Source organism: Nostoc paludosum FACHB-159 (genome assembly GCF_014698835.1).
GTDB lineage: Bacteria > Cyanobacteriota > Cyanobacteriia > Cyanobacteriales > Nostocaceae > Nostoc > Nostoc paludosum.
In genome coordinates, this window is record NZ_JACJTU010000012.1 from 57,672 (window position 1) to 115,342 (window position 57,671).

The window sequence follows — 57,671 nt, forward strand, 5'->3', positions numbered from 1 at the left end:
AGCTCGTGAGGAAAGGTTGAGCAAGTATTACCAAACTTGCAATTATTCTAAGACTGTGGCAAGTGCGATCGCTCATTTAATAATTCATCGCCTCATTCAAGAACATCCAGAGCATTTTGATTGCCAAAAGTCAATAGATAACACCCTGAAATTTCATAGCCAACTCACCAAAGAAACGCTTTATTTAGATGCACAGTTGCAGTTACAAAAAGTTGAAGGTAGCCGAGTTGTTCCGGCTTACGCTTCTACTCTTGATGCTTTAGCAGCACAGGTGCAGGAAGACCTAGCAATTATTTGCCGTTCTGCTGATGGTAGCAACTTTTTGAGTGCAGTTCATCTGTGTTATCCCAACCACTGGTCAGCCGAGGAGAAAATTGGCAACGACTTTGCTACCATCCATGCACCGGTGGCGGGTATGGAGAAAATAAATCGGCGGGGGAATGCGATCGCTAATACAATGATTACCCAGAAACCGATGGTGCGTTTTGCTTGGGGTTTGAGTACCGATACCCGCCTCAACCATCATCCCGAACCACCGCCTGGCGTGTCAGTTAGCCAATGGCAAGGTAGAAACTTTGATTTGCAATATCCCACGCTTTATCTGCGAATTGAGCGACAGGTAATTTGGGGAATACCAGAGTGTGAGGCAGCACTGTTTACTATTCGTACTTACTTTAGAGATTGTGCTGTAGTTAAAAAAGATTCAAGATTAAATTCTAAGCTTTATGCTGCAATTGAGTCGATGACACCAGAAGCTTTAGTGTATAAGGGTTTGGTAGAAAGTAAAGTTAGTATTTTACAGTGGTTAAAGGATATTTAACGTATAAAATATTTTGGTAGAAAAAGGGATTCAAGCTAATCAAAATTTGATTTAAACGCAAAGGCACACAGCGAAAAGTTTGAGCGCCGGCTTCCGGCGATCAAAGCTTTTCAAGACAGAGATTTACGCAAAGGAACGCAAAGGTTAATTGGGAGTTACTTCATTTTGTGTTTTGAAAAAATTGGGATGCTCCCTCATTTACAGCAATTCCACTATACGAGAATTGTTGAAAATTGGTATAAAAAAGCAAATTCTCAGGTACTTTTCGGTCGCCGTAGTTGCTTGTAATTAATCGGGCCGAGAATTTTGTTGAGGTTACGCAACTGCTCAGCTGTACCCATACCAATAAGCCGATCTCCTGGCATTAATACTGTATCGCCGGTGGGGCCGCCAATTAAAGTACCATCAAGGCGGCGAATTGCCAAAACTAATGCACCAGTTTGCGATCGCAATCTCGCTTTTTGTAAAGTTTGACCGACAAAAGGACAAAAAGCCGGGTCGAGTAAAAATTCTTCCATATACAACTGGCGGTCTGCACCTGTCAAAATTCCATCTACAAAGTCCAAAACCTGCGGTCTGAGAGCCGCAGCCGCCATCCGCTTCCCACCAGTGATATACGGTGAAATCACTTCATCTGCACCACCACGCTGTAGCTTTTGTAATGCTTCTTCTGTGCTGGCACGAGCGATCGCCCGAATTTCTGGATTAAGTGTTTTTGCTGATAAAACTGTATATAAATTCTCGGCATCAGAAGGAAGTGCCGCCACTAGACAAATTGCCCTTTCAATACCTACCTTCAAAAGAGTATCATCTAGCGTTGCATCACCTTGGTATACTGTATAACCCTCTGACTGCGCCCTTTGCACGGATTCCAACTCGGAATCAATAACTACAAAAGGTACACCTTCTGCCTGAAATTCCTTAGCAATTTGACGACCAGTCCGACTAAAGCCACAGATAATGTAGTGTTCTGACAGGGATTCCATTAACCGCCTCTGTTGTTGTAGTCGAATTCCTTGTTGGAAGTAGCCTTGAACGATCGCTTCTGTAAGTCTGTTAACAATGTAACCAATATTGACTACGCCCAACAAAATCAGGGCAATTGTAAACAAGCGTCCTCGGCTACCGAGTGGGTGGGTTTCTCCGTATCCTACGGTAGCTAAAGTGATGACTGTCATGTAAGCAGCATCTTCCCATGACCAGCCCTCTATTATTCGATACCACAAAGTGCCAATAAGGAAAACACCACCAAGAGCGATGACCCCTACCATTAACTCCTTTTGGATACGTTGATATTTTTGCTCAAGAGTTGAGAATGACGTATAAATAGTACTTTGGGCCTATATTTTTGAGTTTTGTACTAACTTTATAGTATTTATCCTGGGGAGCAAAGAGGAAAAGAACATAGGGAAAACAATAGTTTTTTGTAAATAGCATTATTGTAGCGATCGCTTGACTTGGTTGATACTGCGGATGTATAGACATCAATTTTAAATTCTCTTCAAGATTCTTTAAATCAAGCACAGTAGTTTCACTGAGGATAGCCCTTGGCAGCAATGTTAGATTTGCAACGTACATTACTGCCTCATCATCCAACTTTCAAACCACATTTTATAGTCAGACACCTAGTTTTGGACTGCTAGGTTTAATTCACGAATTCTCTTCTGTAATCGTCTTAATAGTGTAGAGACAAAAGAAAATAAGCTTGGAGTAATATTGCCATGTCAAAATCGCTTTTTGCTAAACTTCACCGCAGCTTTGGTAGCGAATTATCTGGAACTGAAAAATACGAAAAAATTCAATCAGGGCTTTCAGAAATTCAAGAACAGTCGCCTAGCCTAAATAATGAGGAAAGACAACGCCTCAAAAATATTAAAGTTATCGTAGTCGGCGCTGGATTTGCTGGACTGGCAGCAGCATATGAATTGGCAACTCAAGGCGTTCAAGTAACTGTTTTGGAAGCAAGAGAACGCGTTGGCGGACGTGTTTATAGCAAAGACGACATTGCTCCAGGACGCATTGTCGAGGCTGGTGCAGAATTAGTTGGAGCCAATCATCATCAATGGATTCATTACGCAAGAAAATTTGGTTTGGGACTGAGCGTTATCACTAGAGAAGATAATTTTGAAGCAGTAGGATTAGAACAACCTCTTTACATTAACGGTTCTAATGTTCCCCGCAAAATTCAAAAAGTAATCTTCGAGAAAATGGAGAAGATTCAAGAAAAAATTAATGAAGATGCAGAACAAGTAGATGCCTACGAACCGTGGACACATCCTAAAGCTAAGGAGTGGGATAGCATTTCTGTTGCTGATAAATTAGATGAATGGTGTGCGGGCGATTTGTTATTACGAAATGCTTTAGAGGTGCATTTTAGTAATGACCAGACAGCACCAACCACAGAGCAGAGTTACCTTGGTTTACTTGCAGCAGTTAAAGGCGGTGGAGTTGGTGATTACTGGACTTTATCAGAAACCTTCCGCTGCGAAAGTGGAAATCAAGCTTTAGCACAGAAGTTTGTTGAGGAAATCCAAAAGGTCGTTAAGGAAATTCACGGGCAAGAAAATTGGTCTGTCAACATCAAAGAACCCGTGACTCACATTGACATTCCCAAAGATTCACCAGGTGTGACTGTTCGCACTATCTTCAATGAATACAAGGGCGACTACGTTATTTTTGCCATTCCTCCCACCACATGGAAAGATGTTTGCATTACTCCTGAAGTGCCTTCAGATTATCAGATGTCTTTGGGACAAGCCATTAAGTATTTAAGTGCTGTCAATGAGCGATTTTGGATTAAGAAAGGTTTGGCACCGAGTTTCATCTCAGACGAAGTGGGCATGATTTGGGAAAGCAGCGATAACCAAATGGCAACCACCGGACATGGTTTTGGGTTGAATTTGTTTGCAGGTGGTCAATTAGCAAGCCAAGCTTTGGCATCAGACGATTCCACAAAGTATTTCAATGATGCTATTGGCCGGGTCTATAAAGACTATGAAAGTAACGTCAGCAAACAAGAATTTATTGAATGGCCTAAAGAGAAATGGACAGGAGGCGGATATTCTTGCCCTAAACCTAACCAAGTGTGTAAGATTGGGCGTTTTCTGAGTCAGGCTTATCTCGATAGACTTTTCTTTGCAGGGGAACACACCTGCCTAGCCTTTTTTGGCTATATGGAAGGGGCTTTGCGGTCTGGGGTTATTTGTTCCAAAAAGATCCTAGAAGCGACAAAGTGTCGCCGCTCAAAACTGGTAGGTAGTACTACAGGGATTTATCGCGGATATGCACCAGAGAAGTTTGACGGCTTCTCAGATACGGTAGACAAACATAACTTGTCACAGCATAAAACCAGTGGTTTTGATGCATTTGCCGATGTACTCAACGGTGTCAACTCTCTAAGGAAAATTATTGTCCGCCACGGCGATATCGTAGACGGATTGCAAGTATTTTACGAAACTACTGACAAAAAGAAGACTACTCTTAATCAGTGGTCGAGAGAATACGGTAATAAGCAACCCAATAAAGGAGATGTTTTTACAATTTCTCAAGGGGATTATTTAGAAGAGGTATCTGGTTATTATGGGACTTGGTTTGGGGCAACTCATATCCTTCAGTTGAAGTTGACAACAAAAAATCAGAAATGCCAAACTTTCGGTACTATGGCTCACAGTGTAGAATCACAACGCAAATCTTTTTCCTTTAAGGCAAATGATGGAGAGGAAATTATTGGCTTTTTTGGTGCTGAAGTTCCCTTAGATTACAACGTCGATCGCTCAAAAGATTTAGTGATGTCGGCTATTGGGGTAATTTTTAGAACTATCAGTTAAAGAATAGACAATTCAGAATTCAGAATTCAGCAATCTTTTTAGTGAGGGATAATTGGGGTGGGCTTTTTGGCCCACCCCACAATACTTTCATGATATTTAAATATAAAACTTAGACGGCAATCTAATAAACTGCACCCTGAGGGCTTGAAAATATTCCTTTCCCAGTTCCTAATCATTTAGTCATCATTTGATAACATCAAGTGCGTTAGCATCAGCATAGTAGACATCTTGCATAAATCAAAAATAAAGAACCCCACCCCGCATTTGAGTAAAGCAAACGCTCCCCTCCCCCATACCTTGGGGAGGCGTTGGGGGTGGGGTGTTAGGTACTTTTGCAAGAGACTCCATGAACACAATTCACAACGAAGGAATGAAAATATTTCTTTCCTAGTCACCAGTCCCCAGTCCCTATTTTCAAGGCAGACTCCATGAACACAATTCACAACGAAGGAATGAAAATATTTCTTTCCTAGTCACCAGTCCCCAGTCCCTATTTTGAAGGCAGGTCTAGTGTACCTTAGCTAGATTCTCGACCAAAAAGCAGACAAAGCCTATACACAGCAAAAGCTTGCGTAAAATCCTACGTGCCCGTTAAATTACTTATATGATGTCAAGCGATCGCCCCTAGTTAATTGGAGTCAAAACTGTCGGGGGTTCACGAAGCGATCGGGCTTTGGGAGAATAAAAAGTAATTTTTTGAGATTTCTAGGAAACTAGTAAATAACTATATGATGAAAAACTTGCAGGAGGAGCGGTAGTGAGCTTACAAACTCTAGTTGAACAAACCACCATCCCCCCAGATTCAGGGTCTATAACACCGAGTCCGTTTAATACAGATAGCTTTAATCAAGCTGTCATGTCTACCTATGGGCGGTTTCCCTTAGCCCTAGAACGGGGTGCTGGGTGTCGGGTTTGGGATACACAGGGGCGCGAATATTTGGATTTTGTGGCGGGAATTGCCACTTGTACTTTAGGACATGCCCACCCAGTTATGGTAGAAGCGGTGACGCGCCAAATCCAAAAGCTGCACCATGTCTCTAATTTGTACTATATTCCCGAACAAGGTGAATTGGCAAAATGGCTCGTTGAACATTCCTGTGCCGATCGCGTCTTTTTCTGCAACTCTGGAGCTGAAGCTAACGAAGCAGCAATTAAATTAGCCAGAAAATATGCCCACACGGTATTAGACATTGAAAAACCGATTATTTTAACCGCCAATGCCAGTTTCCACGGCCGGACTTTAGCAACCATTACTGCCACGGGGCAACCAAAGTATCAAAAATACTTCGATCCTTTAATGCCTGGGTTCCATTACGTAAATTACAACGATATTAACTCTGTGGAAGTGGCGGTTAGTGAGTTGGATGAAGGCGATTATCGTGTAGCAGCGATTTTAATTGAGCCTTTGCAAGGAGAAGGCGGCGTGCGTCCGGGAGACATTGCCTATTTCAAAAAGTTACGGCAGATTTGCGACGAAACCGGAATTTTACTGATTTTTGACGAAGTGCAAGTTGGCATGGGTCGCAGTGGTAAGTTATGGGGTTACGAACATCTGGGCGTAGAACCCGATATTTTCACCAGTGCTAAAGGCTTAGGCGGCGGTATCCCCATCGGTGCAATGATGAGCAAAAAATTCTGCGATGTTTTTCAACCAGGAGAACACGCTAGTACTTTTGGTGGCAATCCTTTTGTTTGCGGTGTTGCACTGAGTGTTTGCCAAACATTGGAGCGGGAAAATATCTTGCAAAATGTCCAAGACAGAGGCGAACAGTTACGAACTGGATTAAAAGCGATCGCAGCGAAATATCCCGATCGCATTAGTGAAGTGCGGGGTTGGGGCTTAATCAATGGTTTAGAATTACGAGCTGAGGTTGCGCTAACCGCAGGCGATGTGGTCAATGCTGCCATCAACGAGGGTTTATTGCTCGTACCAGCCGGGCCAAAAGTCATCCGATTTGTGCCACCATTGATTGTCACAGAAGCCGAAGTAAATACTGCTTTGCAAGCTGTAGATAAAGCAATGGCGATCGCTACAAAGTAAGCAACCTGCAAAATTTAGTGTTTCTTACTTGGATACAACACATCAACTACTGTTGTGTTTCTAAATATCAGTTTAAGTGCCAACATCTTAAACGTAGAGGGGAAAGTTCATTGAGCTTTCCTCTTGCTATTTCTACTTATTTTTTCCGAGAAAACTTGTACAATTATCAAGGCGGTTTTCATTAACAGGTAGTTCTCCGGTGTAAAATTTATCGACAGCAAAATTTTTCTACTTTGTGTTTTCTCATCCTTCATTTGTGGCTAAAATACCACAAATTGGACGCTGATATCGTGCAATAAGATAAGTTGGCACAGAAAAATAAACTAGGCAAAAACCCTTATTTCTATTGCCTATACTTCGACTTAGCTCAGTACAAGTTGCCTATTGCCTGATTCCAACGATAATTATTTATGCCGACTTACTTAGATAACCTTTTCCTCATGACTGGAGAGCAAAATCTTGGGAATAGAACTACGCAGTTTCGTGTTTCTCGACAGCCTGCAACCTCAACATGCAGCATATATGGGAACAGTAGCCCAAGGTTTCTTACCATTGCCAGGAGATACATCGTTGTGGATTGAAATCTCACCTGGTATCGAAATTAATAAAATTACAGACGTAGCCCTAAAAGCTGCTTCTGTGCGTCCGGGAGTACAGGTAGTTGAACGCTTATATGGTCTATTAGAAGTTCATTCTGGCTCCCAAGGTGAAACGCGAGCCGCAGGTCAAGCCATTTTAGCAACACTGGGAGTCAGAAGAGAAGAATGTCTCAAACCGCGTGTTGTTTCCAGCCAAATTATTCGCAACATCGATGCTTACCAAACACAACTTATCAATCGCACGCGCCGGGGACAGCTTTTATTAGCAGGGCAAACTCTATATGTATTAGAAGTAGAACCTGCTGCTTATGCCGCCTTGGCTGCAAATGAAGCCGAAAAATCGGCATCGATTAACATTCTTGAAGTGCAAGCCGTAGGCAGTTTTGGAAGGCTTTACTTGGGTGGAGAAGAACGAGATATCTTAGCAGGTGCAGCGGGAGCATTAACGGCCATTGAAAGCGTACCTGGTCGAAATCCTCAAAGTGGGCGTCAGGAGTAAAGGAGAGAAAATGGCAAATCGAGAGCATCTGGGTTTACTCAAAGCAGGTGCAGTTATATGGACTGAGTGGAGAAAGAAAAATCCCGATATTCAACCAGACCTCAGCTTGGCGAACTTGCAAGGGGATAACCTTAGAGGTGCAAACCTCCAAGGGGTAAATCTGAGCAAGGGAGATTTAGCTAATGCTTTACTTGTGCGGGCAAACCTCAGCAATGCAGAACTCAGCGGCGCAAACCTCTACAAAGCCTTGCTGATTGAAGCTAATTTGAGTTCTGCTAACTTCAGTGTTGCTAACTTGAGCGGTGCTACACTTTCACAGGCAGATCTGAGCGATGGCAATTTTATTGGTGCTGACTTGAGTGAGGCGAATCTTAGAGGTGCTGGGCTTGTTAATGCTAATCTTATTGGCACCGACTTAAAAAACGCTAACTTGAGAGATGCGGATTTAGATGCGGCAAAACTGATTCGAGCTAACCTCTGTTTTGCTAACCTCATTGAAGCTAACTTGATTGGGGCTGATTTGAGCGAAGCCAGCTTATACGAGGCGGAAATGTTGGGGTCTTATCTTTACAAAACTGATTTGTATAAAGCTAATTTGACTAAGGCTCACCTGAGTGGCGCATACTTGTTGTCTGCTAACTTAAATGAGGCAGACTTAAGCCAAGCAGATTTGAGTTGGGCTAACCTCAGACGAGCGAATTTGGCAGGGGCAAATCTGAGAAAAGCGAACCTCCGAGGAGCCGACTTGAGGGGAGCTAATCTCAGCGGTGTGAATTTTCAAGAAGCAATTATGCCTGACTCTTCAAAGCACGATTAGTTAACAAGATATATCAGAATTATGAATTATGAAGGATTTAACCTAAAACAATATTTATAGCGGTTTTCAATTGAATGGAATACACCGAAAGAAAATCAATAGGACTTACGCAAAATATCTCTAAAACTCTCATTTCTCCGTGACCTCTGCGCCTCTGTGGTTCGATTTTCCGTTAGCTGTGCGTAAGTCCCGATCAAATCATTGTAGGGGCGCACAGCTGTGCGCCCCTACTGTAGTCTATTCAATTGTAAATTGCTATAAATTCAAAAATAAAATCGAATTACTATACTTGGTTTTAAGACCTAGTTTATTATTTAATCTCTAGTCAAAAATCTGCGATCGCTCGTCGAAAATTTTGATTGCGATCGCTGATTTCCATTTTAGCTCTATTAAATTTAGCTTTAACGACAACTATCTAAAGAGTGAAAGATTTAGCCCAAATTACAGCCATTAGTTAGTTGCGGAAATTAGTTAATAGCTCAAAAATACTACTTATACCGCCAATACAAATTTCCCTTTATTAAATATTAATAAATATCATGATGCATTAAGCTTGACCCTATTCACCTTTCTCGGCAATCATAAAGACACGGCTAGTAAACGCCAATTAATATAGCCCTTAACTGCGATTCTATGCATGATAAAATCGCCCGAATGTACCACTTGTAACACCTGTCTTTATTATTGCAATATATCAGATGACCACAGTATCTCTTTTTATTCTTAGTGTTATCTGCGGTTCTGGAAAAATCCCATAAAAAGCAAAAAGTAAAAAGTAAAACTAGCGTTCAATGCACACTTTTGTTGAATTCTGCCTTTTGCCTTTTGCCTTTTGTCTTTTGCCCCGTTCAGCCACTTTTTTTTTCTGGAGGATATTGTAATGTTTAGTCTGTTTCGCTGGTCATCACTAAGAGTAGCTTTGCTAGTTTTTGGAATGACAACTGCTACAGTAGCTCCCATCGTAATTTCTACACCAGCTTCATCTCAAAATACTGTTCCCAGTACCACCCCATCTCCATCTGCTACACCATCACCAACTTCGCCATCACCAACTTCAACAGTTAATTTATCAGATGTCACTTCAGATTACTGGGCACGTCCATTTATTCAAGCTCTAGCTGACAATAATGTAATTAGTGGGTTCCCTGATGGCAGCTTTAGGCCAAATCAATCTGTGACTCGTGCGGAATTTGCCGCCCTAATTCAAAAGGCTTTCGGTAACCAAAACCGAATTCGCCAATTGAGTGCGGGTGGATTTAGTGATGTTCCTGCTGGCTACTGGGCAGCTGCGGCAATTCAAAACGCTTACGAAATCGGGTTTTTGTCCGGTTATCCTGGGAATGTATTTAGACCAAATCAACAAATACCCAAGGTACAAGCGATCGTTTCTATCAGCAATGGCTTGGGCTTGACTGCTAGCGATACAAGTATTCTCAATAGTTCCTACAGTGATGCTTCAGCTATCCCAAATTATGCAGTTAATAGCGTAGCAGCAGCTACACAAGCTAATCTTGTTGTCAACTACCCAGATGTTAAACAACTCAATCCCGAACAATCTCTAACTCGTGCTGAAGCAGCAGCACTTTTATATCAAGCTTTAGTTAGACAGGGACGTTTGCAACCCATTGCTAGCAATCTGCCAGCGGCTCAGTATGTTGTCGGTGGAGTTGGTACTGGCAATCAAACAGGTAACGACATTGTTTCTCTGGCTGCATCCAGTAACTCTTTTTCAACACTGACTTCTTTGTTAAAAACAGCCGGTTTAGCAGAAACTCTTCAACAGCCCGGCCCTTATACAGTTTTTGCTCCCACTAACGATGCATTTGCCGCTTTACCTGCTTCTACCCTAGAACAATTGCAGCGACCAGAAAACAAAGAAGCATTGGTGAAGATTTTGAGTTATCACGTAGTTCCTGGTGCGGTAACTGCTAGCCAACTCACAAACGGCGAACTGAAAACCTTTGAAGAAAGACCTGTAAATATTCAAATCGATCGCGCTAACAATCAAGTCGCAGTCAATAATGCTAGAGTCATCCAAGCTGATGTCCCAGCTAGCAACGGTGTTATCCATGCAATTAACCAAGTCCTCATCCCGCCTGATATTAATCTCAGTCAGTTAAATCAGCCCCAAAATGGAGGCAATGCTGATGGTGGAACATCTGGTGTTGATGTAGGTAGAGCTACTCGTGGTGGTAGAAGTTATATCGGGGTTGCTGGTAACATTGGTTTGAGTGGCGGCGATACAGCTTTGAGCGAAGGTAACTTTACAGTCATCAGCAAACTGGGTCTGACAAACTCCATATCAGTACGACCATCAGTGCTGTTTGGCGACGATACAGTATTTCTGGTTCCCCTGACTTATGATTTCACTCCACGTGCAGCAGGTTCCGTGGGCCAACGAACTCTTAGTATAGCTCCTTACCTGGGCGCAGGCGTAGCCATTGAAGCTAATCTCGACACTGATTTTGGATTATTGCTCACTGGTGGTGTAGACGTTCCTCTAGGTACTCGGTTCACCCTTACAGGTGCTGTAAATGCAGCTTTCATGGATGAAACTGATGTCGGTTTGCTATTAGGCGTTGGTTACAATTTCTAAATATTACTAAATATGAGCGCCCAAACAAAGGGCGCCTTTTTTGCTAAGGGATTACCAAGAAATAAATTATCCACTCTTGTGGGGTGGGCGTCTCGCCCGCCCGTAAACAGGGGCGGACAAGATGTCCACCCCACAAGAAAAGTTGTATATTTTTTTATCTGGAAGTCCCTAACACAGAATATACAGCAATCATTGTAGGGGCGCACAGCTAGCTGTGCGCCCCTACAAGCGTTGATAGCGTGCTAACCTAAAATTTAAACTTCTTTTGAAAATTCTCTACCTTTGACCAATGATTCCTTTATGGTAGAGAGCAAGCGGATTTATCCTTGGAATCAATAGAAAATCTAAAATCTAAAATTGCCTGACTCAAAAAAATGGTTCCTTCTAAACGAGTTTATTTATTATTAGTTTTAGGAATTGCGATCGCCTTTATCCTATCCTTTTTTGTCACCATTAAAGCAAGCATCGTCATAACTTTGTTATTTGATGTTTTAGTTCTCCTATTAATGGTTGCAGATGGTTTGCAGGTGCGGCGTTATCGCGTGCAAATTACCCGCGAATTACCACCACGGCTATCCATTGGGCGGGATAATCCAGTTGTATTAAAAGTAACGTCGCAAAAAGCCAACGCTCAAATTCAAATCCGCGACTATTACCCAACAGGTTTTGGCGTATCTGCACCTGGACTACAGGCGATTATTCCTAGTAACAGCACCCAGGAATTAACTTATACCGTTAACCCGACACAACGGGGAGAATTTCCTTGGGGAAATATTCAAGTCAGACAATTGGGACTTTGGGGGTTAGCTTGGGATGATTGGCAGATTTTACAAAGTCTGCCAGTGAAAGTTTATCCCGATTTAATCGGGTTGCGATCGCTGACAATTCGCCTGACACTGCAATCATCGGGATCGATGCGCCAAGCTAGGCAAACGGGTATCGGTACAGAGTTTGCCGAACTGCGGAATTATCGCACTGGCGACGATTTGCGGTTTATTGATTGGAAAGCTACCGCCCGTCGAGTTGGTGCTTATGGTAACTCACCGCCATTGGTGAGGGTTCTGGAACCAGAACAGGAACAAACTTTGCTGATTTTACTCGATCGCGGCAGGTTAATGACGGCAAAAGTCCAGGGTTTACAGCGATTTGACTGGGGTTTAAATGCAACTTTATCGTTAGCTTTGGCAGGATTGCATCGAGGCGATCGCGTTGGCGTTGGTGTATTTGACCGCCAGATGCATACGTGGATTCCCCCAGAACGCGGTCAACTTCATTTGAATCAGTTAATTGATAAACTGACTCCAATTCAACCGGTGTTATTTGAATCTGATTATTTGGGCGCGGTGACAAATGTTGTGCAGCGACAAACTCGTAGGGCGCTGGTGGTGGTAATTACTGATTTAGTTGATGTGACGGCTTCTATGGAATTGCTGGCTGCACTTTCTAAGTTAGCACCCCGCTATCTGCCATTTTGCGTGACTTTGCGAGATCCCCAAGTAGATCGTTTGGCACATACTTTTAGTGAAAATGTTACAGATGCTTATGTGCGTGCAGTGTCATTAGATTTATTGGCACAGCGACAAGTGGCATTTGCTCAACTGAAACAAAAAGGTGTATTAGTATTAGATGCACCAGCAAATCAAATTGCGGATGAGTTGGTTGAACGATATCTGCAATTGAAGGCGCGGAATCAACTTTAAAATGTTTTGAAACGCAAAGGGGCGCAGCGAAAAGTTTGAGCGCCGGCTTCCGGCGCTCAAAGCTTTTCAAGACAGAGTTTTTTGGAGGGCTATGTTGGAATCTGCGAGTGTTACGAATCGATGGGTGAATACAATTGATTTCCAAAATCCAGAAGCGATCGCGAAAGGATTTGGGATTATGGAAAATAATATTTATTGCACTTTGTCTACTTGTTCTTTTGATGGTTACCCTTGGGTGTCACCTGTATTTTTTGCCTATGATGAAAAGTGCAATATTTATTGGAGTTCGGCTATTGAATCGAAGCATTCGCAGAATTTATATAGTAATGCTGGGAAGGTAGCGATCGCTATTTTTAATTCGAGTATTTCTGAAGGTACGGCAGATGGTTTGTATTTTTATGGAACAGCATCAGAATTAAAGCCAGAGGAAACAGAAAAGATTTTGAAGCTACTTCTAAATCGTGCCAAGAGAAAACACAATCGCACAGCCGCGGATTATTTAAATGATTCACCCCGCAGAATATATCAGTGTCAACCTCAAGAAGCTTGGGTGACTGGCGAACGATTGCCTTTTGGTAATCAATTAATAGATACAAAAAATCAGATATGTTTGCAATCTCTCGGAGAGCATGTCAAAAGTTATAGCAGGGAATAGGGAAATGATTTATTTTTACTTTATAAATGACCAAGAAAGGGAAGGGGTAAAGGGGAAAGGGCAAAGGGGAAAGGGATACAAGCCCCGAAATTCTATTTATGTAAAAAAAGAAAAAATTTATACCTAGATTGCAAGCAATCTAGGTATAAGGCGTCTATATTACAAGCCCCTATATTAAGATATGCGGTTTATGTTTCCCTTTCCCCTTTCCCCTTTCCCCTTTTCCCTTTTCCCTTTTCCCCGCCGAATTAAGATATGGGGTTTATGTTTCCCTTTCCCCTTTTCCCTTTTCCCCGCCGAAGGGCTTTGACCTCTAATTTGGTACGTTTAGATGGAAAAATTAATTAAAGTAGTGGGATTTTGGCTTTGTGCAACTATCATAATTTTGGGTTTGATGGGCTGCGATCGCTTTATTAATAATTCTGGAGATGTGGTTGAACGAGTGAGTGATGGTGATACTTTAGTAGTAAAAGATGCTAATGGTAAAAATGTTACCGTGCGCTTTGCTTGCGTAGATGCGCCAGAAATAGCTCATACCAATAAAGAAAAACAGAGTAAAATTAGTAGCGATCGCAATCAATTTACTTGGGGTGTCAAAGCTCAAGAACGCGTACAACAACTGGTACAGCAAGGAGGCGAACGCGTCACCTTGAATATAACAGATAGCGATCGTTATGGACGTAAAGTCGCAGAAGTTCGTTTAAAAAATGGCACTTTCATCCAACAAGTATTATTACAAGAAGGCTTAGCAAAAGTATATCGTCCCTATTTAAATAAATGTCCTAGTAAAGACTTAATTCAACAAGCCGAAGCACAAGCCAAACAACAACGGATTGGCATTTGGAGTGATACTAAATTTGTCAATCCTTGGGAATATCGCGCTTTATATAAAAAATGAAAAAGGGCATGGGGAAGCAGGGGAAAAGGTTAAAGGGAAAAGGGAAAAGGAATAAATTTTATCTTTCCCCTTTTCCCTTTACCCCTTTCCCTTTCCCCAGTCCCCATTACGGCTGATACCGCAGGCTAAAATAAAAACCATCATCTTGAACATTATTACCGCGATCGCTCAAATCGATGAATGGAAATCCATAATCGAGTCGTAAATTTAAATTATCAATGCCAAAGGCTTCATTCCACAATAATCCTAAACCTGCGCCAATCAGAAAAGTTTGATCGGGTAATTGATTGGGATTATTAGATTTATTCCAGACTGCTCCCATGTCAACAAATGGTGCTAGTTGAATCGTTGATAATCCAGATTCATTACGCTGGACTGTGATTCTATCTTCGATCGCTACCCGAAATCCATTATCCCCTGAGCGGACATTTTGACGATATCCTCTGACTGATTGTCCGCCGCCAATGACGAATTGCTGGGAAGGTAACAGACTATCTGGTGTTAGTTGTAAATCTGCTTGAACGAGCAATAATTGGTCGTTGCTGAGTCGCTGGACGCGCTGTACTTGAAACAACCAACTGAAAAAGCGACCATCTGGTATGGGATCATTGTTGATTGTGGCATCTAATATATCAACGCCAAAATTAAATTGCGATCGCAAAAACCAAGCACCTTGGGGTTCACGTTTGATATAGTCTTGACCAAACTTAATAACGCTGGTACGGCTAACTCCATTAACATCGGGGCCGATACCAAAGGGAGTTGCAAGGTTATCGAAGAGAAAAGTTTGACCATCTTGATAGCTAAATCCTAAAGATAGGGCAAATTCTTGTCGTGGCGATCGCATCAATGGTTGGCGATAATTGATTTCATAAAGATCTTGGTTTGCCCGAATTCCAAAGGCATCAAACGGCGCTTCAGTGATTCTATTACGATTAAAAGCAGCTCTAATTTGTATCTTCCCATCCATCGCATTGACAGGAACCTGATACCTAAAATCATAGATATCGGAACCACCTGTGAACGAGTGAAAATAATAGCCTGCTAACTCATCTCCCATCCCAGTTAAATTACGATGGCGCAGTTCAACACCCAATCTTTCTGCACCAATACTCGGAGGCGAATAGTTATCTACACCCAAACTACCAGTTAAAGGATTTGCCTCTTCAACTCTCACAACCAGAACACTTTGACCGACTTTACCGGTAGGACGCAGGCGTGCTTCGACATTTGTGAACAAAGGATCGAGTCGCAATAGCTTTAGTTGGTCTTCCAACTTGCCAATATTCAGAGGAACGCCAGCACCTAATTCGATGCGACTACGAATATAAGATGGGTTTAAACGCCGCGTTCCTTGGATGTCTATCTCAGCTAAACGCCCTTCAATGACGCGAATGACCACAATTCCATCGGTGGTACTAGGTTGCTGAGTCTCTGGAACCGCCCTGGAATTGAGATAACCTTTATTTAAATAAAGTTGGGTAACGGCGTCTGCTGCTTGTTTGATTTCTTCTAAAGTCAACTCTCGTTCTTCAAACGGCTTGACAACTGCATTCAAGTCATTTTCACTAAAAACCGTGCTATCTACAACCTGAATTTTACGAACTCGAATGCGTTGTGGTGTTTCTGGTTGGGCTGGCGATGATTCGGGGTTTGGTGTTGGTTGATTAGGCTCAGTTACCGGGGAAGGTGCTGTTTCCTGTACGATTTGTAACTCTGGGTAACTATTATCTCCATCGGACTTTGGTGTAAAGTTATTAGCTCTAGCTGTGAGTCCATTTGCAGTTACAATCCAGACCACAGGTAGAATTAACAAGCCACACTTGAAACTGAAACTGTGCTGATTCAATTTACTAATTGCTAGACTTTGCCAAGCGTCTAATTGATGAGAAACAGACAAAATTCTTGGCTGAGTCATTGCTTTAGGCTTAACACTAGTTTCTGTTCCTTTTCTCATTGCTTTTCGCTTTTTAGGAGACTGGGGAGTGGGGACTGGAGACTGGGGAGATGGGGAGATGAGGGAGACAAGGAGACAAGGAGACAAATTGCAACAAGTCTTTCCCCGTGTCCCCGTGTCCCCGTGTCTCCGTGTCCTCTTCCCAATGCCCAATGCCCCATGCCCCATGCCCATATATATAGGTGCATCAATATTTGAATATCATATTTCTGACATGCCAATTTAAGAAAATTTGTAACTAAAAAATAATAAACAGCAATGATTATCTAAGTGAAAGCCCTGAGCATTATATCCTGGTAATTAGGTAGAAAACTTGGATTACTTCGATGTCACCACTGATTTCCATTGTCATCGTTAATTACAACCGGGAGGCTTACCTTCAACAAGCGATCGCCAGTGTCTTAGCCCAGACCTGGCAAGACTTTGAGCTACTAATTTGGGATGATGGATCTACAGATGCTTCAGTGGCTATGGTGGAAAGATATACTCAGCAAGATGCGCGAGTACGGCTAATCCAAGCAGAGCATCAAGGAGTTGCTGCGGCTTGCAAAACAGCAATAAACCAAACTACTGGCAGTTACATCGGTATAGTTGACAGTGATGATATCCTCGCACCTACCGCTTTAGCCGAAACCGCCGCAGTCCTCAATCGCCACCCAGAAACGGGACTTGTTTACACTGACTACTTAAATATCGATGCAGAGGGGAAGGTTATCGGTTACGGTCATCGCTGTGACATCCCCTACTCAAAAGAAGGTCTGTTGGTAAACTTCATGACTTTCCACTTCCGTCTTATGCGTCGTTGCGTTTACGACCGAGTGGGAGGTGTCAACGGGTCTTTTAATATTACTGCTTATGATTACGATTTGTGTTTGAGGCTTTCCGAAGTTACCCAAGTGCGGCGAGTTAAAAAGCCCCTCTACTTCTACCGAATTCATTCTCAAAGCATCTCTGTTAATAGAAAAACCGAACAAATACTTTGGTCAAAAAAAGCGATCGCCCAAGCACTTTGGCGACGTGGATTAGCAAATAAGTTACAAATCGATGTAGAATTTTCCACAGGTCGCTTTATCCTGCGGCGCAAAAAATCTTTACTCTCCAGTATCGCTGCTTCAATACTAGTTTTTGCCCCCCTACTGAGTACCATCAGTCCCAAATTAGCCCAAGCACAGCAAATTGTTCCTGCTGCTGATGGTACAAACACAATTGTGACTCCCAACGGCAATCAACTTAATATCACTGGTGGTACAACTTCTGGTGATGGCGCTAATCTCTTCCACAGCTTTCAACAATTTGGAATTTCACCAGAACAAATCGCCAACTTTCAAGCCAGCCCAGCCCTACAAAATATCCTTGGTAGAATCACAGGCGGCGATCCTTCCATCATCAATGGCTTAATTCAGGTAACTGGTGGTAACCCTAACTTGTTCTTGATGAATCCAGCCGGATTTATTTTTGGAGCAAACGCCAGCTTAAATGTACCTAGTGCTTTTACGGTGACCACAGCCAACGGCATCGGTTTTGGCAGCAGTTGGTTTAATGCAATAGGTGTCAATGATTACAGTGCTTTAGTGGGAAACCCTAATGGATTTGCCTTTAGTACTAGCCAACCGGGAGCGATTGTGAATGCTGGAAATTTGGCAGTCGGTACGGGGCAGAACTTGAATTTATTGGGCGGTACGGTAGTCAACACTGGGCAAGTTTCAGCACCAGGAGGACAAATTACCATCACATCCGTACCAGGTCAAAATTGGGTGCGCCTCAGTCAGCCAGGAAATGTGCTGAGTCTGGAAATTCAGCCCCTCGCCTCTAGTAACAACCAGCCCAATAACTGGACAATTCCTATTGCATCTTTACCAGAATTGCTCACCGTTGGTAATACTAACACTGGGTTAACTGCCAATACTGATGGCACTGTACAACTAACAGGCTCTAACGTCAAAATTCCGGCAACTCCAGGTACAACCATTGTTTCTGGCACAGTAAATGTATCAAATCAAACAGGCGGGACAGTAGCAGCTTTGGGTACGAAAGTCGGAGTAATTGATGCCAATATTAACGCCTCTGGAACCAATGGTGGCGGTACTGTACTAATTGGTGGTGATTACCAGGGTCAGGGAACTTTGCCCAATGCACAGCAGACTTATGTTAACTCCAACTCCATAATTAATGCCGATAGTAATTTGAATGGAAATGGTGGACAGGTGATTGTTTGGGGGAACGACACAACCCAATTTTTTGGTAACATTTCAGCTCGTGGAGGAGCAAATTCTGGCAATGGTGGTTTTGTAGAAGTATCAGGCAAAAATTTCTTGACCTTCAACGGTGTGGTAGATACTTCAGCCGCCAATGGTAGCTTTGGCACATTATTGCTAGACCCCAGCACATTGACTATTATCGATGGTGGAGCAGGTACTTTTGATGGCACAGCTAACAACATTGCTTTTGGCGATGCAGATATTGGGGCTAATACAGTTTCATGGGGTGCGATCGCCGCGTCTGGTACAAATATCAACTTACAAGCCACAGGCAATATTACCATCAATGATATCACTGGAGCGACACCCACAGTCACTACCGCCGCTGGTGTTGCGACATTAAGCTTGGGCGGTGGTAGCTTCACCCTCACTTCACAAACTGGTTCTGTAAATTTTGTTGACCCCACCAACACCATCCAGACAACAGGAGGAGCCATTAACTTTTCTGGAACTAGCTTATCACTGGGAAATCTCAATACAAGTAGAACCGGTGGCAATAGTGGCAATGTCACCTTGTCTGCAACTGGTGACATTAGTGCGCGCAACATTATTGCCAGCGGTCAGGGCTACTCAGCAGGTAATATTACCGTGCAAAGTACTAATGGTGGAATTACCCTCAATAACCTCGACACTAGTAATATTGATGGGTTTTTTGGATTTGGATATGGTGGTATTACTATTAGCGATGCTGGAACAGTAAATTTGAGCGCCGCCAGCAACATTTTCACGCGTACTATTAATTCCTCTTCAAATAATGCTAATGGCTCAGGTAGGGGTGGTGATGTAGTTGCAACAACCACAGGCGGGAGTATCACCACGGAAGCGATTAACTCGTCTCTAGTCAAACAAGGAGGCGGGACATTTACTGGTACAGCTGGTGGAGTTACCTTAACTGCCACAGATAATATTACCATTAATGGTGGCATCAACACCTCAGCAAGCACCACGGAAGTAGATGGTGATACAAGTGCTACGGCTGGGGCGGTCAGCTTAAATACTACAAATAATATCACAGTCAATGAAGCCATTAATAGCCAAGCGATCGCCACCGGATTTGATACAGAAACTGCCACAGGTGGCGACGTTAGCTTACAAACTAACAGTAGCGCTGGCAGCACAATTCGTTTTAATAGCATCAACACACAGGCTATAACCTCGCTTGTTGACGGTACTGTGGCTGGCGGCGATGTGCAAGTGCTGGCAAACGGACTAGTCCAAGGAGCAGGAACAGGTACTACCATCACCACACGTGGAATTTTATTAAACCCTTTTAGTGAAGAAGGATTTAATAGCGTTACCGGGGGTAGTGTCAGAATTCGACATGATGGTGGGCCGGATAACGTGCCATTTACCGTAGGTGATGAAACAAGTATTAATGGCACATTTGGAACAATTGATACCGGAGGCGGTGCAACCATCACTGCTGCTAGTTTTCCAGTCTTGCCAACTAACGGAGATGCCAGTGGCACGCCAGCCAGCATTACCATTACATCTGTAAATACCCCGCCTACACTGACGACAAACTCGCCCCTCTCGTCCAATGCCCAAGTCAATCAAACCTTGAGCTTCACATTTACAGCCAGCACTAGCGATGTCAATTTAGATAATACCACCGTTGTCATTGATGCCATCCAAGCAGGAACCCTGAGGCGAGGCGATACGGTTTTAGCTGCGGGAGACACATTAACTATAGGTGAAACACTAAATTACACACCACCCACCGATAGCACAGGGCTAATAAATGCATTCACAGTCAGAGCTAGCGATGTGGTTTCATCCTCAGAACCCGTACAGGTAGCAATCAACGTCAATGTGCCTGAGATTCCTGACGAGCCTGAGATTCCTGACGAGCCTGGAATTCCTACCGAGCCTGAGATCCCTGAGGTTCCTCCCTGCTCATTTCAGTGCAATCCACCTAACCCAGGTAATCCTGACCCAGGCGATCCTAAGATTGGTGACCCTGTAATTAATACCGATCCTACTCCCGAAGATAACTTTACAGATGATTTTGGTGATTATTTAGGCATACCAAATCCCAGAATTAAAACACTGGATGAGGCCAAAGAAATTGCTAACAAAATTGAGAAAGCTACTGGTGTAAAACCTGCATTTATCTACATCAGTTTTGTACCTGTGGAGATTATCCCAGAGAGAACTAAACAGCTAAATACCCTACTAGAAAACGATAGCGACGAACTGGAAATAGTTGTAGTTACTGGAAAAGGTGACCCTATTCGTAAGCGCATTCCAGAAACTACTAGAGCCAAAGTTTTACAAGTAGCTCAAGAATTTCGTGACCAAATTGTAAGTCCACAAAACCGCCGTCGTACTGCTTATTTGCGTTCATCTCAACAACTTTATCGTTGGATAATTGCGCCACTGGAGGCAGATTTACAAGCTAGAGAAATTAACAATTTAGTCTTTCTACCAGACATTGGTTTACGTTCAACTCCAATGGCAGCACTTCACGATGGTAAACAATTTTTAGTAGAAAAATACAGTATTGGCTTGATGCCGAGTCTTAGCTTAACCAACACACTGTATACAGACATTAGAAAATCTCAAATTTTAGCCCTGGGGGTTTCTCTTAGTACTCAAGGGCAAAATCCTTTACCAGCAGTTCCTATCGAGATCTCAACATTGGTATCTAAACTCTGGCAAGGCAAATTGTTATTGGACAAGCAAGCCACCTTAGAAAATCTCAAAACTGTCCGGCGTCAACAACCTTTTGGCATTATTCACATGGCGACTCATGCCGATTTTGTAGCTGGCGGCTTAAGCAAGTCCTATATTCAACTGTGGGAGAACAAGTTACGTCTAGACCAGTTACGCCAGTTGCGGTTAAACGAACCTCAAGTAGAAATGATGGTGCTGAGTGCTTGTAGGACAGCATTGGGCGACAAAGAGTCAGAACTTGGGTTTGCGGGTTTAGCAGTGCTGGCAGGCGTAAAAACTAGTGTTGCCAGTCTTTGGTCTGTTAACGATTCTGGTACAGCAGCACTGATGACGAAATTTTATGAGAATTTAAAAACTTCTGCAATTAAGGCAGAGGCTTTGAGACAAGCTCAAATAGCTATGGTTAAAGGGCAGATTTACTTAAAGGATGGCCAAATTCAAGGTTTGGGAGTGGTGGGGAACTTGCCTTTGCCTGCTGAAAGTATTGAGGAAGCTGATGAATCATTTATGCATCCTTATTATTGGGCTGGATTCACAATGGTGGGTAATCCTTGGTAACAAGAATTCAGAGTTCTCTTTTTAATTTACAAGCTTGTTTTTATCCCAATGGCACGAGTGCAACTTGTTTACCCTAAAATCCCAGATAGCAAAAATTGTCCTTGGGAGCGCTGTATAGCTTTTGAGAAATATGATGGTACAAATCTCCACTGGGTTTGGGATTTGGAACTTGGGTGGTATGCTTTTGGTACGCGTCGCGATCGCTTTGACTTCGATGATATGGGGATTGCACAATTCAACAAAGCACATCCAGGTTTAGAAGAAGCTCTGGAGATTTTTAACAGAGATTTTGCCAATCCTTTAAAAAAAGTATTTCAAGAAAATTTAAATTATCAATACCCGGAAATTACCGTCTTTACAGAGTTTTTGGGAACTAACTCCTTTGCCGGAACGCATCAAAAGGACGAACCCAAACAACTAATTCTCTTTGATGTACAAACTGATAAATGTATTATTGCTCCCGAACAATTTATTCAAGATTTTAGTCACCTAAATATTGCACGGGTTGTTTATCGTGGAAAATTAACAGGTCAATTTATTGAAGATGTTCGAGAAGGAAAATATGGTGTAGCTGAAGGTGTTATTTGTAAAGGATGCAGCAGCAACAGCAATAATGTATGGATGGTGAAAATTAAAACTTATACTTATATGAAGAAATTACAGCAAGCTTTCAAGGATGATTGGAAGACTTATTGGGAATAAGGCAACAAATCTTGAGAGAATGTTTAAAAAGTCTTTTAATAATCCTATTTGAGTTGTGAAAAAAATTAGTGATGGCTGTTGAAAGTTAAGAGTCAACAGCCAACAGTCTACTAGTTATTATGCAGCTATCTCCTGTATTTGCAGACAATTGTGCTTGAGTATGTCAGTGATTCTGTCGGCGGGAGCAGGGATACCAAAGTAATATCCCTGGCCTTCTTGACAACCACGTTTTTTTAAATAGTCAAGCTGTTCTTGAGTTTCCACCCCTTCTGCCGTAATTTTCAACTGGAGGCTTTTAGCTAATGCAATGATGGCATCGGTGACTGCGGCGCTATCAGAATTTGATGTCACGTCTTGCACAAATGAGCGGTCAATTTTGAGCATGTTCACAGGAAAGCGCTTGAGATAGTTGAGAGAAGAATAACCAGTGCCGAAATCATCCAAAGCTAGCCATACTCCTAATTCTCGCAATTGTTTGAGGGTTTTCACAGACTGCTGAATATCAACTATCAAGGAGCTTTCTGTAACTTCCAGTTCTAAATAAGATGGTTCTAGTCTCGTCTCCTCTAGTATTTCTTTGACAACTCCGACTAAATTTGATTGTTCAAATTGTCGAGCCGAAAGGTTCACTGACATCCTAATTGGGGGTAGTCCGGCAAGTTGCCAGTTTCGATTTTGGGCGCAGGCGGTTCGCAACACCCATTCACCAATAGGTACGATTAAACCGTTATGTTCGGCAATGGGAATAAACTTTACTGGAGAAACTAAACCTCTTGTAGGATGCTGCCAGCGTATTAGTGCTTCTACTGCTGTGACTTCCGTGGTGTGCAAATCAATCAGCGGTTGGTAATAAACTACGATTTCACCGCGTTCCAACGCTCCATACAATTCGTTTTCTAATGCTAGTCGTTCTTGTAACTGAGCGTTAATTTCTGGTGAATAGAACTGGTATTGGCTATATCCTTGTTGTTTTGCTTGATACAGTGCTATGTGAGCCTGTTGTAATAGTAGATCCACACTATTACGATCGCCTAAGTCACTAATTGTAATACCTATGCTAACTGTAATATGAATTTGCTGGCTATCTATGAAGAACGGTTTAGACAGTATATTCTGTACGGTTTTTGTGAAACTAACCACTTTTTCAAAGGATAAAATATCCATCTGAGCGATGGCAAATTCATCTTGAGTTAAACGCGCCAAGATCTCTGTTTTACCCATACAGTTTGTCAAACGTTGGGCAACTGCTCTTAATAGGTGGTTAGATGTTTCATGCTCCAATCCATGACTGATACCAGTAAAATCATCAATGCTCAGAGAAAGAACAGCAATCAATTGCTGGGGATTCTGAGATTGTGACACGTTTTGGTAAAGGCGATCGCTAAATAAATCCCGATTCGGTAACCCAGTCAGATTGTCATAATTGCTAATCTGGTGAATCAACTCATCTAATTTGTAAAGAGTTTGTGAAGTATCTGCCATCAGTGTGCCTGCCTCATCGCCAAATTCTGTGGGCAGTTCTGGTAATTTTTTAGTTTGCAAGTAGTCTTGCAATGCCGCAGATGTGAGAATTACGGGGGCGAGTAGATAATGTAATGCAAAAAGGGTAGCCCCCGTTCCTGCTAGTGTGGCTAAAAGAGCATTCAGCAGTACTCGGATTGCTATTTCCCAAGGATAAGAGTTGGAAGTTACGATATTGAAGATTAAAGCCAAAAGTGGTACGTGAGTTCCCAAAAACGCCACTACCATGATTTTGGCAGTGTAACTTTTTTTGAGTAATCGTAATTGAGCTAGAAAAGAGTAAAGATAAAGTTTCTGATTCATCTGCATAAATGTTAGTTCAGGGTTAGGAGTTAGAAAATTGTTTAAGCTGCCACGCATCTAAAGCAGCACATCTTTTGGTTGTTGACAGTTGACAGTTAACCGTCAGCAGCCAAGGAAATTTATCTGTAGCTGTGCAATTTAAAAGCGTAATAGCTTACTAGTAATTAAGGATTACGCGGCTATTGGTGTGTGGCCGTCGTCAGTTATTCACAGTTAAAATTGCAATCTTAAACTCGGTTTTTATGCTTTGCTGAGAGTTCATTGACAATGTGCTGTGTATGTGAGATTACTTTGCTTTATGTGTTCCTGTCATATATTGACACTACTTTTCAACTAATTAAAATAGTTTGTTTCCGTCTTCATAGAAAAACTAACTAGCTATAAAATTGGTTATAAGTACTTGCTTTGTGAGTTTTTACTAGTAGTAATAAATTTGGGTTTAATGAAGGTTTAAAAAAGTCCGGTCATGGAAAAACCCAACAAGGGAAGAAACGGAAAAACAACGTTCCACAACAGCCAGACGAATTGGGACAAGTTGTTCTTATATAGCAATCCTATTTGAGTTATGAAATTATTAGTGGAGGCAGGCAATAGGCAACTTGTACTGAGCTAAGTCGAAGTATAGGCAACAAATTTTTTCAAGAATGATTTAGGATTGCTATATCAAGTTCGCTTAATTACTTTTGATATGACAGGTAGATAGGGGGTTTTCCCCATGAGCAAGTCGCTTGCTTGGATTTAGTGGATCTAGAACATTTTGCTACTCAAAAAAAGACTTTTAAAATATCCTCTAACAAATATTTGTGCAGACAAAGTTAATGACATCTGCAAGCCCTAATTGAGTTTTCAAATTAGTAAAGATAAAAGGTTTATCGCCGCGCATTTTTTTAGTATCTCGTTCCATAACACTTAAATTTGCACCGACATAAGGTGCAAGGTCAATTTTATTAATCACCAATAAATCAGATTTAGTAATGCCAGGGCCACCCTTGCGGGGAATTTTATCACCAGCGGCAACATCGATGACATAAATTGTTAAATCCACTAATTCTGGACTAAAGGTAGCAGCTAAATTATCACCGCCACTTTCTAAAAATACTAAATCTAAATCGGTAAAACGTTCCTCTAATTGTTCAATTGCTGCTAAATTCATGGAAGCATCTTCACGAATGGCAGTATGAGGACAACCTCCAGTCTCTACACCCAAAATGCGATCGCTTGCTAAAGCCTGAGAACGCACTAAAAATTGAGCGTCTTCCTGAGTATAAATATCATTTGTCACCACTGCAATCTGATACTGCTCGCGCAACCTCTTGCACAAAGCATCCACCAAAGCTGTCTTCCCCGAACCAACCGGGCCAGCAACACCTACTCTAAATGCGTTTTTAGTCATTAGTCATTAGTCATTAGTTATTAGTTATTAGCCATTAGTCATTGGGCATTGGTTTATTCTCCGCGTCCCCGCGTCTCCCTCACCTCCCCATGCCCATTTAACTTCTAAATAATCTTGTATACTGCGTTTGATGCTGCATACTCGCAAGAGATAAACCCCAACTCCAACAGCTGAGTTGTTCATCTTCCAACGCTAGAATTTCCAATGCCATATTACTAATTAATGGTTGCAATTCTAGTAATAACTGCTGTCCTGCTGTTTGCCCCAAAGGAATAAGTTTGACGCCAGCTGTAATCAAATTACTTGCCCAACTGTGCAGATATGCTAATAATCCAGCTTTGATGTTAATTTGCCAATGGGCAAGGGCGATGCCAAAAGCGATCGCATAATTGCAAGGATTACCTACACTATTTGTTATATGTATAATCTCAGGTTCTAGTTTACCAAGTAATTGGATGAGCGATCGCCCCATTTGCCAGCTAGAGGCGCGTAGTTCTTCTGTTTCTCTGGCAGCGGATAACCACTGGTTCCACGAGCATAAAGACTCAACATCACCCATTTTTGCAGATTTCTCAGCTCGTACCATTACCGCCGCTTCTAACCGAATTGCCCCATAAATTAATTGTGCTTCTAGCCAATGTTTAAGATGTGCCTGGTTGGCGATCGTAGCATTTTCTACTAATGTTTCCAAGCCTTCAGAATAACTATATGCTCCTACAGGCAAAGCAGGACTAGCTAACTGTAAAATATTTAAAAAATGACTATCAGTGAGCATGATGGTGTTGTCCATAAGCTCCCAATTCTGGCTGAAACGGTAAAATTTCTTCTTTAACTTCTAATCCCAGTTGTTCCAACATGGCGCGTAAAACTGAATCTGAAGACAAGCGTAAATAAGTAGGGCTAATTTCTACAGGTACATGGCGATTTCCTAAATGATACGCGGCCCTGAGTAATAAAAGTGGTGTTTCGGCAAAGGCAGTCATCACTAGTTCTGGTTTAGCATTAATTCTAATTAAACTGTTAGCCGCTTCATCCTGGAGAATATCACCATCGTGTAAGACAGTTCCTCTCGGTAAATGTAAAAATATAACTTTCCCATCTTCTGTTTCAAAGCGATGACGACTGCGGGTACGTTCTTCTGCTGTTAACGCCAGAGTGAAATTGACTGCTGTACCGTAATTGGGTGGCTTGATTTGGGTAAATGTCAGCATAAGAGTTTCGCCCGATCTAAAACCATCAACTCATTATCTTAAGCTATTGGACTCCTTTTTGATAGCTCTAATACATTCACTGGTTTAGTAGGGAGTAATATTACTTGTCCACCTGTGGACGATAAACTACTGAATACTTACTTTTCATACTTTATGCACTCTGGTTTTTTGAAGCCTCCTCTCCAATAGAGTGCGAATAAATTATTGAAACAGGGGCAAAAAAATTGATGATTAACCAATTTTTCTGTCCTTGCTTCTTTTTCCTGCTTAAGAACTTCTTGCCTCAACAGATAACTTCGTTAACCCAACCGTATTACCTCATATCTTGGGCATTTTATTTCAAGGTCGTAAAAGTAGAATAAATTTGTGTTAGATATAGATATTTTTGGGGAATTATCTTAACTAAGGCAACAATTTATATGGCTTTCAATAAGTTGCCCGCCGTATCAACACCCTAGCTTCTACCTTATGAAAACCCGTTCCTCATCCAGGAAATGCTGGGCATTGCCATTGCAGCTTGTTCTCATTGTTCCCTTCGTTGTGCAGGTGTTTGGTGCAGTGGGTCTGGTAGGATACTTGTCGTTTAAAAATGGTGAGAAGGCTGTTGAGGATCTGTCAAAGCAGTTGATGAAGCGAACAAGTAGTCAGGTAAACCACCACTTAGATGCTTACTTGTCAATTCCGCATAAAGTCATCCAGATTAATGCTAATGCAATTCGGATGGGATTACTAGATGTGCGCGATCGCAAAACAGTTGGCAAATTCTTCTGGTATCAAATGCAAGCTTATGATTTGACCTACATCAGTTTGAATCTACCAACTGGGGAAGGAGGTGGAGCCGGTCGCTATGATGGCAAAACGGTTACTATCGACGAGAACACCATTAAAATACCAAGCTTGCCGAAAAACTCCAAAACTTATTTGACAGATAACGATGGCAATCGTACTCAACTGTTGTCAACTGCTACATGGGATACGCTGAATGAGCCTAATTATACGGAACCTGCCAAAGCTGGGAAACCCATCTGGACAAGGATCTACACCTACTATGACCCTGCCTATCCTCCCTATATTGCAGCATCGGCAGGTAGCCCAGTTTACGATGCCAGCAAAAAGCTGATTGCCGTGGTGGGGGTTGACATTCATCTATTGAAACTGAGCGAATTTTTGCGAACATTAGATATCAGTCGCTCTGGGCAACTATTTATTGTAGAACGTGACGGGATGTTGGTTGCTAATTCTTGTCCAGAGCAACCTTTTACTGTCAACAAAAACGAAATTCAACGCCTTAAAGCAACAGAGAGTCCTAATCCAGTTGTCCAAGGAATTGCTAAACAGCTTCAGCAAATAATTCCCAATCTTCACACAATCACTAATACTCAAAAACTGCAAGTCAATGTTCAAGGAGAAGCCTATTCTGTAAATATTGCGCCTTGGCGAGACTCTTATGGCTTGGATTGGCTAGTTGTGACTAGCATCCCGCACAATGCCTTTATGTCCCAAATTAATGCTAATACCCAGATTACTGTTCTGCTTTGTTTTGGGGCGCTGATAGTTGCAACAGCGAGTGGTATTTTTACCGGACGCTGGATTTCACATCCTGTCATGCGCCTGAAGCAGGCAAGCCAGGCAATGGCATCGGGCAATTTAGACCAAACAGTTACAGAAGGCAACATTCAGGAACTCAACGTTCTTGCCCATTCCTTTAACCACATGGCAGCGCAACTACGAGAATCATTCACTGCCTTAGAACGTAGTAATACCGACTTAGAGCAGCGGATCTTAGAACGCACTGCTGAGTTTCAACAAGCAAAGGAAGCAGCTGTTGCTGCTAACCGCTCGAAAACCGAATTTCTCGCCAATATGAATCATGAACTGCGGACTCCACTCAATGGCATTCTCGGCTATACTCAAATTCTTCAGCGCGACCCTGCTACTACTTCTAAACAGATGAAGGGGTTAGGGGTTATTCATCAATGCGCTTTGCATCTGTTAACACTCATTAATGACATTTTGGATTTGTCGAAGCTAGAAGTTCAAAAGATGGAACTTTATCCCCAGGACTTCCACTTGGCAAATTTCTTAAATTCCACTGTCGATATTTGCCGCATTAAGTCTGAGCAAAAAGGCGTGGAGTTTCGTTACCAGCCTGCGGCTATTCTACCTACTGCCGTCTATGCTGATGACAAACGACTGCGACAAGTTTTATTGAATTTGCTTAGTAATGCCGTTAAGTTTACTGACGCTGGTAGTGTTACTTTTCGCGTCGAACCAGTCGATGAGCCAACCGAATCCGAACTTACACGGCGAATTCGCTTCCAAATTAAAGATACAGGCATTGGCATTCGTGAAGACAAACTTGCAACAATTTTTCTACCCTTTGAGCAAGCTGGGAAACGAGAACGGAACATTGAAGGTACTGGGCTGGGCTTGGCCATCAGCCAACAGATTATCGAGAAAATGGGCAGTACGATCCAAGTTCAGAGTATACTCGGTCAAGGGAGCTGCTTCTGGTTTGAACTAGACTTGCCCTTAGCTTTAAACTGCCCAGTAAATAACTTCTCCCATCAAAAAGTTATTGGTTATCAAGGCGAACGACGGAAAATTTTGGTGATCGACGATCGCCCAGAAAACCGCATGGTTGTAGTGAATATGCTTCAACCTTTGGGTTTTCAACTAACAGAAGCGAACAATGGACAAGCGGGGTTAGACAAATCTATGCAAATTTGTCCTGACTTGATTATTACAGATGTACATATGTCAGTGATGGATGGTTTGGAAATGACTCAGCGTCTGCGTCAACTGCCTCAATTTGCCAATACTCCAATTATCGCTTCTCCCGCCACTCTGTCTCAAGTAGATAAGCAGGCAAGCTTGGATGCTGGATGCAATAGCTTTTTTCCAAAACCGATTGAGTTCAATGGGCTAATTGCCGAATTAGACAGACTGTTGCAGTTGCAATGGCTTTACGAAACTGTATCAGAACCGAATCAAGCAATTACCACTTCTGATGAAGAAGCTGATTTAGTATTGCCTCCAGCAACAGAACTGGTTGCTTTATATACTGCTATTCAAGGTGGACTGATGAGTAATGTGCAACACGAAGCCCACCGAATCAAGAAATTAGCTCCAGAATATACTAATTTTGCTAATCGCGTATTGGAACTGTGCCAAAGTTTTGACGATGAAGCTATTCTAAGTTTGCTTGAAAAACGATGTAATAATTGAAACTATAAATCAACTCAGTATTAATTTTAGGTATGTGATTATGTCTGTTGATTGCTCCTCTCAAGAAGACACAATTTTAGTGGTAGATGACACCCCAACAAATCTGCAAGTGCTGTTTGATTTGCTGAGTGAGCATGGTTATCGAGTGGCGATCGCTAAAAATGGAGAAACTGCTCTACAACGTTTGCAAATTGCTCAACCGAATTTGATTTTATTGGATGTGATGATGCCTGGAATTGATGGCTTTGAAACTTGTCAAAAACTCAAAGCCAATCCTGATACTTGCGAGATTCCAGTGATTTTTATGACTGCTCTTTCGGAATCAGTAGATAAAATCAAAGGCTTAAGCTTGGGTGCAGTCGATTACATCACTAAACCAATTCAGCATGAAGAAGTATTAGCACGTATCCGGGTACATTTGCAGCTACGAAATGCGACGCGTGTTATGGAACAGCGTACTCATGAACTTAACCAAGCATTAGAAAACCTCAAGCAAGCCCAGTTGCATTTGGTACAAGGAGAGAAAATGTCGGCTCTCGGACAGATGGTGGCGGGGATTGCCCATGAAATCAACAATCCCGTAAACTTTATACACGGTAATCTCAGGCATGTCAAAGAATATACGCAAGACTTACTGGGATTTATTCAACTCTACCAGAAGCATTATCCCAACCCAGTAGATGAAATTCAAGAGCGAGCAGAAGCTCTAGAGCTAGAATTTTTGGAACATGATTTGCTGAAGATGTTGGGTTCGATGGAAATGGGTACTGAGCGCATTCGTCACCTGGTTCTCTCACTCCGCAACTTCTCCCGGTTAGATGAAGCCGAAATTCAAGCTGTCGATCTTCATGCAGGCATCGACAGTACCCTTGTAATTTTGCAACATCGGCTTAAAGCTAAACCTGATTTTCCTACTATTAGAGTGAGCAAAAACTATGAACAGATACCCTTAGTTGAATGCTATCCTAGTCAACTTAACCAAGTCTTCATGAATATTTTGAGTAATGCAATTGATGCCTTAGAAGAGTCTGCCATTACCTTACCGACTATCAATATCCGTACTTGGGTAACTGATACTAACTGGGTCACAGTTAGTATCGCTGATAATGGAGTTGGCATGGATGAATCTGTTCGATCTCAGATCTTCAACCCCTTTTTTACTACCAAAGCTATTGGCAAAGGAACTGGACTGGGTTTATCTATTAGCTATCAGATTGTCACCGATAAACATGGTGGCAAGATTCAATGTTATTCTACTGCGGGGCAAGGAACTGAGTTTTTTATCCAAATTCCAGTACAGCATACTATGGCATAGTGAAAATCTAGCAACAGCATCTAGCTTATTAGTTGGCTCGATTGACAGTAGAGATAGCACAAATAGCGCGAAACTTTTGTGATGGAAAAGCCTCATCAAAGAAAGCTGTCTCATACGCCTAAATTTCTCGCAATCAGCAAGAGTTAATGACATGATTTTTAGCTCTATTGAGAATACGCTTTGCTTATTGACATGATGTGGTCGCCCTGGAAAACCACCTGCTTTCCCCCTGCTCCCTGTCCCCCTGTCTTAAAAACGATGGGATATTTATTTAGAAGTCCCTAACTGGCTTTATTTTAGATATTTGAATTTCCTTTCCGATTTCTATTACTAATTAAGATGCGTTCGCCCTGACTGTGATATACCCTATCTCCATAAAAATTAAAGGTCGATCAAAGCCAGTTTTGCAATGACTCAAACCGAGCAAATTCTGACTCTAGCTGCCATTGAATCCGTGCGCGATCGCTCTTTTGCAAAAAAGCACTGCACCCTTGAGAAACAGAGGCCGCACTAGGGGTGTCGCTTGCACAAGGTGGAACCATTGCCTTAAAATCAGGCGACTTCCAGAGACTATTTCCCGGAGCGAAACTATATTCTAAGCTATTGCGAGCTAGTCGCTTGAGGTCTTTATATCCCAGCCCATATCTTGTTGCCGCTAACAGATACTCATGACTTAAATCGATGCGGGAAATGCCTTCATCATCGGAAGCAAGGGTCATTGGTACCCCAGCTTTCCAATACTCCCAAAAAGGATGCTCATCTCCCTGGATATTTAAAATAACCTCATTACTGGTCAGGCAGATTTCGACCAACACGCCGAGTCGCCGCATTTGCTCCATTAACTCAAACGGACGCTCCTCAAAAAGAATATCCACGCCATGTCCGATGCGAGATGCCTGTGCCAGTTCTACAGCTTGGCGAATATGAAAACGTAAATCTTCGGTCGGAACCAACCCCAGAGTTAATTCTCCGGCATGGAGCGCGACCTTCACATCGGGATATTGGCGTTTGAAAAATTGCAGCATTTGCATTTGCAGAGTGTAGTCGCGCAGTGCAATCGGGTTGTCTTCTGGGGCGACGAGATTGATGCCAACTACCCGCTCTTGCGATGAATCTAGTGCAAAGGCATAAGCTAACTGAGCAAACACTTCAACGGGCGACTTTGTTCTTGTTGTTTGCTGCAAATAGCGCACTGTCACTCCACATCCAGGCTGTGCCGATGGAGTATCGCAACCGAGTGTTTTCGATACTTCGCGCTCCAACTGTGCAAATTGCTGGCTACCGAGTGTCACTAGCTTGCTTAATCCTCGCTTGAGCAATTGATGGTGCATCTGTTGGAAATCTTTATTCCAACCAACTTCACGTCCTAGCTGTCGAACTTCACTGCCCTGAACAGTAAGCATTAGCTCTAGATAATTAATATGTTGCGAAGCTGCCCGATTTGCTACTGACGCGACCATATCATCCCGACGACTCGCAGAGTCTGATATTGTCCCAAAACCAGCAAAAGCGTCAAAAAATTGGTCGTGTCCGGATTTTCCAGCAAATTGGAGGTTGCGAGTAGACCAACGATTTATTAGGGAATCATAAAAAGACGTTGGTTTATTTAACAATTCTGAGGCTGGAAAATAATTAATGTCCTGACCGCAAGCTTTAGGCTCAACTAATGCCCCTGCCTTTGGATTGACACAATACCCATCGGTGGCAGCCCACTCCAGATAGTGTTCTGCGTACACAGCCCCGCTTAGATGAGTGTGGATATCTCCGCCCTTCGGCATTCGCTGTACAAATGCTCGTAAAGCGGCTGGTTGAGCACGATGGGCTTCAAACCAACTAGCAGCTTGAGCTTCACTCCCAATTGAGGACTGCTGCGAAGTAGATGGGACTTGAGCTGCTCCACTGAAGATAAAACAGCTAGAACTCGTTAATACTCCTAGAAATAAAGACAAAGCTGCTCGTCTACGCATATAGATGTATTTTTTTTGTCAAATATAAACAAAATTATCTGGTTCAATTGCCGTATCGTTGCAGCGTTTATCTGCGGTATTAACAGGGTAGCTATACTAGAGTAAATTTTATCCAAATGAATGGATAGATACTTACAAATCTAATCTCATGCTTTTTAATTTACGTAATTTATCCCTACAGATTGACAAAGATAGTAGCCAGTAAGAGTGTGATGTTCATACTATTGAAAACAATCAACTATCAAGCTGCAAAGATTTTATAAACTATAACCTAAGATAGATGTATATCAAATGTTTTAATGAGATCCAATAAAATCTTATTATTCTTTAATATTTTCCGCGCTGTTGTTGTTGGAGTAAACGCTACTCAAGTTCTGCCATCTCAGCCGCGATCGCGACGAGTAACTGTATTTGGGTCATGGCAGTTTCATCAGGCGTAGTGGGTTTTGTCCAACCCAACTTTTCTTGAATCCAAGCAATGCGTTTACGACCCTCACTTGGAGTACGAATCCGACTCTCATATTGTGGAATTTGTGTTTCTAATTCTAGTAGTCCTCTATGAATGGTAGGTCGTGAGACACTTTGAATTATTTGAAAAGTTTGTCCGCTAGTTCTTGCGGAACAAATCCCACTCTTGCCGTAGACATCGCTTGTTTTTTTACCTGACCTCATAAAATTGCGTTGCTCCCTCCCGGCATGAGTTACGTAAACAATTGCAGACTGCTTAAACTTAGTGCCATTCGTTTTCGGCTTGTGGGTTTACTTAGAATATGAGCTAAAGTTGATACATTCTAAACAGCCTCTAACTCATAAAATCACTTAAATTCAGTAATAATGCTGAAGCTACAAGCAAGTTGCTGCTTTTAAACTGGCTCATCAACGGTTGTTAGTGCTAGCAAGTCTAAGGAAACAAGCATAACACTAATAAATTTTAAAGATAGCAAGCCTTTGACTAGTTGCGTAAGCGTACCATCAACGACAAAGACTCGCTATCCGTTAGCACCGCAATAGTGGTAACGGAGAACAAGGGTTTAGGCTTAATTTTATTACAAAAATTAACTAGATAGGATTAAATAAAATGGCATCTATTATTAGTAACTACGATACACCTGGTAACAGTTATGGCATAACAATTGTTGGGAATTATGCTTATATTGCAGATGGAGACAAAGGATTACAAATTTTAGATATCAGCAATCCTAAACTACCAAAACTGATAGGTAATTATCTAATCCCAAATAAGTCATCTGCTTACGAAGTGGTAGTAGCAGGCAACTATGCCTATATTGCAGCTGATACAGAAGGTGTCTTTGTTATCAATATTAGTAATCCGGCACAACCAACTCTTGCTAATACTTATAGAAGCCGTGGTATTGCTGCTAAAGATATTTATGTTGTTGGTAATACTCTTTATGTCGCAGAGTCAACAGGTTATTTTGCTATAGTTGATATCATTGACATAGAGAGAATAGGGAATATCGTCGATGAAACCATGAAAGACTCTGCATCTATTTTTTTCAACAAACGATGCACAGCGATCGCCCCCAGCAGATGTCCCAAGCAGCTTTTTAAGTGCCACAAAGGTCGGTGTGTCGGGTTGAGCGTCCGGCTGTCTATCCAGGAAAATAAATAGGTGCAGACGGTTTCTCAATGATTCAGACGGTATATTTGCTTTTGAAAAGCTGCCGATTGAGAGGGCAATTTCTGATTCAGACTCATTGCAAGCCGTGATGCAGCAAAAAATATCTCTATAGGCACAAAGCAAGTTTACAACTCCCTTCGACAACTTCATCGGAGATTCCCAGCACAGATGCTATGTAGCAATTGAGAGTATGATATTGTTCTGTCAAAATCCTTAAAAGTTCCCCTTCAAGTTAGCATTTTGCAATGTTAAAAGCCTACTACCAACGAAAAAATCACACAAGGACAGTTAAAACAGTTAATATAATTAAGTCTGACTTATAGAGAATGCAAATAACAGTTTTTTCAACTCATAATCAAATTTATACCCCTCTTCTGTCACTTTCCGAAAATATTTGCCATTTCCGAATTCTAGAGCTTTTGTATAGCAAGCGATAGCGCGATTATTTTCTAATAACAAATACCAGACCTATTTTTTTCTAATAGTATAGCTTGTATTGATTGCCTCATGAGGCTTCTAGCGATCGCTCTTCCAGAGAGTGACAGAAGAGGGCTAAGAAGAACAAACCAAAGAACCATCAGTTACAGTTTAAGATCTGATTCGTAAAGAAAATCTTAAGGGTACTCAAAAAATATGTAAGATTGGTATAAGTTTTTACGGTTAAATAGAGAATTCAGTTAATCATTTGGGAATACTAAATCCAAACATTTTAAAGATTTAGGGTATGACTAATACTCTTGTTGAGAATATTCCCGGATATAGCATCAGCGAAGAACTCTATAATGGCTCCCGAACCCAAATTTATCGAGGTTATCGAGAAGTAGATCGACAACCAGTAGTCGTTAAATTACTAAAAAATTCTTATCCCAGTTTTAACGAACTTTTGTTGTTTCGCAACCAGTACACAATTGCCAAAAATCTCAACTCCCCCCTGATAGTCCAAACCTATAGTCTAGAACCTTGCCAAAATGGTTATGCACTAGTTATGGAAGACTTTGGGGGGATTTCTCTTAAGGACTGGGAAACTAGAGAAACTCAACAATCTTTAGAAGAATTTTTAGTGATAGCGATCGCTCTGTGTAACATCTTAGATTTACTCTATCATGAGCGCATTATTCATAAAGATATCAAACCCAGCAATATATTAATCAACCCCCAAACCAAACAAGTTAAATTAATCGACTTTAGTATTGCATCATTATTACCCAGAGAAACCCAAACTCTAGTTAACCCCAATGTTTTAGAAGGAACACTTGCTTATATATCTCCAGAACAAACCGGAAGAATGAATCGAGGAATTGATTATCGCACAGATTTTTATTCTTTGGGTGTGACGTTCTATGAATTACTCACAGATGAGTTACCATTCCAGTCTCATGATGCGATGGAATTGGTACATTCTCATATTGCTAAAACAGCACCATTAATACATGAAATTAATCCAGATATCCCTTCAGTTATCTCAAAAATCGTAAGTAAATTGATGGCGAAAAATGCCGAAGATAGGTATCAAAGTGCATTAGGATTGAAATTTGATTTAGAAAAATGTTTATTTCAGCTAAAAGAAACTGGTGAGATTCAAAGTTTTGATATTGCTAGTCGGGATCTGTGCGATCGCTTCATCATTCCTGATAAACTCTACGGTAGAGAAGCCGAAGTTAAATCTCTCCTCGACGCATTTGATAGAGTCAGTCAGAGTGCCACACAAATGATGCTCATTGCTGGGTTTTCTGGAATTGGGAAAACCGCCGTTGTTAACGAAGTACATAAACCAATTGTACGCCAACGTGGTTATTTTATCAAAGGCAAATATGACCAATTACAACGTAATATTCCCTTCAGCGCCTTTGTGCAAGCCTTCCGAGATTTAATGGAGCAATTATTAACTGAAAATGATCTTCAAATAGAACGATGGAAAAATAAAATTTTAGATGCTGTTGGCGAAAATGGACAAGTAATTATTGAAGTTATTCCCGAACTAGAAAGAATTATTGGCAAGCAACCACCAGCAGTAGAATTATCAGGAATCGCTGCCCAAAATCGTTTTAACTTATTATTTCAAAAATTTACCCAAGTCTTTACCAGTGCAGAACAGCCCCTAGTAATATTTTTAGATGATTTACAATGGGCGGATTCAGCATCATTAAAATTAATGCAGCTATTAATGGCTGATACAGGTCATCTATTCATAATTGGTGCATATCGTGATAACGAAGTCAATCCTGGACATCCATTAATGTTGACTTTGAGTGACATTGCTAAATCACAAGCAACGATGAATACAATTACTTTAGCACCAATAAGTCAATTACAAATCAATAAATTAGTTGCTGAGACACTCAAAGCTTCTGAAGATTTGGTATGGAAACTTTCTGTGTTAATTTATCAAAAAACTCAGGGAAATCCATTCTTTGCTACCCAGTTTCTCAAAGCATTGCATCAAGATGGACTGATTCAATTTGACTTTGAGTTAGGTTGTTGGCAATGTGATATGGCAGAAGTGACGGCGCAAGCTGTTACAGATGATGTTGTGGCTTTTATGAGTTTTCAATTGCAAAAACTACCGTCATCAACTCAACAAGTATTGCAGTTAGCGGCTTGTATTGGGAATCAATTTGATTTAGCGACTTTGGCAATTGTTTCACAACAATCTCAAATCGAAACAGCAGCTTGTCTGTGGAAAGCATTACAGGAAGGATTGATTTTACCAATCGGTGATGTTTATAAGTTTTATGTTGGGAAAGGAACCCCAGCACATCCATCAGAAAATCAACAGACTGTTACATACAAATTTTTACATGACCGAGTACAGCAAGCGGCTTATTCTCTGATTCCCAATGACCAAAAACAGACGACTCATTACCACATCGGACAACTGTTGCTGCAACAGATTTCGCCAGAAGCAAGAGTTGAGGGTATTTTTGAAATCGTTAATCAATTAAATTATGGAACTTCTTTAATTAACGAACAAACACAAAGAAATGAACTAGCACAACTGAACCTCATTGCCTGTCGCAAAGCCAGAACTGCTACCGCCTATCAAGCGGCGCAGGAATATGCCGCAGTGGGATTGTCTTTGTTGGGAGAACAAGCTTGGCAACAAAAGTATGAAATGACCCTCGCCTGGCATGAATTAGCGGCAGAAGTGGCAATGCTAAATGGCGACTTTCAGGCGATGGAAGAGTTGATTGATATTGTTACCGAAAAGGCACATTCGTTACTAGAACAGGTCAATGTTTACCGCATTAGGATTCAAGCCAAGACTTCCCAGCGTCAACTCAATGAAGTGCTGGAAATCGGCATTCAGATCCTGCAACAGTTGGGTGCAACTATAACCGAATCACCTACACCCGCAGATATTCAAAAGTCAATCCAAGAAATTAGCGAACTAATTGGCGATCGCCAAATTGCAGATTTTCTCCACCTACCTGTAATGACGGATGTCAACAAAATCGCCATTACCCAGATTGCCGGCAGCATCATGGCAGCCGCTTACACCTGTGGATCTCTTTTGTATCCATTACTAGCTACTTTGTTAGTCAAATTATTCTTGCAGTACGGTAATATATCTATTTCTGCTACTAACTATGCTTGTTACAGCCTCGTTCTCTGTAATGTGCAGAAAAATATAGATTTAGCTGCTCAATTTGGGCAGTTGGCATTGAATTTGACTGCAAAATTCGATGATAAAGCAACTAAACTGGAAGTATTTTTCCTATTAGGAAGTTATATCCTCCACCGCAAATCTCACCTCAAAGAAATGTTACCCCTTTTGAGTGAGAGTTATACCCTTGGGCTAGAAGTTGGAAACCTAGAATACGCTGGATATGCTGTTCACAATTTCTGTTGGATTTCTTCTTGGTGTGGTCAACCGCTTGCTAACTTGGAGCAAGATACACGCACTTACTACAATGCTTTAGTACAACTGAAGCAATTGGGAACAGCTAATTACTGTCTCATCTATCGGCAAGTGATTTTAAATTTACTAGGTTTTGCAGAGTATCCTACTATTTTATCTGGATCTGCTCTCCAAGAAACAGAATTTCTCCCTCAGCTGCGGTCTGCAAATGATATATGTGGACTATATATTTTTTACTCATATAAGTTGACACTTTGCTTTTTATTTGGAGAAATTGAGCCAGCTAATAATAATGCCCTTGAATGCAGAAACTATTTCATGGCGGGTGCAGGAACAGTTGCCGAACCTGCATTTTATTTTTATGATTCTTTAATAGCTCTAGCACAATTGACTCAACTGTCGAGCGAAGTATCAACCGCATTAGAAAGGGTGGCAAAAAACCAAACTCAGTTGCAGCACTGGGCGCAATATGCACCGATGAACCATCAGCATAAGTTCGATTTGGTAGCGGCGGAAAAATGTCGAGTCTTAGGAAACAAAGTCGAAGCCAGTGAACTATACGATCGGGCAATATCTGGAGCTAAAGCCAACGAATATATCCAAGAAGAAGCACTTGCTAACGAACTGGCAGCAAAGTTCTACCTAGATTGGGGTAAACAGCGTATTGCCGGGGAGTACATGATTGAAGCTTATTATGGTTATGCGCGTTGGGGAGCAAAAGCCAAAGTCACTGACTTAGAAAAACACTATCCCCAATTACTCGCCCCCATATTACAGCAAAGCCGTTCTGTTATTTCAACTAACGAAACTATCTTCGCCTTGGGGACTGTCACAAAAAGCAGTTCTTCGGCTTCTAGCAGCAGTATCTCAGAGACTCTAGATTTAAAAGCAATTCTCAAAGCATGTCAGACGATCTCTGGTGAAATCGAACTAGAAAAACTACTTTCATCGTTACTTCTGCTCGTCATCGAAAATGCTGGGGCTGATAAATGTGTCTTAATGCTGTTGCGAGACTCGCGCTTGCTAATTAAAGGCTCAATTACCCAGGGAACAAACCCAGTGCTATTGCAAAGAATTCCTGTTGAAGAGAGCCAAGACATTCCCCACAAGCTCATTTACAAAGTCAAGCACAGTCAACAGACTGTTGTTTTATTAGATGCAACCGCAGATACCACCTTAGCCAACGACCCATACATTATCCATCAACAGCCTCAAAGTATTTTGTGCAGCCCGATTTTGCATCAAGGTAAGTTGTTGGGGATTTTATATTTAGAAAATAGTTTAATCACAGGGGCATTCACAAGCGATCGCGTCGAAATACTCAATTTAATTTGCTCTCAAGCTGCCATTTCTCTAGAAAATGCCCGACTTTATGAATCCGCTCAGGAATATGGCCAAAAGTTAGAGCAAGCATTCACTGATTTACAAAATGCCCAATTACAGATAGTTCAAAGTGAAAAAATGTCAGCTTTGGGTAATTTAGTCGCTGGCGTTGCCCATGAAATGAATAATCCTCTTGGTTTTATTGCTGCTACTCTCAAACAAACTAAACCCAATTTAGCTGACCTGAGTGAACATCTCAAACTCTATCAAGCAGTTCTTGAAAATCCTGGTGATGAAATTCAAGACCATGCGGAGGAAATTGACTTAGAGTATCTTTTGGCAGACTTACCTAAAACAATCGATGCAATGGTCATGGCGTGCGACAGGTTGAAAAATATTAGCACTAGCTTGCGGACATTTTCTCGCGCTGACAAAGATTACAAAGTACAATTTAATCTCCATGAAGGAATTGATAGTACAATTTTAATTCTCAAGCATCGCCTCAAAGCCAACGAACAACACCCAGCAATTGAAGTAATTACTAACTATGGTGATTTACCTTTAGTCAATTGTTTTCCTGGGCAATTAAATCAGGTGTTTATGAATATTCTTGCCAATGCTATTGATGCGTTAGAAGAAGCAAATATTGGTAAGAGTTTTGCAGAGATAAAAGCTTATCCTAACTGCATCACAATCACAACATCAATCATAGAGCATCAATACGTAAAAATATCAATTGCTGATAACGGCAAAGGCATGAGTGCAGAAGTCCAAGAAAAAATATTTGACCATTTATTTACTACCAAAGGAGTCGGTAAAGGTACGGGATTAGGATTGGCGATCGCCCGTCAAATTGTCGAAGAAAAACACGGTGGTAAAATCATAGTTAATTCTGTTTTGGGCGAGGGGACAGAGTTTATAATTTCTCTTCCCATTTGACACTACACCGCTACACCGCGATAGCGATTAGCGGGAGATTCTTGCTTCATAGAATAGCATTTACCGTTCTACTGAGATACAAGGTAGGGGCGCAAAGCTTTGCGCCCCTACAATTTCCATATCTCATTTGATTGGGAACCGCTATATACTAGTTTTTAATAATATAGATGTAATATTTATTAAACGAGTTGCAAAACCGGTACAGAGCAATCTTGGAGATTTATTGATTAGCGAATGCCGTCGCCAAGTACACCAAACGAGAGATTAATTAAGTAATTATTACTAGTTTATACAAAATTTGTATTAGATATTATTAGTATATAAACATTAAATTTTGAGAAAATTTATTGACCAACAAAAGTAAATTGCTTTATAGTTATAAAATAAATTAAGCAGTGATTTAAAAGGTAAATATTGCAAAATGACAAGTTTTTACCAGCAATTTAATTGGTAATTTTTTGCATATTTATTTTATCTCACAACAATAGCAAACATTTATCCATAAATCTTTGTCGCTTTGCAATTTTGTAGACACCAAGGTGTTGCAAGCGGGATATTTTCAAATTTTTAGTCCTCTGGTAAGAATTATGAGGTAGATTATGCGGATTTTGATGATTCAACCCAATTATCATTCTGGTGGTGCAGAAATCGCTGGAAATTGGCCGCCAAGTTGGGTTCCGTATGTTGGCGGCGCACTGAAGACAGCTGGCTTTAGCGATATTCGCTTTATTGATGCCATGACCGATTATATTCCTGATGATGCTTTAGCAAAGATGATTGCCAAGCATCAGCCGGATGTGGTTTTGGCAACAGCAATCACACCGATGATTTATCAATCAGAAAAAACCCTAAAAATAGTTAAAGAAGTTTGTCCCCAAGCTAAGACAATTATGGGTGGGGTTCATCCTACCTATATGTATAATGAAGTTCTTAATGAAGCTCCTTGGGTTGATTATATTATTCGGGGAGAAGGGGAAGAGATTACAGTTAATTTGCTGAATGCGATCGCTAATGGTACTGTAGAGAGCGATCGCCGGAATATTTTAGGAATTGCCTTCCTAGAAGATGGGCAAGTCATCGCTACACCAGCCCATCCACCCATTGCTGATTTAGATACCCTAACGCCAGATTGGGATCTATTAGATTGGAAAAAATATATTTATACTCCTCTCAACGTCCGGGTAGCAGTGCCCAACTATGCAAGAGGATGTCCATTCACCTGTCGTTTTTGTTCCCAGTGGAAATTCTGGCGCAAATATCGTTCAGGAAGCCCCAAGAAATTTGTCGATCAAATTGAAATTTTGGTGAAAAAACACAAAGTTGGTTTTTTCATTCTTGCTGATGAAGAACCAACCATCAACAAACCGAAATTTATCGACCTTTGTAATGAATTAATTGAACGTAATTTGGGTGTTTACTGGGGAATCAATACACGGGTGACAGATATATTGCGGGATGAGAAAGAATTACCTCTTTACCGCAAAGCCGGACTGGTTCATGTTTCCTTGGGTACAGAAGCAGCAGCACAGCTAAAGTTGAATTTGTTCCGTAAAGAAACGACTATCGAACAAAACAAGCGGGCCATTCAACTGTTAAAAGAAAATGGTATGGTTGCTGAGGCTCAATTTATTATGGGTTTGGAAAACGAAACCCCAGAGACAATTGAGCAAACTTATCAGATGGCTTTGGATTGGAAAACAGACATGGCCAACTGGAATATGTTTACACCTTGGCCATTTTCTGAGTTATTTGAAGATTTAGGCGATCGCGTAGAAATTCGCGATTACTCTCAATATAACTTTGTGACGCCAATCATGAAACCAGACGCAATGGAACGGGAGGATGTTCTCAAAGGAGTACTGCGAAACTATGCCCGTTTTTACCTCCGCAAAACCATTGAATATTGGTTTGTCAAAGATCCCTTTAAACGCAAGTATCTTTTAGGTTGCTTGAAAGCTTTTGTAAAAACTACTCTTAACAAACGTTTTTACAACCTCAAGCGAATTAAGTACAAAGGTTTACACACCGAAGTCGAACTTGGTTTTGATGAGTCGAAGATTCTCACCCGCGAACAAATCACCCAACGCCAGCAAGAACATCCAGAACTGATGGCAGATGTAAATTTTACAGGCAATATTTCTGCCTGCGGCGCACCTAACGAACTGCCAGAATTTGTTGAGGAAGAACAAGTTTCCAAAAAGTAGCCGCGTTGAATAATACCATTTCTTTGTGAGGCTGCGCCAAATTCTCTTAGCTTGCTTCCTTCTTTCTTTGTGTCCTTTGCGCCCTTTGCGGTTCGTTCCTTATATACTTTGGCGCATCTTCATACAGAATTGGTATAACACAGATCTCTAAGAGGTTTTACTACGCAAAACCGCCCCTCTCCGATTCGGAGAGGGACAAACTTGAACTAAAGTTCAAGGCAGGGAGAGGTTTGTCTTACAGTTGCCGCACTGCTGGCTGACCATCTTTGACTTCACCAACTAAAACTAAATCGACGCAGTTAACGAAGATCCCATTTTCCAAAACACCGGGAATATTATTCAATGTCTTTTCTAAATTGGCTGGGTCTTCAATAGAGTCAAATCTGACATCTAAAACAAAATTTCCTTGGTCTGTGATTACTGGGCCGGCTTTTTTGACACCCATGCGGAGTTCTGGTTTACCACCAAGTTTTTTGATGGCATTAGTTACGGGAGTAATTGCCATTGGAATCACTTCCACGGGTACAGCGAAACTAGAACCTAAGCGGTCTACTAACTTGCCACTATCTACCACGACGATAAACTGTTCTGCTAGGTAATCTACGACTTTTTCGCGGGTATGTGCTGCACCACCGCCTTTAATCAGATTCTTCTGGGGATCGACTTCATCTGCCCCATCAATGGCAATATCGATGTGGTCAATAGCGTCCAAGGTGGCGAGAGGAACACCATACTCTTTTGCCAGCACTTCTGACTGAAACGAGGTCGGTATGCCAATGATATCCTTAAGTTCGCCAGACTTAAGGCGATCGCCCAGATACTGAATTGTGTATGCTGTAGTTGACCCCGTACCCAAACCCACAATTGAACCCGACTTTACTAAGGCGGCGGCGGCTTTGCCAACTTCTTGCTTCATCAACTTTACGGGATCTGCTGCTGCGGTCATTCCCAAAACTCCTGAAAAACTGACTATAGTCCATAGTAGTGGTCAGATAACACCAAAAGATGAAAGCTAAAAAACAAGTTTTTGCTGATTACTACTTCCTGAACGACCAAAACCAGCTGCCACATTGCAAATGCCCAATGTAGCTACGCAACATTGCCCAACTTCAATTCGTCAATAGCCGAGTAACAGGTTATTAAGAACACCAAAATTCGTCTTAACCTCTGTAATGTAGTTTTTTAAATTCACATTATCTGCTAAAAGTGGTTATTATGATGCGTCGTCTTTCAATTACTTTATCTTTAGTCGCACTACTACAAAACTTACCAGCGATCGCTCAAACTCCGATACCAGGAAATACTGCTCAAACTCCGATACCAGGAAATACTGCTCAAACTCCGGTACCAGGAAATACTGCTGAAATACCCTCTGATTCTATTCAACAAGTAGTTGCTGCCAAATGGATGACAAATTTTTCCGATGGCAATTTTTATCCAGAAAGGTTTGTGAGTAGAGCAGAATTAGCAGCAATTATGGTGAAAGCATTTCGCTTAGATAAAAGACAAGAGGTTAACAAAGAAAATTTAGCGATTCCAGATGTTCCTCGGTCTTATTGGGCATTTAATGATATACAGACAGTGTTAAAAACTGATATCATGAAAGGCTATCGAGGAAATCAATTTTTTCCTAATCAAAGAGTAACAAAGGCAGAAGCTCTTGCGATTTTCGCCCAAGCTTATGGTGTATTTCAGTTTCCCGATGATGCTGTTGATGAAATTCTGGCTGCATATCCAGATGAAAAGTCTATCCCATCTTGGGCGAGAAAAGCGATCGCCACAGTAGCTACTGAAGGATTTTTGAATACAGACGCTCAAAACAATATTTCCCCATTAAAGCCCGTCACGCGTGGCGATATGGCTTATGTTTTGAGTAAATATTTGCAACGCCAAAAGCAACAACCCGAAACACCAGAGGTTCCGATTATTCCAAATAGCCAACCATCTCCTTAGCTGAATTCTGAATTCACAAGCAAAATAGGCTTTCAGCTATTACGCTTTTAATTTACACAGTCACTTCCTAAATTCATTGACTGCTAACAGTTAACAGTCAACAATATCACCTTTGATTCTGGCCTCTACGTTTTTCTAAAATATCGAGGAGATATGAGGCAGTAGAATTTGGTCGTGTCACCGGCTGTTGTGAGCCATAATTCCCGTAAGTAGACTGTGGTACTTGCGTCGGCTGTTGCAAGCCATAATTTCCGTAAGTAGACTGTGGTACTTGCGTCGGCTGCTGTAAGCCATAATTCCCGTAAGTAGACTGTGGTACTTGCGTCGGCGGCTGCAAGCCATAATTCCCGTAAGTAGACTGTGGTACTTGCGTCGGCGGCTGTAAGCCATAATTCCTGTATCCCGTAGAATTTGTCGGTGGAACAACAGTTTGATTCGGACTCTGGCTAGAGTAAGGTGCAACAGAGTTGACTGAAGGCGTCACTGGTGATTGAATACCATTTAAAGTACTGTAGGGATTTGCCTGCAAGTTTGTAGTGGTTGGGATGTAACCCGTCCCAGGATTTAATCCAGTAGTTGGTATTTGGCTGGATAAGCCGTTCAACGGTAGTATCGGCGTTGTTCCTCCGTTAGAGACGCGCCCCAAAGTATTTGGTTGATTAGCATTAATGCGATTGAAGCCAGACAAATTCTGGTTTGTCGATTCGTTAAGTGCTGCTTGGAGAGGGCTAATGGAGACAGAATTTTGATTTTTGTTAGTTTGATTAGTTAATCCAATTCCCAAGCCAGAAGATGTTTCTTCGTTTTCTGTATCAGAGGCCCCACTAAAAGAAGAGTTGAAACCAATAAACTCGCTATTGCTATCAGCTATCCCAGCACGCAATAAATTTTCTGTTTGTGCAACAAAAGGATTTTTTATAGGTGGAGGAAGTTCGGGATTAACTATTCCTAAACCAGATTTTGATTTGTTATCACTAAGAGACTTTTGTTTATTAATTAGGTCATCTAATAAGCCTTTGCTGTTTTTTTTATCTGCGTTTTCCTTAGGGTTATTTGTTGTTAGTGGCACTGCTTCGTCAAAGTCATTAAACAAGGCTGGCAAGTTATCAATATCCGCTGCAATAGCTTTGTTTTCCTCTGACAGGTAGGAGTCGGCAGGCTTTTGTGAAGCGACTTGTTTTTTTTGCTTATAAACGAAAATATCTGGGTTTGACCAGTATTCCCAGGTTACTAGCCCGACTACAGACAAAAAAATTGCAGTTACCCAAAAGCCAGGTCGCCCTAGATTCCATAACCTGGCTCTGAGATAGCGTAAGTAGGCGGGAGGATAATGACGCTTTGGCATGGGTTTAGTAATTGATATTTACTAGAAATGGTTAACAGTTGAGGTAAGCAGCTTTGTTGTTTGATACTTTTGCCTTTTTACTCAGCAAATATCTCAACTGAAGGTGGATGCTCTAATTTCATCCTAACTGCTCAATAAGTTATTAGTCATTAGCAATTGACATCTAGTAGTCAAAAATTTACGTTTTAACTGTGTGTTCTTTGCATCTAAGTAAGTTGGTGAGAAAAATTAAATGTATATTAAGAAATATAAATTTATGTCAGGTACTTTGTCGCCAATAACGCCAACATCGTTGAAGGTATATATTCTAAAAAATGCTGGAGGATCTCTTTACAGTTCGCTGCAATGGGTTTACTATGCCACCGTACCACTAGATTTACGAGCTCTTACAAAAAACATCGTGGTATCGTTCCAATAGCCTTCTTCGGTTGAAGCTTTATTTATTTCTGTAAAGTATTCCTGTTTACACTGTTCTAACTGTTCCTTTGACCATTTCACATCTTGAAGCCCGAAGGCACTCCTAGCATTGCCAGCCCAAGCACCTGAGGCATCTTGCAAGTAGAAGCCAAATTGCTCAGTTGTGATTTCGATCTCTTCAAATCCAATGGTTTCAAGCAGTTGACAACACCGTTTAGGCGTTCCAAGTAACTTATTGGGATTCGCAATAGTAATACCGTATCGTTGTACCACTGTCCGAAACAAGACAGCCGCAGTTGGGGAGGTTTCGGCAAGACAAGAAAATGCAACAACTCCCCCTGGTTTCAAAGCATTGTGCCATCGACGAAGTGATGTGGGAATATCTGTCAAGTAAACGATTGCGGATGAACAGAGGATGGCATCAAATTGGCTCTCCTGTAATTCTTGTTCATCTGCATCTGCTTCCTCAAATTTGATATTTGTCAGTCCCAAGACCTCAACCTTCTGCTGGGCTTGCTGCAACATTCCCAAAGCAAAGTCAGTCCCTAAAACACGACCTGTAGAACCAACAACCATCGCCGCAGCAATAGCCGCTAGACCAGTTCCAGTAGCGATATCTATAACGTGCTGACCTGATTGTAATTTTGCCAAATCTACTAATCGAGTTGCAGCCCGTTTATGAAACTCAGTCTCGTAGTTTAAACGGCTGTTGAAGTCATTGAGGATTTGCTGTTTGTACGCATTTAGCGATGAGTAAGTCATACTACGTGTACCGTGTCATTTTGAGAAAAATGCTTGGGCAATAATTTGGGCAATAATTAGGATATCTGCAATAGGCTATTAGTTTGTTGGTAATACTAAATATGCTATTCAATATTTTCAAAAATTATAAATCTAATATTTCACCTATAGATGTTCCCTTTAGCTGGTATGTAGTTTGGGGAACATTAAATACTCTAACAGCAGATGTAGTCTGGCGAGATGACAAGTTGGCTGTAATTTCTGCACTAACTACAGAACAATTTGCACTCAGTTATACAGAACAATTTGTGGTGGTTGGGGATGTGTGGTTAAGTAATCGGCTGGAGTTGCTGCAAAAATTAGGAGTTGATCCAAATAGTTTTTCTACAAATAATTGTCAATTGATTGCTGAACTTTGGGAAAAATTTGGTTGCGAATGTCTGAAATTGTTGGAGGGAATGTTTGGGTTAGTAATTTGGGATCGTCACAAACAAGTATTATGGCTGGGACGCGATCGCATTGGTAGCCGGACTCTCTATTACACTACTACTGGTGCAATTCGCGCCATAGCGCCAAAAATGCGATCGCTTGCATTCTATCATTCAAGTGATGTCGATTTGATGGCGTTGCGGGATTATCTCTGCTGCGCCTTTGTACCGGGAGAACGCACGCTTTGGGAACAGGTGCGAGAAGTGCGTCCGGGAACTGTTATCGAAATGCCTGCAAACAAAGTTTATACTTACTGGGAATTGCAACAGCAGATTACAGGGAAAGATGAATCTTTAGTATGGCATGGCGATCGCTTGCGTTCTCTACTAAATCTAGTTATTCAAGAATATTTACCGCAAAATGCACCTGTTGGTGTTTTCCTTTCTGGTGGTTTGGACTCTAGCAGTATCACCGCTTTAGCAGCAAAGTTTCATCATCACCCAGTGCATACTTACTCGATTCATTTTGGTGCTGAATGTCCCAATGAATTAGAGTTTTCTAATTTGGTAGCCGAACATTGTCAAACTCAACACCACATTCTTGAAATTACTTTTAAAGATATGTGGGAATGCCTACCGCAAACAATGGCGTATCTCGACGATCCCATTGGCGATCCGCTGACAGTACCAAATTTTCTTTTGGGAAGAATGGCGCGAGAAAATGTGCAAGTTATCCTCAATGGTGAAGGTGGCGATCCGTGTTTTGGCGGCCCGAAAAATCAGCCGATGCTAATTAATAGTTTATATGGTTCAATTAACAATCAAGATTCATTACAAGCATATCTAATTGCTTTCCAAAAATGTGCATTAGACTTGCCGCAACTTTTTAAACCAGAAGTTTTGACAGCAGTAAAAACAGCACCATCTGTATTTTCATCTGATTTAAATTCTGATGCCAGTTATTTAAATAGGTTAATGGCACTGAATATTAAATTTAAGGGAGCCGATCAAATTTTGACAAAAGTAAATAACTTAACTCAAGCAGTGGGTTTACATGGGCGATCGCCACTTTTTGACCAGCGAGTTGTTGACTTGAGTATGCAAATTCCTCCAGAGTATAAACTTTCAGGAGTAGAAGAAAAAGCAGTACTCAAACAAGCCGTTGCTGATATTTTACCAGAGGCGATTATTCATCGTCCCAAAAGTGGAATGATGGTACCTGTACAGATGGGATTTCGGAAGCATTGGCAACGAGAAGCTAGAAAATTATTGTTAGATAACAAAAGTGCGATCGCGCCTTATTTTAATCAGTCACTACTACGTGATTGGCTAGACTATAAAGGCGATATTTGGGGGCGCTATGGTGTTAAACTTTGGTTATTGGTAAGTTTAGAAATATGGTTGCAGGTAAATAAAAATTAGAGTTTATAGATGAACTAGAAGCACTACCATCAAATCATTAGACCTCTTGCAAAAGTGTTTTTTGCAAGAGGTGGGAAAAGGTAAAAGGTTAAAGGGGAAAGGAAAATACCAAACCTTTCCCCCTTTCCCTTTCCCCTTTTCCCTACTTCTGCAAGAAGTCTATTCATTTTGCAAATCAACGCTAGAATTACTTTATAAATTGCAACAGAACTTGCGAGTTAATCAAAATCTAGAAAAAGGCGATCGCAAGTTATATAGGACTCATATTTGATTTTTGAAATATACGTAAGTGCGTTATGCCTATGGCTAACGCACCATCCAACGACTGAATGTATTGGCTCTGTCTGTTGTCCTTATTTGACAAAAGATTCAGGACGAGATAATCCTGAATCTCTGCCCTTGATCGCCCGCGAGACGAGATTGTTGAAATGGGCGAGTGGTTCTTCCGTTATGTCATGGCGGTCAGGATTAATTACAAAGATCCCATTGGATAGTGCCTTCGATTTCATGCCCTTGTGAGCTGAAATAATGAGATCGTTGTCTTCCTTTTCAAGCACATTGCCTTCCCAGTCCATCAGTGCTTGGGCTTCTTCATCCACCTTACCGTCAATGAAGAAATAATCGCAGATGCCAATCGATTTTTCGGCTGAGACAGGAAGCATATGAAAAGCGAGAAGGTTTTGCTGACCGGGGAAAATATTGAAGGTTAGATTAGGCCACAGCCACCAACCGAAAAACTCTACCTGTGAGTTTTCCTTGAGCGTGAAATTGTAGGCGGTATTATTAGTCCGCCCAGCCGGGGCCCTTGTAGCCAGATGAAAGGGAAACAGCTCGATCTTGAATTCCTTGATTCGTATCAGATCGACCAGAGCTGGATGGGTTGGAGTGCAATGATAGCATTCAAGATAGTTTTCGATCATAATCTTCCAGTTGCCATCAACTTTGGCAACAAACCTTTTTGCGAAGCGCAAGCGATCGAGTGCCGGCAAACGACTACGTAAATCTTGGAAGGCATCGGCAAATAAATCCTTTACCGATAGACCGCCTGGACGCAGGCGAACAAAGACGAAGCCGTGCATACTTTCGATCTCGATCGGTACAAAGCTGCGATTGCTCTTAGGCAGAGCTTCCAGGTCGTTCACTCCAGGCGCGTGGCGCAAAAAGCCGTCGCAATTATAAGTCCAGGCATGATAGGGGCAGGTGAAATGTGTGGATTGTCCGCAGCCTTCGACAATGAGGTGACCGCGATGAACGCAGACATTGTAGAAGCCGCGAATCACATTGTCAGTACCCCGAACGAATAGAAGCGGTTTGTCACCTATTTCAAATGTTACGTAGCTGCCACGCTCTGGAAGTTGCGATTCATGGAGCGCATAAATCCATTCTTGATGGAATATCTTATCAATCTCAAGATTGAAACGCTCTGGATCTGAATAATCAGAGGCATTTAAAGTCGGGATAAATTGAGTTTGTTTGGTGTAGTTCATATGGAAAACTCCTACTTTATTGTTTATCGATGAATCTTCAATTTTGAATGCCCGACTTTTAAATTATTTTGGTCAGAAGCATTCAAAATAACTGAAATCCTTCTCTTTACCTTCTTTACCAAAACTTTTTGATTGACTGGCTATCTTCACTTATTTTCAATTGTTTGACTTTCACTCTGTTGCTGTATTAAGGAAATACTTGATACAGATGTCAGAATTAAAATTGCTCCTAACCACTGTAAAATTACTAAATTTTCGTTTAGAAATAGGTATGCAGCACCAAGGGCAAAAACAGGGATTAGAGTCAGGAATAAACCAGCGGTGCTTGCAGATACATCCTTTAAAGCTATGAGATAGAACCAAAATGCAAGCGCATACTGAATAATCCCAGAAGCGATCGCTAATATCCATATTTCTAGATTTAGTGATGAAAAATCCATAACTTCATGACTCAATATTCCTGTGAACCAAATAAGTGTTGTCGAGATGAAACCAGCAGTTTGTTGTACGGCTGCTAAAGATAGTGGTGAAATATTTTTATTATTTCCTATTATTTTGTGAGATAAAATTACATAAATTGCAGCACAAAATGTACCGAGTAAAATTAACATATCACCAATAAATGAAAACTTACTATCTTTAATAATAGTGATATCAACAACGACAATCAAGATTACTCCTGTGAATGCTAATACTGTAAACAATAACAAGTGTTTAGTTATTCTTTCACGTAAGAATAACCAGGAAATAAAAATAATGAAAACAGGTTCTGTACTACTAATTATTGATGCGTTGCTTGCAGTAGTGAGGGTTAATCCGAGCAAACCAAAAGTATATGCAAGTCCTGGTTCTAGGATACCAGTAAAACTATATCTAATAGTTTTCCAGTTTAGAGATGGATGTCGATTTATAATTAACACTGCTATCCAGAGAAAAGTAATGCTTGCTGCAAGTTGAATTACTAATAGATGAAGTGGAGGAATATACTCCAATCCAGCTTTACTCATGACTGTAGCAAATCCCCAGCAAGCAGAGGAGAGAATCATAAATCCTATAGCTCTCGCCTTAGTAAAATTGATCGAAAATAACATATTTGATATGCCTTATGCAGAATTAATCAATTATTGTTGGTCGCTAAAACATCATAAAAACTAAATTCTTTAGTTTTTGGGTAGGCTCTTAAAACGACAGATAAGTGTAGCGACTAAGACTCTGTTCGTAAGTTTGTAGCAGTTTTTGAAATTCGGTTAAGGAAATGCGCTTTTCTTCTAAAGCTTTCTCGCAACGTTGACGAATATTCTCCACCATATCTTCTGTGTCATACTGTACATAGCTTAGGACTTCGCTCATGGTGTCACCTTTGACAACGTGTTGAATTTGGTAGCCTTTGGGTGTTAACTGGATATGAATTGCGTTGGTATTACCAAATAAGTTGTGCAAATTACCCATGATTTCTTGGTAAGCTCCATTGAGGAACATGCCTAAATAGTAGGGTTCTTCTGACTTGAAGGTGTGCAGTTCTAAAACTGACTTGACATCACGTCGGTTAATAAAGAGGTCAATTTTGCCATCACTATCACAGGTGAGGTCTGCCAAGATTCCTCGCTGTATAGGTTCTTCATCCAGACGGTGTATCGGCATAATGGGAAATACCTGGTCGATCGCCCAACAATCTGGTGCTGATTGGAACACTGAAAGATTAATGTAGTAAATGGAAGCCATGATTTTTTCTAGGTTTTCCAATTCATCGGGTACGTATTCCTGTTGTCTAGCGATCTTCAATATTTTTTGACAACAAGCCCAGTAAAGTCGCTCAGACTTGGCTCGTTCTTTGAGGTGCAGAATTCCTAAATTGAAGCGGCTGATGGCTTCTTCTTTAAATTGAACAGCGTCGTGGTAGAACTCTTGATAATTCTCTTGATTAATGGATTGATAAGTTTCCCATAGGTATTTGATGGCTGGGGATTCTCCTTCTTGTGGGGGTTCTGGTAAATCCAGAGGCACATCACTAGTACTAAGAACATCAAAAATTAATACTGACTGGTGGGAAGCGATCGCTCGTCCACTTTCGCTAATTAATGTTGGCACCGGTATGTGCCGTTCTGCACAGATATCTTTTAACTTTGCGACAATATCATTGGCATAGTTTTGCATACTGTAGTTCTTCGAGGTGTAGAAGTTGGTTTGAGAGCCGTCATAATCTACACCTAAGCCACCACCGACATCCAGATACTTCATGTCTGCTCCGAGTGTCGCTAACTCTACATAAATACGGCTAGCTTCTTGAATGGCATTTTTAATCACATTGATGGAAGAAATTTGTGAGCCAATGTGAAAATGCATCAACTGTAAAAAATCCAACAAGTTAGCTTCTCGTAATTTGTTAACAACCTCCATAATTTCAGGAATTGTCAGCCCAAACTTAGCGCGATCGCCTGTAGATGTTCCCCAACGCCCTATCCCTTGGGTACTTAATTTGGCGCGAACTCCTAAAATTGGTTTAATTCCTAACTCGCGGTTAGCTGCAATCACCAAATTGACTTCTTCTACCTGTTCTAGAACTATAATTAGTGTTTGTCCTAGTCTTTGGGCTAACATCGCTGTTTCGATGTATTCTCGGTCTTTATAGCCGTTGCAAACTAACAATGCTCCTGGTGTATCTAGCATGGCTAGAACAATCATTAATTCTGGTTTAGAACCGACTTCTAATCCAAATTGGTGCGGTTTGCCAAATTTGACTAAATCTTCAATTAAATGCCGTTCTTGGTTACATTTAATGGGAAAAACGCCACGATAAACGCCAGAGTAATTGTAATGAGCGATCGCTTTGTTAAAACAAGCGTTCAATCGCTCAATTCTGTCTTCTAAAATATCCGAGAAGCGAATTAATAAGGGAAGTTCTAAGTTACGCTGCTTTAAGGCGTTGACTAACTCAAACAAGTCTAGAGAACCCCCGCGATCGCCCTTGGGAGAAACTGTGATATGACCGGCCTCATTAATGGAAAAATAAGGCTGTCCCCAACCTTCGATGCGATACAGTGCTTCGCTATCTTCAATTGTCCAGGAGCTAGGCAATTTTCTTTTTGCAATTGGTATCAATTGCTCTTGATTAGTCTTTAGCTCAGATTTGAGTCTATCAGTTACATTAGTAGCTGAGTTTTCCAGCTCGATTTCAGTGGCTATCAATTGAAAGCTCATTTTTTCAAGAACCTTTATGAATACTTTTGTTGCTGATTAATATACTTATTTAAGCCATACTTTACTCAGTAGTGAAAAAGCAGTAAGGCAATAAGCATTTAAATTTCATACTTTAATTACCAAGTTGAAATCGTAAAATAGTCGTTGCAACTTGTTAATCAAATTAATCTGTAAGCTAAGTTAGAAAAACTAGCTGTTAGTCTGTATTAGATAGAGATTAAACCAAACTTGTACTTGAATAATAGATAAAATTTATTTATGCAAATTAAAAAATCGGTAAATTATTAGGCATCAATTAAAAGAAAAAACGCAATATTTAGGCTGGTTAATTAATAACTGCTAAACTTTTTTATAATAATTTAATAATTCTATAAAACTAAATATATCAGATGGATATTATTTTATTTATTAATCTTAGGTTAAATATTGATTACAGCTAATTTATAATGGTTAAGAGTTAGGGTAACTCATCTAAGAGCTGATTTGTAAATAAAAGCTCGGATCGCCATTGCAACTTTAAGGTAGCTTTGACTACAGCTTGTAGGGCGCAGTCTTCCATTGTGGATATGGAAAGCAGGGTTTGTCAGCTTTCCGTGGTTTAGGTATCTAAACTCTACGTGTTGGTTGCATCGACTCCTGCTGTCTTTTTACCAGTATTATCTTGTGTTACCCTTCTGACTGCTACTACCCTATTCGACCAAGACTTCATTAAAATTCGCTGGAGTTTAAGGACTCGCTTGATAATCACCATAACGCGAAGTGGTGTAGATGCGTTTTTGCAACTTAAAGACACGTGAATCTCCAACGGAGGTACACATTAGACCTCTTGCAAAAAAAAACTTTTGCACTCTTGTGGGAAAAGGGATACATGTTAAAGGGGAAAGGAAAATACCAAACCTTTCCCCCTTTCCCCGACTTCTGCAAGAAGTCTATTATTTAACCAAAACTTTGAACAACGTAGATATCATTTCCTCTATCGCCAGCTAAAAATAAGCCACTGTCAGCACTTTCAATATTTTGGCTACCAGCAATACCTTTTTGCAAAATTTGAATTAGCCTATGGGGAGTGAAAGATTCCAATTCTACAAACTTGCCAGATTCCAAAAATTCTATTTCTTCAGCAGATAAATTTTGACGAATTTCTCCAGTTAATTTTTTTGCCGCTTGTGCGGATTCTGGAGAAGATTGAATAAACATTCCGCGCTTAGCAGCAATAATTTGGCGTGGTGTAAGTCCAATATCAATAATTATAATATTGCTATCTTTAAACCATTTAGGGCTAGTGCGTAGATGGTGAACTAAACCGATTCCTTGGGGACTACAATCATGGAGTGCATAGACTTTCAGATCGGGATTGCGACGTAGCATTTGCATCATAGTTTCAAAAATACCTTGAGGATAACCAGTGATGCTCAGGATTGCACAGTTATTTTCAAAATGGAAATTATTAGCGATTAATAGTTGAGCAATAGTAGCGCGATCGCAAACTATTAACCTATCAAAACTGTAAGCTGTAACATCAGGATTAAATGTAGCCAAAGTGTTGTCTTCGCGGGGAGAAGGAAGAATTTTGACAATTAAACCATTAATCTGCCGCCAGCGATTTACCCAATTTTCAAACTCGTTTTGAGAAAATAAAAATTCCTGTGTTGATAGCCCTGAGTTTTGTAGCTGTTGAGTTCCCAAGTATATCGATACCATTCCCATGAGGACGCTCAAGGTAAATGCATAGAACGAACCGATAATCAATATGCTGGCAGAAATTCCTCCACCTAGAATTATAATTCCGATAATCTGTAAAGCTCTAGCATTGGCTCTGCGACTTTTGAGGCTAAGTTTACTAGAATCGCTATCCTGAAAAATCTTAAAAATATAAACAGCATTAAAAATAAACAGTAACAAGGCGACAATCTCTTGATTGCCACCAGTTATATTAACCGACCAAAAACCTATAAATCCACTCAATGTCAGATAACCTAAAAACAAGTTCAATCCTGAAGAAAATGACTTACCTCCAAGACGCATATTTAAAAAATAAAATAGTTGTTTGGGTGTAAAAAATAAAGTATTATTAGCAGAAATATCAGATAAAATTTTGGCGAATAAAGGGTCAGTAATTTTAACTTTGCTCATACTCGTCGGTTCAAAAGCAAACGGATGATTGCATTTTACACACTGACCTTGATTAGCTGTTCGGTCTTTTAATTTATTATCAGTTCCGCATTTAATACACTTCATAATTTTGATTGGATATTAATAGTGAATCGTTAGCTATCCAACACCTGATTCGCCAACAGAACATTGTAGTCTTCCCGTTGACGAATTAGGCGATGTCTGCCATTTTCTAACAATACTTCCGCAGGTTTAGGGCGGTGTAAAAAGTGAGATGACATAGCATAGCCATAAGCACCCACATCGAAAATTGCAATAACATCACCAATTTCTAATGCTGGAAGTTGGCAATTTTTCCCTAGATAATCTCTTGAGTAAGTTGTGTTACCGCAAACATCAGTTGTGAATAGGGACTGGGGACTGGGGATTGGGCATTGGGGAGTGGGGAGTTGTTTTTTCCAGGTGATGATTTCTCGGTAGCCACCGTGTACTGAAGGTACTGAAAGATTAGCAACGGTGGTGTCAACTCCAAGAATTTGTTTGTCTTTTTGCCATTTTACAGAAACAACTTGAGCAAGCATTGTTGCACATCCAGCGATCGCAGCTCGTCCCGGTTCAATTACCAAATCAATTTTCCTTGTTAAACATGCAATTTTCTTGCTTAACTCAGCCCCAAATATTTCCCAGTCAAACCCTACTGCGTTGTGATGATAGGGATAGCCAAAGCCACCACCAAAATCAAGATATTCCCAATCTGGCAAAAGTTGTGCTGTAGCAATTACTTTATCAATTACCTGGGTGAAAGCTGCTGTCGCATTCGTTCCTGTCCCTCGATAGAAATGTAAACCACTTAGCTTCACTCCCACCTCACCAGTCAAAGCGATCGCCTCACCAAATTCATCAGGAGGCACGCCAATGCGGCTATTTCCGGTAATTTCTGGCAAATTCAAGCGTAAACCCAGCCGGGGAGGTAGGGAACCATAGGGGCAGGGGGGCGCAGGGGAAGTTGTACTGTCAGTTAAGACTTCACAACACAACCGCAACTGATCCAAACTATCTA

The 57,671-nt window shown here is 41.1% G+C and carries 36 protein-coding genes (2 of these 36 cut by a window edge); 18 read left to right on the forward strand and 18 right to left on the reverse strand.

What is annotated here, in order from left to right; genetic code table 11:
- Positions 1 to 820, forward strand: the 3' portion of a protein-coding gene (locus tag H6H03_RS14400) for a heme-dependent oxidative N-demethylase family protein (RefSeq protein WP_190955876.1). It extends 128 nt beyond the left edge of the window; only the last 820 of its 948 coding nucleotides appear in the window; its start codon lies off the left edge, out of view; its stop codon occupies positions 818 to 820.
- A gap of 254 nt (positions 821 to 1,074) precedes the next feature.
- Here H6H03_RS14400 and H6H03_RS14405 read toward each other — a convergent pair whose 3' ends face one another.
- Positions 1,075 to 2,091, reverse strand: a complete 1,017-nt coding sequence (locus H6H03_RS14405; RefSeq protein ID WP_190955776.1) for a potassium channel family protein — start codon at positions 2,089 to 2,091, stop codon at positions 1,075 to 1,077.
- Between the two features lie 450 nt (positions 2,092 to 2,541).
- Between H6H03_RS14405 and H6H03_RS14410 the strand changes: the two genes are divergently transcribed.
- The 8 genes from H6H03_RS14410 (at position 2,542) to H6H03_RS14445 (ending at position 14,452) form a co-directional block, all read left to right on the forward strand.
- Positions 2,542 to 4,647, forward strand: a complete 2,106-nt coding sequence (locus H6H03_RS14410; RefSeq protein ID WP_190955777.1) for an FAD-dependent oxidoreductase — start codon at positions 2,542 to 2,544, stop codon at positions 4,645 to 4,647.
- 757 nt (positions 4,648 to 5,404) lie between these two features.
- Positions 5,405 to 6,688, forward strand: a complete 1,284-nt coding sequence (locus tag H6H03_RS14415; RefSeq protein WP_190955778.1) for an aspartate aminotransferase family protein — start codon at positions 5,405 to 5,407, stop codon at positions 6,686 to 6,688.
- Positions 6,689 to 7,147: 459 nt separating this feature from the next.
- On the forward strand, positions 7,148 to 7,786 hold the full coding sequence (locus H6H03_RS14420) for a hypothetical protein (RefSeq protein ID WP_096537554.1): 639 nt from the start codon (positions 7,148 to 7,150) through the stop codon (positions 7,784 to 7,786).
- 10 nt (positions 7,787 to 7,796) lie between these two features.
- On the forward strand, positions 7,797 to 8,603 hold the full coding sequence (locus H6H03_RS14425; RefSeq protein ID WP_190955779.1) for a pentapeptide repeat-containing protein: 807 nt from the start codon (positions 7,797 to 7,799) through the stop codon (positions 8,601 to 8,603).
- Positions 8,604 to 9,483: 880 nt separating this feature from the next.
- Positions 9,484 to 11,199 carry a fasciclin domain-containing protein gene (locus H6H03_RS14430; protein ID WP_190955780.1) on the forward strand — a complete coding sequence of 572 codons (1,716 nt, stop codon included), beginning with the start codon at positions 9,484 to 9,486 and terminating at the stop codon, positions 11,197 to 11,199.
- 374 nt (positions 11,200 to 11,573) lie between these two features.
- Positions 11,574 to 12,899 carry a DUF58 domain-containing protein gene (locus tag H6H03_RS14435; protein ID WP_190955781.1) on the forward strand — a complete coding sequence of 442 codons (1,326 nt, stop codon included), beginning with the start codon at positions 11,574 to 11,576 and terminating at the stop codon, positions 12,897 to 12,899.
- A gap of 91 nt (positions 12,900 to 12,990) precedes the next feature.
- Positions 12,991 to 13,554 (forward strand): pyridoxamine 5'-phosphate oxidase family protein, encoded by a 564-nt coding sequence (locus H6H03_RS14440; protein ID WP_190955782.1) that lies wholly within the window; start codon positions 12,991 to 12,993, stop codon positions 13,552 to 13,554.
- Between the two features lie 331 nt (positions 13,555 to 13,885).
- Positions 13,886 to 14,452, forward strand: coding sequence for a thermonuclease family protein (locus tag H6H03_RS14445; protein ID WP_190955783.1), 567 nt, complete (start codon positions 13,886 to 13,888; stop codon positions 14,450 to 14,452).
- Between the two features lie 106 nt (positions 14,453 to 14,558).
- Here the strand turns inward: H6H03_RS14445 and H6H03_RS14450 are convergent, their stop codons facing one another.
- Positions 14,559 to 16,409, reverse strand: coding sequence for a ShlB/FhaC/HecB family hemolysin secretion/activation protein (locus H6H03_RS14450; protein ID WP_190955784.1), 1,851 nt, complete (start codon positions 16,407 to 16,409; stop codon positions 14,559 to 14,561).
- Positions 16,406 to 16,570, reverse strand: coding sequence for a hypothetical protein (locus H6H03_RS14455; protein ID WP_190955785.1), 165 nt, complete (start codon positions 16,568 to 16,570; stop codon positions 16,406 to 16,408). Before H6H03_RS14455 ends, H6H03_RS14450 begins: the two co-directional genes overlap by 4 nt.
- 165 nt (positions 16,571 to 16,735) lie before the next feature.
- Between H6H03_RS14455 and H6H03_RS14460 the strand changes: the two genes are divergently transcribed.
- Both H6H03_RS14460 and H6H03_RS14465 read left to right on the forward strand, forming a co-directional pair.
- Entirely contained in the window at positions 16,736 to 21,901 is a 5,166-nt protein-coding gene (locus tag H6H03_RS14460) for a CHAT domain-containing protein (protein WP_190955786.1), read from the forward strand.
- Between the two features lie 48 nt (positions 21,902 to 21,949).
- Positions 21,950 to 22,603 carry an RNA ligase family protein gene (locus tag H6H03_RS14465; RefSeq protein ID WP_190955787.1) on the forward strand — a complete coding sequence of 218 codons (654 nt, stop codon included), beginning with the start codon at positions 21,950 to 21,952 and terminating at the stop codon, positions 22,601 to 22,603.
- A 117-nt stretch (positions 22,604 to 22,720) separates the two neighbouring features.
- Here H6H03_RS14465 and H6H03_RS14470 read toward each other — a convergent pair whose 3' ends face one another.
- The 4 genes from H6H03_RS14470 to ureE form a co-directional block, all read right to left on the reverse strand.
- Positions 22,721 to 24,433 carry a putative bifunctional diguanylate cyclase/phosphodiesterase gene (locus H6H03_RS14470; RefSeq protein WP_190955788.1) on the reverse strand — a complete coding sequence of 571 codons (1,713 nt, stop codon included), beginning with the start codon at positions 24,431 to 24,433 and terminating at the stop codon, positions 22,721 to 22,723.
- Between the two features lie 784 nt (positions 24,434 to 25,217).
- Positions 25,218 to 25,820, reverse strand: coding sequence for an urease accessory protein UreG (gene ureG / locus H6H03_RS14475; RefSeq protein ID WP_190955789.1), 603 nt, complete (start codon positions 25,818 to 25,820; stop codon positions 25,218 to 25,220).
- Positions 25,821 to 25,917: 97 nt separating this feature from the next.
- Complete coding sequence (locus tag H6H03_RS14480) at positions 25,918 to 26,610, reverse strand: urease accessory protein UreF (protein ID WP_190955790.1); 693 nt, start codon at positions 26,608 to 26,610, stop codon at positions 25,918 to 25,920.
- Positions 26,585 to 27,031: an urease accessory protein UreE gene (ureE, locus tag H6H03_RS14485; RefSeq protein ID WP_190955791.1), complete on the reverse strand. Its 447-nt coding sequence runs from the start codon at positions 27,029 to 27,031 to the stop codon at positions 26,585 to 26,587. Before ureE ends, H6H03_RS14480 begins: the two co-directional genes overlap by 26 nt.
- A gap of 468 nt (positions 27,032 to 27,499) precedes the next feature.
- Here ureE and H6H03_RS14490 point away from each other — a divergent pair, with 468 nt between their 5' ends.
- Together H6H03_RS14490 and H6H03_RS14495 are read left to right on the forward strand one after the other, a co-directional pair.
- Positions 27,500 to 30,259: a hybrid sensor histidine kinase/response regulator gene (locus H6H03_RS14490; protein ID WP_190955792.1), complete on the forward strand. Its 2,760-nt coding sequence runs from the start codon at positions 27,500 to 27,502 to the stop codon at positions 30,257 to 30,259.
- 40 nt (positions 30,260 to 30,299) lie between these two features.
- A complete protein-coding gene (locus H6H03_RS14495; RefSeq protein WP_190955793.1) occupies positions 30,300 to 31,574 on the forward strand; it encodes a sensor histidine kinase in 1,275 nt (424 codons plus the stop codon).
- Between the two features lie 392 nt (positions 31,575 to 31,966).
- Here the strand turns inward: H6H03_RS14495 and H6H03_RS14500 are convergent, their stop codons facing one another.
- Positions 31,967 to 33,541: an adenosine deaminase gene (locus H6H03_RS14500; protein WP_190955794.1), complete on the reverse strand. Its 1,575-nt coding sequence runs from the start codon at positions 33,539 to 33,541 to the stop codon at positions 31,967 to 31,969.
- Positions 33,542 to 33,904: 363 nt separating this feature from the next.
- The gene (locus tag H6H03_RS14505; protein WP_190955795.1) at positions 33,905 to 34,213 is read right to left on the reverse strand and encodes a hypothetical protein; all 309 of its coding nucleotides are present in this window, start codon (positions 34,211 to 34,213) and stop codon (positions 33,905 to 33,907) included.
- A 406-nt stretch (positions 34,214 to 34,619) separates the two neighbouring features.
- Between H6H03_RS14505 and H6H03_RS14510 the strand changes: the two genes are divergently transcribed.
- From H6H03_RS14510 to bchE, 3 genes are all read left to right on the forward strand, one after another.
- Complete coding sequence (locus H6H03_RS14510; protein ID WP_190955796.1) at positions 34,620 to 35,174, forward strand: LVIVD repeat-containing protein; 555 nt, start codon at positions 34,620 to 34,622, stop codon at positions 35,172 to 35,174.
- A gap of 733 nt (positions 35,175 to 35,907) precedes the next feature.
- Entirely contained in the window at positions 35,908 to 41,304 is a 5,397-nt protein-coding gene (locus H6H03_RS14515) for a trifunctional serine/threonine-protein kinase/ATP-binding protein/sensor histidine kinase (protein ID WP_190955797.1), read from the forward strand.
- Positions 41,305 to 41,903: 599 nt separating this feature from the next.
- Complete coding sequence (bchE, locus tag H6H03_RS14520) at positions 41,904 to 43,508, forward strand: magnesium-protoporphyrin IX monomethyl ester anaerobic oxidative cyclase (RefSeq protein WP_190955798.1); 1,605 nt, start codon at positions 41,904 to 41,906, stop codon at positions 43,506 to 43,508.
- Positions 43,509 to 43,743: 235 nt separating this feature from the next.
- On the opposite strand, the gene rpiA is transcribed toward bchE, so the two are convergent.
- On the reverse strand, positions 43,744 to 44,454 hold the full coding sequence (gene rpiA / locus H6H03_RS14525; RefSeq protein WP_190955799.1) for a ribose-5-phosphate isomerase RpiA: 711 nt from the start codon (positions 44,452 to 44,454) through the stop codon (positions 43,744 to 43,746).
- Between the two features lie 272 nt (positions 44,455 to 44,726).
- Here rpiA and H6H03_RS14530 point away from each other — a divergent pair, with 272 nt between their 5' ends.
- The gene (locus tag H6H03_RS14530) at positions 44,727 to 45,461 is read left to right on the forward strand and encodes an S-layer homology domain-containing protein (protein WP_190955877.1); all 735 of its coding nucleotides are present in this window, start codon (positions 44,727 to 44,729) and stop codon (positions 45,459 to 45,461) included.
- Positions 45,462 to 45,567: 106 nt separating this feature from the next.
- Here H6H03_RS14530 and H6H03_RS14535 read toward each other — a convergent pair whose 3' ends face one another.
- Positions 45,568 to 46,806, reverse strand: a complete 1,239-nt coding sequence (locus H6H03_RS14535) for a hypothetical protein (protein ID WP_190955800.1) — start codon at positions 46,804 to 46,806, stop codon at positions 45,568 to 45,570.
- Positions 46,807 to 47,160: 354 nt separating this feature from the next.
- The gene (locus tag H6H03_RS14540) at positions 47,161 to 47,985 is read right to left on the reverse strand and encodes a class I SAM-dependent methyltransferase (RefSeq protein ID WP_190955801.1); all 825 of its coding nucleotides are present in this window, start codon (positions 47,983 to 47,985) and stop codon (positions 47,161 to 47,163) included.
- Between the two features lie 101 nt (positions 47,986 to 48,086).
- On the opposite strand from H6H03_RS14540, the gene H6H03_RS14545 reads away from it, so the two are divergent.
- Positions 48,087 to 49,814 carry an asparagine synthetase B family protein gene (locus H6H03_RS14545; protein WP_190955802.1) on the forward strand — a complete coding sequence of 576 codons (1,728 nt, stop codon included), beginning with the start codon at positions 48,087 to 48,089 and terminating at the stop codon, positions 49,812 to 49,814.
- A 353-nt stretch (positions 49,815 to 50,167) separates the two neighbouring features.
- Here H6H03_RS14545 and H6H03_RS14550 read toward each other — a convergent pair whose 3' ends face one another.
- The 6 genes from H6H03_RS14550 to H6H03_RS14575 form a co-directional block, all read right to left on the reverse strand.
- Positions 50,168 to 51,301 (reverse strand): aromatic ring-hydroxylating oxygenase subunit alpha, encoded by a 1,134-nt coding sequence (locus H6H03_RS14550; protein ID WP_190955803.1) that lies wholly within the window; start codon positions 51,299 to 51,301, stop codon positions 50,168 to 50,170.
- Between the two features lie 146 nt (positions 51,302 to 51,447).
- Entirely contained in the window at positions 51,448 to 52,392 is a 945-nt protein-coding gene (locus tag H6H03_RS14555) for a DMT family transporter (RefSeq protein WP_313931844.1), read from the reverse strand.
- Positions 52,393 to 52,480: 88 nt separating this feature from the next.
- Positions 52,481 to 54,499, reverse strand: a complete 2,019-nt coding sequence (speA, locus tag H6H03_RS14560) for a biosynthetic arginine decarboxylase (protein ID WP_190955805.1) — start codon at positions 54,497 to 54,499, stop codon at positions 52,481 to 52,483.
- A gap of 613 nt (positions 54,500 to 55,112) precedes the next feature.
- The gene (locus H6H03_RS41775; RefSeq protein ID WP_313931845.1) at positions 55,113 to 55,292 is read right to left on the reverse strand and encodes a reverse transcriptase N-terminal domain-containing protein; all 180 of its coding nucleotides are present in this window, start codon (positions 55,290 to 55,292) and stop codon (positions 55,113 to 55,115) included.
- 143 nt (positions 55,293 to 55,435) lie between these two features.
- Entirely contained in the window at positions 55,436 to 56,632 is a 1,197-nt protein-coding gene (locus H6H03_RS14570; protein WP_242057710.1) for a hypothetical protein, read from the reverse strand.
- Positions 56,633 to 56,766: 134 nt separating this feature from the next.
- A protein-coding gene (locus H6H03_RS14575; RefSeq protein ID WP_190955807.1) for a diaminopimelate decarboxylase family protein crosses the window boundary here: on the reverse strand, positions 56,767 to 57,671 show its 3' portion. 382 nt of this gene lie beyond the right edge of the window; the window shows 905 of its 1,287 coding nt (coding positions 383-1,287); the start codon falls outside the window, past its right edge; its stop codon occupies positions 56,767 to 56,769.

Bases quoted from the DNA above. Each gene is read 5' to 3' on its own strand.
- H6H03_RS14405 (WP_190955776.1), bottom strand. From the start codon at position 2,091: ATGGTAGGGGTCATCGCTCTTGGTGGTGTTTTCCTTATTGGCACTTTG.
- H6H03_RS14410 (WP_190955777.1), top strand. From the start codon at position 2,542: ATGTCAAAATCGCTTTTTGCTAAACTTCACCGCAGCTTTGGTAGCGAA.
- H6H03_RS14425 (WP_190955779.1), top strand. From the start codon at position 7,797: ATGGCAAATCGAGAGCATCTGGGTTTACTCAAAGCAGGTGCAGTTATA.
- H6H03_RS14430 (WP_190955780.1), top strand. From the start codon at position 9,484: ATGTTTAGTCTGTTTCGCTGGTCATCACTAAGAGTAGCTTTGCTAGTT.
- H6H03_RS14435 (WP_190955781.1), top strand. From the start codon at position 11,574: ATGGTTCCTTCTAAACGAGTTTATTTATTATTAGTTTTAGGAATTGCG.
- H6H03_RS14440 (WP_190955782.1), top strand. From the start codon at position 12,991: ATGTTGGAATCTGCGAGTGTTACGAATCGATGGGTGAATACAATTGAT.
- H6H03_RS14445 (WP_190955783.1), top strand. From the start codon at position 13,886: ATGGAAAAATTAATTAAAGTAGTGGGATTTTGGCTTTGTGCAACTATC.
- H6H03_RS14450 (WP_190955784.1), bottom strand. From the start codon at position 16,409: ATGAGAAAAGGAACAGAAACTAGTGTTAAGCCTAAAGCAATGACTCAG.
- H6H03_RS14455 (WP_190955785.1), bottom strand. From the start codon at position 16,570: ATGGGGCATTGGGCATTGGGAAGAGGACACGGAGACACGGGGACACGG.
- H6H03_RS14460 (WP_190955786.1), top strand. From the start codon at position 16,736: ATGTCACCACTGATTTCCATTGTCATCGTTAATTACAACCGGGAGGCT.
- H6H03_RS14465 (WP_190955787.1), top strand. From the start codon at position 21,950: ATGGCACGAGTGCAACTTGTTTACCCTAAAATCCCAGATAGCAAAAAT.
- H6H03_RS14470 (WP_190955788.1), bottom strand. From the start codon at position 24,433: ATGCAGATGAATCAGAAACTTTATCTTTACTCTTTTCTAGCTCAATTA.
- ureG (WP_190955789.1), bottom strand. From the start codon at position 25,820: ATGACTAAAAACGCATTTAGAGTAGGTGTTGCTGGCCCGGTTGGTTCG.
- H6H03_RS14480 (WP_190955790.1), bottom strand. From the start codon at position 26,610: ATGGACAACACCATCATGCTCACTGATAGTCATTTTTTAAATATTTTA.
- ureE (WP_190955791.1), bottom strand. From the start codon at position 27,031: ATGCTGACATTTACCCAAATCAAGCCACCCAATTACGGTACAGCAGTC.
- H6H03_RS14490 (WP_190955792.1), top strand. From the start codon at position 27,500: ATGAAAACCCGTTCCTCATCCAGGAAATGCTGGGCATTGCCATTGCAG.
- H6H03_RS14495 (WP_190955793.1), top strand. From the start codon at position 30,300: ATGTCTGTTGATTGCTCCTCTCAAGAAGACACAATTTTAGTGGTAGAT.
- H6H03_RS14500 (WP_190955794.1), bottom strand. From the start codon at position 33,541: ATGCGTAGACGAGCAGCTTTGTCTTTATTTCTAGGAGTATTAACGAGT.
- H6H03_RS14505 (WP_190955795.1), bottom strand. From the start codon at position 34,213: ATGAGGTCAGGTAAAAAAACAAGCGATGTCTACGGCAAGAGTGGGATT.
- H6H03_RS14510 (WP_190955796.1), top strand. From the start codon at position 34,620: ATGGCATCTATTATTAGTAACTACGATACACCTGGTAACAGTTATGGC.
- H6H03_RS14515 (WP_190955797.1), top strand. From the start codon at position 35,908: ATGACTAATACTCTTGTTGAGAATATTCCCGGATATAGCATCAGCGAA.
- bchE (WP_190955798.1), top strand. From the start codon at position 41,904: ATGCGGATTTTGATGATTCAACCCAATTATCATTCTGGTGGTGCAGAA.
- rpiA (WP_190955799.1), bottom strand. From the start codon at position 44,454: ATGACCGCAGCAGCAGATCCCGTAAAGTTGATGAAGCAAGAAGTTGGC.
- H6H03_RS14530 (WP_190955877.1), top strand. From the start codon at position 44,727: ATGCGTCGTCTTTCAATTACTTTATCTTTAGTCGCACTACTACAAAAC.
- H6H03_RS14535 (WP_190955800.1), bottom strand. From the start codon at position 46,806: ATGCCAAAGCGTCATTATCCTCCCGCCTACTTACGCTATCTCAGAGCC.
- H6H03_RS14540 (WP_190955801.1), bottom strand. From the start codon at position 47,985: ATGACTTACTCATCGCTAAATGCGTACAAACAGCAAATCCTCAATGAC.
- H6H03_RS14545 (WP_190955802.1), top strand. From the start codon at position 48,087: ATGCTATTCAATATTTTCAAAAATTATAAATCTAATATTTCACCTATA.
- H6H03_RS14550 (WP_190955803.1), bottom strand. From the start codon at position 51,301: ATGAACTACACCAAACAAACTCAATTTATCCCGACTTTAAATGCCTCT.
- H6H03_RS14555 (WP_313931844.1), bottom strand. From the start codon at position 52,392: ATGTTATTTTCGATCAATTTTACTAAGGCGAGAGCTATAGGATTTATG.
- speA (WP_190955805.1), bottom strand. From the start codon at position 54,499: ATGAGCTTTCAATTGATAGCCACTGAAATCGAGCTGGAAAACTCAGCT.
- H6H03_RS14570 (WP_242057710.1), bottom strand. From the start codon at position 56,632: ATGAGCAAAGTTAAAATTACTGACCCTTTATTCGCCAAAATTTTATCT.